Below are 57,671 nucleotides of genomic sequence, written 5' to 3'. Positions count from 1 at the left end.
CCTGCCTAATTAAATTGATTATTTTTCTACGGTTAAGTTTATCTTTAGTTCTGATAAAATAAAACCATAATTTGTTATTTAATGTTTGTTTAAAATTTTAAGCAATAATGAGCACAAATTGAAAGATAAATGAAAAATATACTTGATTGAAAAAGCAGTCTAAAAATTATCGAAATAATAAAGCACCATTTATTGTAGTTATAAGTTCTGCGTTATCAGTAACCCGATATTTAGATTTATTTAAAATACACTTGAAAATTTAATCAAGTTTGGCCATACATGCGCCAGTACTGAAAAAAGTTGCCAGAATTGCCTGTGCTGCAACCTGATCCAGTATTTGTTTACGCTTTTTCCCAAAAACTAAAGCTTCATTCAGCAAACTTTCGGCGACTACAGATGTCCAGCGCTCATCTACCCAGTATACCGGTAAATTAAAACGTCCATGTAAGCGGTTACCAAAACGGCGACAAAGAGCAGTAGCTTCATCGTCCTCACCATCTGCATGAGTAGGAAGACCTACTACAAGCACCTGTGGCCGCCATTCATTTATTAAAGTTTTAATACGACTAAAATACTGTTCATTACTGACAACAGTAATAGTTTCCAACGGATGTACACTCGCCAGCTCAGCTTCACCGACAGCCACTCCTATCCGCGCGCTTCCGAAATCAAATCCGAGTACAGTGCCACGCTTTAGCGGAGAAGGGATTGATTCAGGCATGACCCACCAATACACTCAGATTGGCAATATCAATATTTAATAACTGCAAAGCAGCTTTATAACGTTGCTTATAAGGCATATCAAATAAAATCTGGTTATCTGCAGGCACAGTTATCCAGCTATTATTTGCCAGCTCCTGCTCCAGTTGTCCGGCTGACCAGCTGGAATAACCAATAGTAGCTACAGCTTTATCAACTTCATTTTCCTGTGTTAGCCCCAGAATAATATCGCGAGAAGTAGTCATGGCTATATCATCAGTTACCAATAAACTGCTCTCCCAGGAACCTGTCGGAGTATGTACCAGAAATCCGCGGTCTACTTGAACCGGACCACCCATCAGAACATTTTGTCCGTGAAAACGTTCCGGTGTAGGGGTTTTAGCAGAATCAAACAGTAAATCCATCATAATCGGTGATGGTTTATTTACAATGATACCCATAGCACCGTCTGCACTATGTTCACACAGATAAATCACGCTTTCTTTAAAAAACGGGTCTTCCATTGACGGCATAGCAATCAGAAAATGATTGGCCAGAGAGAATCCGGACGGAGCGTTTTGTTGTGCAGCCATATTGTGCTTATCCATGAAAATGATGTCAGACTATATAAATTAATTTGTCGTTAAATTGGGTCTGTTTTACAGTTTCTCAAGCGTATGCTTTTCGCTATAATTCTATCCTATTCCGAACTGGATTGTTTTATCCGGTTTTTAAAATTTTATCAAAACAGCTAATACTGGCAGACTGAGTCAAAGACAGCCATCACAGAAAGGTCAATTGTGTCATTAATTAAACCTGTTGTGCTTTTAATTCTGGATGGTTTCGGCCATCGTGCCGAAGGAAATGACAATGCTATTTTACTGGCGCATACTCCTCATCTCGATAACTATCGTCAGCAATATGCTTATGGCACGATAGATGCTTCAGAACGAATGGTCGGATTGCCTGTTGGCCAGTTTGGCAATTCAGAAGTGGGTCATCTGAATATTGGTGCAGGCAGAGTTGTACCTCAGGATATTACCCGAATCGATATGGCTATTGAAGACCATACTCTCGAACAAAATCCGGTTTTGCAACAGGCATGGAATAATCCGAATCATACTGTACATCTGCTGGGCTTATTTTCTGATGGTGGTGTACATAGCCATATAGAACATTTTTTTGCAGTTATAGATGCCGCACTAGCTGCCGGCATGCAAAAAATTGTTGTCCATCCGTTCCTTGATGGTCGTGATACACCGCCGCAAAGCGCCCGTCCCTATCTGCAACGCCTGCAACAATATATGCAACAGCATTCTCAGATATTATGCGGTGCCGTTGTCGGACGTTTTTTTGCCATGGACAGAGACAATCGATGGGATCGCGTTGAAGCTGCTTATAATGCCTTATTCGGAGATGCGCTCTATCAGGCTGATTCACCTGTTGCTGCATTAGATGCTGCTTATGCCCGTGGCGAGCAGGATGAATTTGTTAAACCTACCATTGTCAGCCCGCAGGCAAACCTGGTTGATGGTGATGCCATTCTGTTTCTCAACTTCCGCGCTGATCGCGCACGTGAATTAACTCAGGCTCTTACTTTTGCTGATTTCGACGGATTTAAACGCAAGTATCGTGTACAACCGGGATATTTTGCCACTATCACAGCTTACGGCACACAATTCAGCAATCCGGTAATGTTCGAAAAACAATCTGTAAATAATGGTCTGGGAGAATTTTTGGCCGGACAGGGTCTTAGACAGCTCCGCATAGCAGAAACAGAAAAATATCCGCACGTAACTTATTTTTTCAGTGGTGGTCGGGAAGAACCTTATATTGGTGAAGAAAGGATTATGATTCCTTCACCCAAAGTGACTACATATGATTTACAGCCAGAAATGAGTGCTGTCGGCATTACTGAACAAATTATTGATAGTCTGAAACATCATCGCCATGATGTTATTATTTGTAACTTTGCCAATGGTGATATGGTTGGACATACTGGTTCACTTGACGCCGCTATAAAAGCAGTAGAAACACTTGATAGTTGCGTAGCACAGGTTGTCGAAACAACACTTTCTGCAGGCGGAGAAGTGATTATTACTGCCGATCACGGTAACTGTGAACACATGTATGATGAAAAAAATCAGCAACCTCACACACAACATACAGTTGAACCGGTTCCATTTATCTATATAGGGCGTAAAGCTACAATCCGTTCAGGCGGAGCGCTTAAAGATGTAGCGCCCTCTCTTTTAACTGCTCTGGGACTGATTCCGCCTGCAGAAATGACAGGCCAGAACCTGATTGAATTCACAGATAAATAATGAAATCTTTATTCTGTCTCATTCTGATATGTTGCAGTACCCTTTTCTCTTTGGCTATCGCTGCCAATAATCAGAAAATCCAACAGCCAACTGGTGAACTGAAACAGGTTCACCAGGCTATTTCAGCAACACAAAACCAGATCAGTAAAACCACGGTTGAACAGAAAAAAATTGATGCCTCAATGGCTGCAACAGACCAGCAGCTTAATCAGGCAAAAAATGAGCTTAACCGCATTCAGCAACAGCAACAGACCAGTATGCGGCAGTTACAAACCCTGCAAACCAATCTGGATAAAACCCGTACCCAGATTGCAGAAACTCAGACCCAGATAGCCCGTTTACTTAATGCACATTACCGTAACCGTCAGCCGAACAGCGTATATTTGATGCTAAAAAATGATCGCTCCGACCAAAAAGGGCGCTCGTTACAATATATCCGTTATTTAAATGAAGCCAATGAGCAGGTCATCCAGCGTTTACGTGAACAACAATTGCGGATGAATACACAGCAACAGGCTATCAATAATCAGCAACAACAACTTTCTTCGCTACAAAAAAAACAACAGCAGCTTATTAATAAACTGCATAATGAACATACTATTCAGCAAAGTAAATCCAGTGTATTAAACCAACAATTACAAGTACAGAATAAGCAGTTACAATCATTAAAGGCTGATGAAAAACGATTGAACAATCTTTTAAGCCGTCTTTCTGCTCAGGCAACAATGCGTCGTCTGGCTCAGACTCAGCCTAAACCTCCTAAACAAACCATCAAACCGAAAAATACAGGTCAGCCACAAATTACTCCAAGTAACAATGCTGGTAACAATGATACAGACAGCACTAGACCGCCTTCTACCTTAACTGCAGAAGATTTAGCTTTACAGGCTACAGAAAATATTAAAACACCGCTTATTAAAGGTCTTGCACAGAAACAGGGACGCCTTCCCCGGCCGGTTAACGGCAGCATATCAGGAAGATTCGGAGAAAACAGACCAAATGGCGGTATCTGGAAAGGATTGTTTTTTTCCTGTAACAATGCGGCTGTACACAGCATTTCTAATGGCAATGTTGTCTATGCTGCTTTTTTACAAGGTTATGGCAATACCGTTATCATTGATCACGGTGAGGGTTATATCAGTATTTACACAGGCTTGTCCTCCGTCAATGTTTCTGCCGGTAGCATTCTTAGCTCTGGTCAAACCATTGGTATAAGTGGTAAATTACCGGACGGTCAGAACGGGCTTTATTTTGAAATTCGTTATCATAATCAGGCAATGAATCCATTATCATGGTTGCTTTAACACATATTATGCTTTGCTATTACTTTCAATAATTTTATAGTGTACACTCTGACCGATTTTGAATTTTCATCATAACCTGCTATAAACAGGTTATTGATATCCTGAATTAATGTCGTTATAAGAAAGAACAATAGTAATAATGGCTAAATCTAGATTAAAAAAAGCTGCTTTATATACACTGGGTGCTTTCAGCGGTGTCATTCTCACTTTAAGCATACAGAGTTATGCCAATGAGAAATCCGAGGCTTTACCGGTACAATCTCTGCATACCATGGCGGAAGTTTATGGACAAATTAAAGCCAATTATGTTGAGAATAAAACTGACGATACTATTCTTGAAGGTGCCATGAAAGGGATGGTCAATAATCTTGACCCGCATTCTGAATATCTGACTGTTAAAGATTACTCGGATTTACAGGAAAGCACTACAGGTGAATTTGGCGGCCTCGGTATGGAAATCAGCTCTGAAGACGGGCTGATAAAAATTGTGGCACCTATAGAAGACACGCCTGCTGATCGTGCCGGCATCAAAAGCGGTGACTACATCGTTAAAATTGACAGCGAATCAACTCGCAACATGACCACTACCGAAGCTGTAAAAAGAATGCGCGGTAAACCGGGAACCAGTATAACTCTGACTTTAGCTCGTAAAGATGAAGCACAGCCAATTGTATTACATCTGACAAGAGCAATTATTAAAGTTAAAAGTGTACGTTACAAACTTCTGGAACCTGATTACGGTTACGTGCGCATTACTCAGTTTCAGGAACATACTGTAAGTCTGCTGGCTGATGCTATTAAAGATTTAGAAAAACAGAACAAACAGCCTTTGAAAGGTCTGGTACTCGACTTACGCGATGATCCGGGTGGTCTGTTAAACAGTGCTGTTGGTGTATCCGCAGTATTCCTGAAACCGGGCGTAAAAGTTGTCAGCACGAAAAACCGTGATAAAAAAGAAGGTATGGTATTAAAAGCTATTCCTAAAGATTATGTAGTTAAAGGCAATGATCCGCTGGTAAATATGCCTGAAGAAATTAAAACCATACCGATTACAGTTTTAGTAAATTCAGGTACGGCATCTGCTTCTGAAATTGTCTCCGGTGCACTTCAAGACTATAAACGTGCGGTAATTGTAGGTACTCAAAGCTTTGGCAAAGGTTCGGTACAAACAGTAATTCCTCTATCAAATGGTGGAGCAGTTAAACTGACAACTGCGCTTTATTACACTCCTAATGACCGCTCAATACAGGCACAGGGTATCGTTCCTGATGTTGAAGTAAAAGATAAAAACCGAAAATTTGAAAGCCGCGAAGCCGATCTTGGCGGGCATCTGAGTAACCCGCTAGGTGGTAAAGAGGTAAAAGGAGGATTAGAAGGCAGTCAGAAAAAAACCTCTTCTTCGGCTTTTGCCAGTGAACCTGTAAATCAACTTAACGAAGATTCGGATAAAGACAGTACCAAGGAAGTTAAAACTGATAAAGACGAAAATCAAACCAATAAAGCTACAACTACTGCTGATAAAAAAGATAGCAAGAAAAAGGATGAAGAAGACTGGCTGGCAAGACGTGAACCTAACCCAGCAAAAGATGCTCAGTTAAAATCTGCTCTGGATCTGGTAAAAGACCCAGTAAAATGGAATCAATCATTGGGACTGGCCGCTAAAAAACCAGTTAAAACCAACGACAAAAAAGATAAAAAATAAAATTTTATCTTTAAAAAACAGATAGCTTTAAGCTATCTGTTTTTTTTATTAAATATAGTTAATTTATGTGTAAAATCATATAGATTAACTAAAACCAAATTGCAGAGAAAAAGAACTAAATCTACATATGCTTCAATAATATTTAAAAGTACCTGATAATGAATTCAAATCATGTTTTTACACTTTTAAATAAAAAGAACTTATAAAATATTAAAATAATTAAAAATCCAACTTATCCAAAAATAATGTTTGCATAACAGGCTCAATAACAACAAATAAAATTGAATGAATATAAACAATTAATTTGCCACAAACTATTAAATAAAAGCTTTAGTTAATACCTTAATACTTTTAGGTTGGGAAGTTTCCAATAATAATATTTGCCTAAAAATAGCAAATAACCCACCTCTTTTATACTTTTTATTTAGTAAGAATTGAGCTCCAACAAAATTTATTTAGTATTTAACTTAATTGAATCATGTACTATGATTTAAATAAAAACTTTTAATTAGAACAAAATAAAACTTGATTTATTTAGTTTGAAAATATTAAACAAATTTTTATCTTGCTGACCATCCATTCAATAATACCGATGTTTCAAAGTTAGTTGACGGTAATTCATTTACAAAAAAGATTATAGCTATGACGAATAACAAACAATTAGCTTAATTTTGTAGACGCAGAAGATATAACCCGCTATGAAAACGATTTTATGATTTATTGGCACTTTATTATCATTCTCTAATACTTACTTATCGTATTAATTTTACATAATATAAAAGTTTAATTAAGCAAAACTAAAAATCTTTAAATAAATCATTTATATATGAAATTTCTATATTTATTAATCAAAAAATAAAGGCTGCTAATTTTATTAGCAGCCTTTATTTTACAAACCGAAAAATTTATTTTTTCAGTTCTTTAGCCAGATATAACCAAGTTTCAATTACGGTATCGGGATTCAGAGAGATAGTCTCAATTCCCTCCTCAATCAACCATTTAGCGAAATCAGCATGATCAGACGGCCCTTGACCGCAAATACCAATATATTTATTTAATTTACGGCAAGCCTGAATTGCCAGACTGAACATCACTTTAACAGCTGGGTCACGTTCATCAAAAGTACCTGCGATCGGACCACCACTATCGCGATCCACACCCAGTGTTAACTGAGTCATATCATTTGAACCAATAGAGAATCCATCAAAGTATTTCAGGAACTGTTCGGCCAGTACTGCATTGGTTGGCAGTTCACACATCATAATCAGGCGCAGACCATTTTTACCACGTTCCAGTCCGTTGTCTTTCAATGCGCGTACGACATTTTCAGCCTCTTTCAATGTACGTACAAATGGAATCATGATTTCAACATTAGTCAATCCCATTTCATCACGCACATATTTCAGTGCTTTACACTCAAGCGCAAAGCAATCTTTGAAATCATCAGAAACATAACGGGCTGCACCGCGGAAACCCAGCATCGGATTTTCTTCATGAGGCTCGTATTTATTACCACCTAAAAGATTGGCATATTCATTTGACTTAAAGTCAGACATACGCACAATTACTTTTTTCGGATACACAGAAGCTGCCAGTGTTGCCACACCCTCAGCAATTTTATCAATATAAAAATCTACCGGAGATGAATAGCCGGAAATTCTGTCAGTAATGGTGGCTTTCATCTGTTCATCCTGCTGATCAAATTCCAGCAAAGCACGAGGATGAATACCAATCTGGCGGTTAATAATAAATTCCATTCGTGCCAGACCAATACCATAGCCCGGTAAACCAGAGAAGCTGAATGCCAGCTCAGGATTACCTACATTCATCATGATTTTGGCTGGTGATTCAGGCATATTATCTAAAGGTATTTCATTGACATCAACTTTCAGTAAACCCTCATATACATAGCCCGTATCCCCTTCGGCACAGGACACCGTTACTTCCTGACCATCCTGCAAAGCAGAAGTTGCATTACCACAGCCAACCACTGCCGGAATACCCAGTTCACGCGCAATAATGGCTGCGTGACAAGTACGTCCGCCACGATTGGTAATAATTGCAGAGGCACGTTTCATAACCGGTTCCCAGTCCGGATCGGTCATATCAGTAACCAGTACGTCACCTGGCAACACTTTATCCATTTCATCAACAGATTTGACCAGACGCACTTTACCTTGACCGACTTTCTGACCGATGGCGCGACCCTCTACCAGAATGGCAGATTTGTCATTAATCTGATAGCGACGCAGTACACGGCTGTTATTTTCCTGTGATTTCACAGTTTCAGGACGAGCCTGCAAGATATACAGTTTGCCATCAATACCATCACGACCCCATTCAATATCCATCGGACGGCCATAATGTTCTTCAATAGTCAGTGCATACTGAGCCAGCTCAGTAATTTCTTCGGCACTGATTGAGAATTTTTTGCGGTCAGCAACATCAACATCTACTGTCTGTACAGATTTACCTGCCTGAGCCGCATCAGTGAAAACCATTTTAATCAGTTTAGAACCCATGGTTTTACGCAGAATCGCAGGACGACCGGCACGCAGAGTTGGTTTATGTACATAGAATTCATCCGGATTTACTGCACCCTGTACAACAGTCTCACCCAGACCATAGGATGATGTAATGAATACAACCTGATCAAAACCAGATTCTGTATCCATGGTGAACATCACCCCGGAGGCGCCTTTATCAGAACGCACCATCCGCTGAACACCGGCAGACAGAGCCACTACATCATGAGCAAAATTCTTGTGCACACGGTAGGAAATGGCGCGATCGTTATACAAAGAAGCAAATACATGATGCATAGCTTCTTTAACATTATCATAACCGCTTATATTCAGAAATGTTTCCTGCTGACCGGCAAAAGAGGCATCAGGTAAATCTTCGGCAGTCGCAGAAGAGCGTACAGCCACGCAAATCTGGTCAGTACCGGCATCAGCTACCATTTTTTCCCATGCTGCCTGTAAATCTGCTTCCAGTTCAGGCGGAAATGGGGTATCCATGATCCATTGACGGATCTGTTTACCTACCCGGGCCAGTTCGGCAACATTATCTACATCCAGTGCCTTTAGCTCGTTATTGATACGTTCACTCAAACCTTCGTAAGCAAGAAAATTGCGATAGGCTTCGGCAGTGGTAGCAAAACCACCGGGTACACGCACACCTTTTTCGGTGAGCTGTGAAATCATCTCGCCAAGAGATGCATTTTTGCCGCCGACGCTTTCAACATCAGTCATGCGCAGATTTTCAAACCAGATTACGTTATTACCGGCCATGATGGTTATCCAGTGAGGAGTGGGAAAGTTGAAGACGACCTATTCTAACTAGTCAGGTATAAAATGTCATGTATTTTTGGCTATTTATCCGCCCATAATTGAGGATAATTTATCCCTAATCAAACACTATTCAAATACAAATCCTTGATACCTTAAGTATTTTAATTACATTTTCAATTATTTAGATTAAAATATCAATTTATACATTTTTTTAGCAATTTTAATCTAAAATTATCTTTTTTATTCAATAAAACATTAATTTTATTGCTTAAATTTTATATATTCAGTCTATTTTTATTTTTTTAGTATCAATGTTGAAAAAAAACCAATATTTTACGCAGGAAATGGAAGAAACTTCATTTACAATGGATAATTCATAAAGTCACATTCCTTTTTAACTCTGAATTATGTAGATTGATTATGAAACCAGTACGCCAAGTCTTTTTTGTTTCTGACCGAACGGGTATCACCGCCGAAAGTATGGGTCTTGCTTTATTGAACCAGTTTGACAATATAGAATTCAAGCGTGCTACTTATCCATTTGTAGATACGGAAACAAAAGCACGTGAGATTGTAGCTTTAATTAATAATGCAGCAAACCACTGTGAAGCGCGTCCGCTGGTTTTTTCTAGCATCGTTGATGAAAATGTCCGTAAACTGATTAAAACCAGTGCAGGGCTGCATATGAGTTTTTATGATGCATTTATTGGTGAGCTGGAAGATGAACTTGCCACAGAAGCAAATCATTCCATTGGCAGAACCCATGGAATGCACGATACTGAACGCTATGATAAGAGAATGGAAGCAATCAATTTTACTCTTAATCATGATGATGGAATTACTGATCGCGAATTGAAAAAAGCTGATGTGATTCTGATGGGCGTTTCTCGCAGCGGTAAAACGCCTACTTGTCTTTATCTGGCATTACAGTATGGAATTCGTGCTGCAAATTATCCTCTTATTCCAGAAGATCTGGAAAGCAGTGAATTACCTAGAATGCTGCAACCATTCCGGCAAAAATTATATGGGCTAACCATAGATGCAGACCGTCTGCACCATATTCGTTCGGAGCGTCGTCCTGATTCCCGTTATGCCAGTCGTGATAATTGCCGACGTGAGATTTTAACCGCCGAAGATATGTTCCGCCGTTTTAATATTCCATATACCAATACAACTCATAAATCTATTGAAGAACTGGCTGCAAGTATTATTTTAGCGGCAAAATTACAACGGCGGTTTTAGGTTGTTTCGTTATAAAGTTTTGCCCTGAATAAATTCAGGGCCTTTATTTTAACTTGCAATCATGATTTGTATTTATCTTGTATCAGTAATAGACGAATAAATTAAGCAGCTTTAATATTAAATCAATCTTTGAACGCGTGAATATTATTATCTAAACACATAGCATATTTTTTATATACTATCCAAGGTAACTGTACTATATCTAAATTTCCAAATTAAAATATGTCCAACTATTCAGATAACATCCGGAAGTGCTGAGACTATTATCCTGTGGTCAGACACATGGATAATAGTGTTGCAATGATATACTTTAGATTATTATTCTCTTTCTTTAATGACGTAATCAATAAAGCATGCTTATTTGTATTTCTTAATTACATTCTATAATTAATATTCATTTAACATAATCGTTAACATCAGTAATTATTACTTAGTCAGTAAATTTTCACGCCAGCAAAAACAACGAATAATCTTGGCCTCAATATAATAATGATATTTTTAATTTAATTCTAAAAATTTATTTTTATTATGTGTTTAGATTAATATCTTTTGTTACCAATAAATCGAATTATTATCAATTTAAGTTAAGTTTTCTTGCCATTTTGTTTTTCTCATGGGATTATGAATCATAAAAATCAAAATTGTTTTAACTATTAATCCTTTGAGACAATTTTATGCAGCCGCGTCCAATCATAGGTATACCATGTGATGTAAAGCAGATAGGTAAGTGGAATTTTCACGCTGTCGGTGAAAAATACATTCATGCGGTTCAGGACAGTGTCGGTGATGTTATTTTACTTCCGGTACTGTCTGATCAGGAAGTTTTAACTCGCCTGCTCAAATTGGTTGATGGTGTTTTTTTACCCGGTTCTTATTCAAATATAGACCCGAAATGGTATGGTGAAATATCGGCACAAGAGGGAATGTTACAAGATGCTGCCCGTGACCATACTGTTTTACCGCTAATTAAATATATTATTGATAGTGGTATACCACTTCTGGGTGTTTGCCGCGGTCTGCAGGAAATCAATGTCGCACTTGGTGGTGACCTGCACCAGCATATACAGGAAATACCCGGTTATCTGGATCATCGTGAACCCGATAATCAGCCAATTGAAATACAGTATGGTGATGCACATGCGGTAAATCTGGAAACAGGCAGTTTATTGATGCTGTGGCTGGCAACAGACCACAAACAGTATCAGGTCAATTCTTTACATCAGCAAGGAGTAAAAACGTTAGCACCCGGGCTTAGCATAGAAGCAACTGCTCCAGATGGTCTTATTGAAGCATTCAGGATTGATGCAGCATCAATATTTGGCTATGCAGTGCAGTGGCATCCCGAATGGCAATATGGGAATAAGCCACTTTCTATCGCTATTTTTAAAGCTTTTCGTGAAGCATGTATGCAATATAAATTGCACAGGCAAAAGGAATCATTTTAAGGTGACTTATGTATGATGACATATTTAACTGGCTTAAAGAACATGGTATCACTGAAGTAGAATGTATATTACCGGACATAACAGGTGTGGCTCGCGGTAAAATTATTCCGAAAGATAAATTTATATCTGAACCGGATATGCGATTACCCGAGGCAGTATTACTGCAAACAGTAACCGGAGAATATCCGCAATCTAGCCTCCTGGATGAAACAGATGCGGATATGGAATTAAAGCCAGACCAGACTACTCTGCGCTTTGTTCCCTGGGCTCAGGATCCGACAGCATCGCTGATATTCGATTGTTTCTCTCCCGACGGTTTACCGGTTGAAACCGCACCACGCAATGTACTCAAACGCATATTAAAATTGTATGAAAATATGGGGCTGGAACCAATCGTTGCTCCGGAAATGGAATTCTATCTGATTTCACCCAACCCCGATCCGGATGTCCCACTGCAACCACCAATCGGACGTACCGGACGCAGTGAATTCGGACGACGGTCTTATGCTGTGGATGCAGTAAATGAATTTGACCCTCTGTTTGAAGAAATCTACGACTACTGCCATGAACAGAACCTTGAAGTTGATACGCTAATTCATGAAATTGGTGCCGCACAGATGGAAATCAATTTCCTGCATGGTAATGCTCTGGATTTAGCCGATCAGGTATTTTTATTCAAACGCACAGTACGTGAATCTGCCTTTCATCATAAAATGTATGCCACTTTTATGGCTAAGCCTATGGAAGGAGAACCGGGTAGTGCCATGCATATCCATCAGAGTCTGAACAACGTAGAAAATGGTAATAATGCATTCAGCAGTGATGATGGCACTCCTTCAGAACTATTTTTTCATTTTATTGGCGGTTTGCAAAAATACCTGCCGCAAACCATGCCATTTTTTGCTCCATATGTTAATTCTTTCCGCCGGTTAACCCGGTATACAGCCGCACCCACTAATGTTGAATGGGGTTATGACAATCGCACTGTAGGTTTACGTGTTCCGCGAGCCAAAGCCAAAGGAAGACGGATTGAAAACCGGCTGGCCGGAGTAGATGTCAATCCTTATCTGGCGATTGCCTGCTCACTGGCCTGTGGTTATCTGGGAATTAAAGAACAGCTACAACCGCGTGCTCCGCTGAGCAGTAATGCTTATTCATTACCTTATCAGTTCCCTACTACACTGGAAGAATCGATAGAACGTTTACGCCAGTGTGAACCAATTCATGAAATACTGGGTCAGCGTTTTGTTGAAATGTACATTGCCGTAAAAGAGCAGGAAGTTTCAGAATATTTTCGGGTTATCAGCCCATGGGAGCGCAAATATCTGTTGCTGCATGTTTGAAACCATCCTAATAGCATATTTCATCTGTTATTCTTGTACTAGTACATTGAATGATTGCTTATAACATTTTAAAACAAAGGAGTTTTTATGAGTAATAAAACCGATGTGAAACTGGCTGTAAAACATCATTTACATCCTTTTTCCGATAATGCTGAGCTTAAAAAAAACGGTGTACGTATGATGGTTAAAGCAAAAGGCATTTATGTATATGACAGTGACGGCAATGAAATCATTGATGGTATGGCCGGGTTGTGGTGTGTCAATATCGGATACGGAGTAAAAAAACTGGCTAAAATTGCCGAGAAACAAATGCAAGTGCTGCCGTTTTACAATACTTTTTTCAAAACAACCCATCCTGCAATCATTAAGTTATCGGAAAAACTGGTTGAAATCACACCGGAGGGATTTAACCATGTGTTTTATACCAACTCCGGTTCTGAGTCGGTTGATACCATGATACGTATGGTGCGACATTACTGGGCCTCTGTCGGCAAGCCTTCTAAAAAAGTGATCATTGGTCGCTGGAACGGCTATCACGGCTCTACCTTAGGCGGTGCAAGTCTGGGTGGTATGAAAGGCATGCATGAGCAGGGTGATTTACCAATTGCCAATATAGTTCATATAGAACAACCCTGGTATTACGGCTTAGCCAAAACTGGCGAAAGTGAAGAAGAATTCGGTATTCGTGCTGCAAACTGGCTTGAAGAAAAAATTCTGTCACTGGGGGGGGATAAAATTGCAGCTTTTGTTGCAGAACCGATTCAGGGAGCTGGCGGAGTGATTATTCCTCCTGCAAGTTACTGGCCGCGAATTGAAGCTATCTGTAAAAAATATGACGTACTACTGGTAGCTGATGAAGTAATTTGCGGCTATGGGCGCACTGGCAGATGGTTTGGATTCGAAACTTTTGGTTTTACGCCAGATATTTTTACGACAGCTAAAGGGCTGTCTTCCGGCTATTTACCGATCGGGGCAGTTCTGGTCAATGACAGAGTAACAGAAGGTTTGCTGGCCGGGGGTGAGTTTAATCATGGCTTTACTTACAGCGGGCATCCGGTTTCAGCCGCAGTTGCCTGTGCGAACCTGAATATAATCGATAAAAAGAATCTGATTGAAAAGGTACGTACCAAAACAGGTCCTTATATGCGCAAACGCTGGCAGGAAACATTCAGTCAATTTAAATATGTTGCTGATATTCGCAGTGAAGGATTGATGTGTGGTTTTACCCTGGTAAAAAACCGTGATACTCGCGAGTTCTTTGATGATTTCGGCACCACAGGTTTGATCTGCCGGGATATCTTTTTTAAGAACAATCTGATTTTTCGTGCTTGTGGTGACCACATCGTAGCGGCTCCTCCGCTAATTATTTCTAAAAAGGAAATTGATAATATGCTGGCAATTGCCAGTGTGTGTATGCGTGAATTTGAGGAACTTATGGACAAAAAGCTGGACTGTAATACAGATAAGGCTGCCTGAAACTGATTAAACAAAAACCTGAGTGATTGCTCAGGTTTTTGTTTATTTTAGAGAGTGAATTTATCGCTCTTATTCTATGCTTTTCAAAGCAACTGATGGTGCTGGATTCAGTAATATATTTGCATTCTGCGCAGTTAAAGTGAGCGGTACAGTTCGCTTGACCAGTACCAGCCCGTAAACAGCTGCCAGATGCGGCCACCAGCGATTACCCATATACTCTATAGCCTTGTGATTATCACCGTAACAGGCCGGAATACCATAACCCATAAACTGGCCTTCTTCCAGAAACAGACCAAAGCGTTGCATCTTATCAACAGCCGTACGGGCAGATAGTAACTTTAAAGCAGAATGGCCTTTTAGACTGTTCTGATAAAACAGGCGCCAATATCCATGAATATTTAAGCCGGTCATTACAAGATGCCCACCGGGCACCAGAATACGGGCTATTTCAGCTATAGACTCTTCATAATCGGATAAAGTATCCAGACCATGAGGCCAGATAATGGTATCTATACTTTGCTGAGCCCAGGGTAAGGCCTTACATTCAGCAATAACTGCTGTACCACAATCGACTATATTACTTTGTACAATATACTGGGAATCAGCTGCAAAAACATGCCGGAACTGCCATTGTGATATACCGCATTGTAATATGGTACCAAAACGCAACCCTGTTAATTTATGCAAGATAAACTGTTGCTCCAGCCGGCTTAAATAGAGACCAAATTTATGTTCGGCCAGCCAGTTTTCCAATTGCTGAGTATTCATTTAAACACCATTATGTACCATATTAAATCTAAGCTGCAGACTATTGAATTATTTTATTGCATTTACATCATTACTGTAAAAATAGGGATTTATCCTTGACCGTTAAGAACTTCCTCTTTAATATTAATAGGATTTTGCACAAATTTTACGGTTAAACGAATGGCTAAATTGAAGCATATGGTACTGGCACTTACTGGCCTGATACTTGCTCCCTCACTATCATTTGCCCAATCTTACACCAGTAATGGCATTGGTTTATCAATAATGAATCTGAATGCGGCTACCCTGAAGGGAAAAACGTATTCTAATCATGATATCTGGGGACGCATGCGTCAGGATTTCCGTATGACAGAGGTTAATCCTGAAATTATTCGCCGGCAGGAGCAGTATTATTCAAGCCACAGCGATTACTTTAACCGCACGGTTGTGCGCAGCCAGCCTTATTTATATCATATTGTAAATGAAGCAGAAAAACGCCAGATGCCGGCTGAAGTGGCTTTACTGCCGTTTATTGAGAGTGCTTTCGTCAGTAAGGCGCAGTCACGGGTAGGAGCTTCGGGTCTGTGGCAGTTTATGCCAAGTAGCGGTCGACAGTACGGGCTGGAACAGACTAATCTCTATGATGGTCGTCACGACGTATATGCAGCGACCGATGCTGCTTTAACTTATCTGCAATATCTTTATAGCCTGTTTGGTGACTGGTCACTGGCTCTGGCGGCCTATAACTGGGGAGAAGGTAATGTTGGTAAGGCCATTAAACGTGCCCAGCTGGCCGGTATAGATCCAACATATGAAAATCTGCGCATGCCAAATGAAACCCGCAATTATGTGCCGAAATTGCTAGCTGTGCGGAATATTATCGAAAATCCGCAGGCCTTTGGTGTTAATCTGGTTTCTGTACCAAACCGTCCTTACTTTGAAGCAATCAGCATTGATCAGCCAATTGATATTGATGCAGCTGCCCGACTGGCGAATATTTCGACTTCAGAGTTTCTAACCCTTAATCCAAGTTTCAAGAGTCCGGTTTTTATTCCTAAAGAAAATCGTAAAATGTTGCTGCCTATTACCGCAGTAAATACTTTTGAACGCAATTACCGCAACGCAGATAAAAATACTCTGCTTTCATGGAATATCTTTAAAGCATATTCAACCACCAATGTAGCTGATTTAGCTGCACAAACTGGAATGAGCAGTGCAGAAATCAAGCGGCTGAATAATTTGTCCAGCAATACTGTACCAGCCGGTCGCAGCCTGCTTATCAGTAAAAATAGTTTGAACACTCAGCTTATGGATTCTTTCAGCAACAGTGATACAGATCCATTACTGAATATTGCTATGGCAAAACCAGTATTACCTCCGGGCACCTTTGTGACTCATCCGGCAGCAACTACTGTTACTCAGGCTGATAAAGTTACTGATACCGGCAATGCATCTGTACCAGCTCTTACTGAAACAGTTACAACCACAACATCCACTGTACTGAATACTGACCAGCCGTCACCGGTCAATACAACAGTACAAACCCAAACCATAACCGTGGCTGAAAACGCAGCAACCCCGTCTGAATTGCCTGCTCCTGTTGCAACCAATAAGGATGCACTGATGCAGGTTGCACAGGATGCGCAATTACAGGCAGTTGCTGCGGCTTCTGTTCAAAAAGCACTGGCACAGGCTGAACGTGAAGAAGCTCAGACTGCTGCTCGTCTGGCAGAAAACCGTAATGAACGCTCTTTACGCAATATCATCAACGTTGCGGACAAACGCAGTAATATTGCTCATAAAGTGAATAAGGGTGATACATTGTATTCAATTGCCCAGCGCTATAATATTAATGTAGCTGATCTGGTTACTGCCAATAATCTGCGCGGTCATAATCTGCAGGTTGGTCAGGTACTGAAAATTAGCCCGAATCAGGATAATAAACAGATGCTGGCTGCTGTACGTAAAGGTAAAGACTCTAAATCCAGTGTAGTTCCTGTTTCATACACGGTAAAAAAAGGCGATACACTTAGCAGCATAGCTCAGCGCCTGAATATTCCTGTAAGTAAATTGCAAAAAGTACATGGGAAACAAGTATTACGTCCCGGTCAGAAAATTAAGCTGACCAATCTGTAATTTTACAGCATGTCATTGCAATTAATTTAAAAAAGGTTAGTGTGCATTCACTAACCTTTTATTTTTAGCTATATAAATTTAATTCTTTTTTGGAATAAATATACAGGTAGTTGCCGCTCCGATAACCATAACAATACCGGCAAAAGCCTGTATATTTACCGTTTCATTCAATAACAGAATGGCCGTTATTACTCCGAAAACCGGTTCCATAGCCAGAAATATCCCGCTCACACTAGCAGAAACATTTTCCAGCCCTTTATTCCAGCACCATGCAGCCAGCAGACTGCATCCAATACCCAGATAAGCTATAGCACCAATACCCTGAAAAGAATAATGAATATCCCAGTTTTCAACTAGAAACAGCATAAACGGCAAACCAAATACAGTACCCGTTTGCAACGTTAAGGCTGTATATATCTTAACATCTATTTCGCGTAGTAACTTTTGTGACAAACGTATCCAGAAAGCCATGACAATAGTTGAAGTAAATACCAGCGAGGCTCCCAACAATGCAGTATTACCACTGGCCTTTTCTGGTTTACCCACTACCAGCAACACCCCTATAAAAGCCACAATGCCCAGTATAAATACCAGCAATGGTGTTTTTTCGCGAAAAAAAATCAGACCCACCAGTACTATAATAATTGGTTCCATACCGATAATGGTGACCGCATTGACCGCAGGAATAAGTTTCAAACCTGTAACCTGTAACAGATAAGTTACAGGATATGTCAGCAATCCTAGTCCGATAATTTTGATCAGTTGTACTTTGGAAATGACATTATGGTTTTTAAAATAGCTCCACGTGATGGGTAAGGTAACTACTGCTGCCAATATCAGCCTGCCGAGTACAACAAGTGCTGGATCCAGCATGTCATAAGCCATTTTTGTAGCAATAAATGAGCTACCCCACATAAATGAAGCAATTAAGAGATAAAGCATAATTTCAAACTAAAACAAACCAAAAATTCTGCGCACTGACCCGTTTTAAATACATGATTCAATCAATCTGAACAAATATTTGTCAGTGTTTTAACCAAATATCATGTCTATTTGCAATACGTTTCAAAGCCAGTACGCTTTTCTGTACACAAAAGCATGCATATTAGCATACACAAACATTTATAAACTGCTAGAATCCTCCCAGCAGAATAAATAATTTGACTAAGCTCTTCTCAGAATTAAAAGAAATTTTTGACTATGTTTTATTTTAGTATTAACAGCCCGGACAACTGTCATCTTGGTTTTCTGGTACTCATGGATGAAGATAATTCAGCTTATACTGATGGAGCTACTGGCTATTATGCTGTTAAAGCACAGGCTGATGAAACAGACCAGCAAGCCTGTCCGGCACAATGGCAGATATTGCAGCAATTATCAGAGCAAGAAAGCCTTCGTTGGTTTCGCAAAGCCGATTATGTTCAGCTTTGTGATGCTGAAAACAATATTATAGGGCGTTTACAGCAACAATATCTCATTTTATGTGGTCAGCATTTTATACTGAATGACCTCACCGGCACCCTGTAACCACAACATATGTATTGGTAAGGTTATTTATGTCTACACCTGATATGCTTCCATCCGGCAACCAGTTTGCTTTTGCCTGTACCAGACGATTTTTACCGCTGTTTGGTACTCAGTTTTTTGGAGCGTTTAATGATAATCTGTTTAAAACCTCATTATTCGTTTTAATCAGCTTTTATGGGCTTGGCGCTAATTCATGGTTACCAGCAAGCCAGATGCTGAATGCTGGTGCCCTACTGTATATTCTGCCCTTTTTTCTTTTCTCTGCATTATCTGGTGAATTATCTAATAAAATGGATAAAGCCATTCTGGCACGCTGGATAAAAGCTGCGGAAATCTGCATTATGCTGATAGCAGGTATCGGCTTTTGGATGCAGTCTGTCACAATATTGATGTTATGCCTGTTTCTAATGGGCACACATTCTACTTTGTTCGGTCCGTTGAAATATGCGGTATTACCAGAATATCTCCCTAAATATGAACTACTCAACGGTAATAGCCTGATCGAAAGCGGTACTTTTCTATCAATATTATTCGGGCAGATTTTAGGTACTATTCTGGCTGGCACCAATACAGCATGGCTGTTTGGTATCCTGCTATTCGTCGCTATTCTGGGGCAGATTGCCAGTATATTTATGCCAAGGGTACCTGCACAAATTCCACAGCAATATATTGATTCAAACATCATGCGGAGTACAAAACAGCTACTTCGGCAAACTTATCTGCAAAAAAATCTTTGGATTGCCATTATCGGTATTTCCTGGTTCTGGCTGATTGGTTCTGTATATATAACCCAGCTCCCTACTTTTACCCGTTTGAATCTTGGTGGAAACGAGGCTGTATTTAATTTAATGCTAACACTCTTCTCCCTTGGCATAGGTACGGGTTCTATTGTTTGTGCACGGATTAGCCGCCATCAGTTACATCTTAGTCTGGTTGTGATCGGGACAATCGGCCTGAGTATATTCGGTCTGCTGCTGGTATGGTTCACACCGTCACAACCTAATCTGCCAGTTGCAGGTATCGGTACATTTATCGGCCGGCCGGACAGCATGGCAATAATCATTTGCATAATCGGTATTGGTTTTTTCGGCGGCTTTTTTTCATTGCCGTTATACACATGGCTGCAAACAGCCAGCAGCGATCAGTTCCGTTCGCATGCAATTGCTGCCAATAATATTATCAACGGTCTGTTTATGGTTTGTGCAGCCATATTAAGTGCTGTACTGATCTGGCTGTTTAACAGCATTAATGCCCTATACATGATTGTGGCGCTGGGAAATGTGCCCGTTTTAATTTACTTATTACGAAGTCAAGAGTTACGTATTGATTTTAAGGAATTTATTTTACGAAAACATTAAAACGTTTACCTGATAGCTTTAAATTAGCGTTTTGAAATAGGTATAATACCGGATGGTTTTAATAAACAGCAATTTAATTAAAGCCAGTATCCTCTTTTATCCAGCTAGTTTGGGCAAGGCATTATGTCAGATAACGATACGATTCATATTCGCGGTGCACGCACACACAATCTTAAAAATATAGATCTGGATATTCCCCGTCATCAACTGGTTGTCATTACCGGTTTGTCTGGTAGTGGTAAATCCTCACTGGCTTTTGATACTTTGTATGCAGAAGGACAACGACGCTACGTAGAAAGCCTGTCGGCCTATGCTCGCCAGTTTTTGCAAATGATGGAAAAACCGGATGTAGATTTAATTGAAGGTTTGTCACCAGCTATTTCCATTGAGCAGAAAGCAACCAGTCATAATCCGCGCTCTACCGTAGGAACAGTCACTGAAATTCATGACTATTTGCGCTTATTGTATGCACGTGTCGGTACACCTTATTGTCCTGAACATAACCTGCCTTTATCCAGTCAGACTGTTTCCCAGATGGTTGACCATATACTGAACCTGCCTGAAGAAAGCCGGGTAATGATTCTGGCTCCGGCGGTACGCGGTCGCAAAGGTGAATTTCTTGAATACTTTGCTGATTTACAAGTACAGGGTTTTGCACGAGTTCGTGTTGATGGTGAGGTATATGCGATTGAAGAAGTACCAAAACTGCAAAAAAACATCAAGCATGATATAGATGTGGTTATTGACAGGGTAAAAGTACGCGCGGATATCAAACAACGTTTGGCTGAAAGTTTTGAAACTGCACTGCGTCTGGGTAATGAGCGTGCTCTGGCTATCGAAATGGATAGTGGTAAAGAACACTGGTTTTCAGCACGCTTTGCCTGTCCGGTATGTTCATATAGTCTGCAGGAACTCGAACCACGCCTTTTCAGCTTTAATAACCCTGTCGGAGCCTGTCCCAGTTGTGACGGACTCGGCAGCATGGATTATTTTGATCCTGAGCGAGTAGTAATGCATCCGGATTTATCGCTGGCCGCAGGAGCAATCAAGGGCTGGGATAAACGTAATACTTTCTATTTCCAGATGATTCAGTCACTCGGTCAGCATTTTAAATTTGACGTTAATACGCCATTTAATGAATTAAAGGAAGAAATCCGGAATATTATTCTTTATGGTTCTGGTAAAGAGCAGATTGAATTTACCTATCTGTCTGAACGGGGTACCAAATTTACCCGCAGTCATCCGTTTGAAGGTATTCTGCCCAATCTGGAGCGGCGTTACCGCGAGACAGATTCCGCTACTGTACGCGAAGAATTAGCCCAGTATCAAAGTCATCGAGCCTGTCCGGCCTGCGGCGGTGCCCGTTTGCGAACAGAAGCACGATATGTCTATATAGGCGGAAAATCATTACCGGATGTCAACGCATGGCCGTTAACAGCAACACTGGATTTTTTCCAGAATCTGAATCTGGAAGGTAATAAAAAACAGATTGCTGAAAAAATTCTTAAAGAAATTAATGAGCGTCTTGGTTTTCTGATTAATGTCGGCCTGAATTACCTGAGTCTGGCACGCAGTGCTGAAACCTTATCTGGTGGTGAAGCTCAGCGTATCCGGCTGGCCAGCCAGATTGGTTCCGGCCTGACAGGTGTCATGTATGTACTGGATGAACCGTCTATCGGCCTGCACCAGCGCGATAATGACCGCCTCCTCGATACACTGAAACATCTGCGCGATCTGGGTAACAGCGTAATTGTCGTTGAGCATGATGAAGATGCTATCCGTGCCGCCGATTTTGTTGTCGATATGGGACCCGGTGCCGGTGAGCATGGCGGACAAGTTATTATCGCAGCTTCACCTGAAAAGGTGGCAGCATGCAAAGAATCCATAACAGGACAATATCTGAGCGGGAAAAAAGCCATTAGCATGCCGGAACAGCGCAGTCCGGTTGATAAAGAGCGCTTACTGATATTAAGCGGTGCCAGTGGCAATAATCTTAAAAATGTAACCCTTACCTTACCTCTCGGCCTGATTACCTGTATTACCGGCGTTTCCGGCAGCGGCAAATCAACTCTGATTGACGACACACTGGCAAAAATTACTGCACGTGAATTAAATCGCGCCAGTGAAGAGCCTGCTCCTTATGAAGATATCAAAGGACTGGAGCATCTGGATAAAGTCATTAATGTTGATCAGTCTCCCATAGGAAGGACTCCGCGTTCTAATCCTGCCACGTATACCGGCCTGTTTACACCCATCCGCGAACTGTTTGCCGGGGTACCCCTTTCTCGTGAACGCGGATATACAGTTGGCCGATTCTCTTTTAATGTAAAAGGCGGACGCTGTGAAGCCTGTCAGGGTGATGGGGTTATTAAAGTAGAAATGCATTTTCTTCCTGATATTTATGTACCCTGCGAGGTTTGCCATGGAAAACGCTATAATCGTGAAACACTGGAAATACAATACAAAGGCAAAAATATCAGTGAAATTCTGGAAATGACCGTGGAAGAAGCCTGCACATTTTTCGATGCTGTACCGACAGTTAAGCGAAAATTGCAGACATTGCTGGACGTAGGACTGGGTTACGTGCGATTAGGACAGTCTGCCACTACACTTTCCGGTGGTGAAGCTCAACGGGTAAAACTGGCGCTGGAACTTTCCAAACGCGATACCGGGCGGACGCTTTATATTCTTGATGAACCAACCACCGGCTTACATTTTGCCGATATAGCTCTGTTACTGGACGTTATTCATCGCCTGAAAGGGAAAGGTAATAGTATTGTTATTATCGAACATAATCTGGATGTAATTAAAACAGCTGATTATATCGTTGATCTGGGTCCGGAAGGTGGTGATGGCGGCGGTACGATTATCGCAGAAGGTACTCCGGAAGAAGTTGCAGCCAATCCTAAAAGCTATACCGGAAAATACCTTAAGCCAATGCTTGGCAAATGAATAAATTAAACTGTGGAGCTCTTATCGGCCGCACAGTTTAATTACCAGTTAAAAAACTATTAACCAAAGTAAACATGCATGTAAAAAATACAAGTAACATGCATTTTGTGTTAATGTTCAGCTGTATATTTTTATTGCGTATCTTACTCAAGGTTAAATATGAAAAAATTGTTATTTGCATTATTGTCAGTGGCAGCAATCAGTACGGTACTGACAGCATGTACTCAGAAAACTGAATCCGTACCGGCCGCCAGTTCTGGCAGTACTCCTGCAACAACAGATAAAACAATACTGAAAGTTGCTGCTTCACCTGTTCCTCATGCAGAAATTCTTCAGGTAGCTAAACCATTACTGGAAAAAGAAGGAATTGATTTACAAATCATTCAGATGACTGACTATGTACGTCCGAATATCGCCCTGAATGAGAAAGATGTAGATGCTAACTTCTCTCAGCATAAACCTTATCTGGAAGATTTTGTCCAGAAACACAAAATGCAGTTAACACCGATTGCCAATATTCATGTAGAACCGATGGGTATTTACTCTAAAAAAGTAAAAGCACTCAGTGAAATACCTGATGACGGGCTGGTTACTATTCCAAATGATGCTACCAATGGTGGTCGAGCTTTGTTATTGCTGCAAAAAGCCGGTTTAATTAAATTAAAAGCAGATGCGGGTATCAGTGCTACTGTACGTGATATTGTTGATAATCCGAAACATCTCAAAATTACACCAATGGATGCGCCTCAGTTACCGCGTACTTTAAATGATGCTACTCTGTCTGTAATTAATACCAATTTTGCTATGGAAGCTAAACTGGTACCAACCAAAGATGCTTTATTTATTGAATCAAAAGATTCACCTTATGCAAATATTCTGGTTGTCCGCACAGGGGATGAAAACCGTGATGCAATCCAAAAGCTGAAACAGGCCATGACTTCACCTGAAGTGAAAAAATTTATTGAAGAAAAATATCAGGGTGCCATCATTCCTGCATTCTGATTAATTATTTCATTTTAGGAAATAAAATAAACCCTTATGTTTGTAACATAAGGGTTATTTTTAATTTATAGCAATTCAAAAAATATTTATGATAAATCTTTTGGATTGACAGCCTGCCACTTTCCCAAAGGTAACTTAAGGGAGAAAACATCTAGCTGCCCTATTCCTACTCGCACTAAACGTAAACAAGGCCAGCCGACTTTTGCACACATGCGTCGTACCTGCCTGTTTTTACCTTCACTGATTCGAATTTGCAGCCAGAAATCAGTTACTGTTTTACGTTCACGAATTGGCGGTACTCGCGGCCATAAACGGGCTCTATCAGCAGCATTAACCAATTGAACCTGAGCCGGCTGTGTAATAAAGTCGCCCAGATTTACCCCGTCAGCCAATTGCTGCATGCGTTCATTATCCGGTTTACCTTCCACCTGTGCCCAGTATGTTTTTATCAGTTTATACTTTGGATGAGCAATTTTTGCCTGTAAACGTCCGTTGGCAGTTAATAAAAGTAATCCTTCACTATCCGTATCCAGCCGGCCTGCCGGATAGACATCCGGTAATGATACATATTGCTTCAAGGTAGGATGTTTCTCATGAGCGCTAAACTGACAAATCACACCATAGGGTTTATTCAATACAATCAGTTCAGGTACAGACATTATGCTTCCAATCAGAAAATAAGGCTGTCAGGAATGCTGACAGCCTGTTTTATAAACACAGAGGGTTAGCTCAGTAATAAAGCATCATCAGATACTTTTTCGCCCTGAGTATGTTCGAACATCTTTAATAGATCCGCCACACTCATACCGGCACGTTTGTCACCAGCCACATCCAGTACCACACGCCCCTGATGCAGCATGACAGTACGTGATCCGTGATCCAGAGCCTGCTGCATCGAATGTGTTACCATCATTGCAGTTAATTTATTTTCACGCACAATACGGTCTGTCAGCTCGAGTACAAAAGCGGCTGTTTTGGGATCCAGTGCAGCAGTATGCTCATCAAGCAATAAAATTTTAGAACTTTGCAACGATGCCATCAACAAACTGACAGCCTGTCGCTGCCCACCGGAAAGCAAACCAATTCTGTCGCTCAATCGGTTCTCCAGCCCCAGGTTAAGCATTGCCAGTTTTTCACGGAACAGTTCACGATACTGACGTTTAATAGCCGGACGCAAACCACGACTGCTGCCACGCCGCAGTGCCAGAGCCATATTTTCTTCAATGGTTAAGGCCTCACAGGTACCGGCAAGAGGGTCTTGAAAAACACGTGCTACTAATGGCGCACGTTTATAAGCAGGTTCACTGGTAACATCTTTACTATTGATAGTAATCGTACCGGAATCTACCATGGTGTCACCGCTGATAGCATTAAGAAAAGTAGATTTACCGGCACCATTACTACCGATAACGGTAACAAACTCACCATCTGCAATACTTAAACTCATGCCTCGCAAAGCAGGATTTTCAATTGGTGTTCCCGCATTGAATGTGAGGCGTAAATTATCTGCGCGCATCATGCTTTGAATTTCCTTTTAAAGTAACCTTTGATTGCCGGCAAACGAAGCGCAAGTACAACTAAAATTGCTGTAACCAAATTTAAATCCTGCGGTCCAAAGCCTATATGCTGCAATGTATCACTGCCCAGCGCCAGCGCAATAAATGCACGGTAAAGTACTGCCCCCACTATAACAGCCAGTGTAATGATGATAAACCGTTTTCCCGGAATCAGGGTTTCGCCAATAATCACCGCGGCCAGCCCGACGACAATCGTGCCGATACCGATTGATATATCTGCACCGCCCTGAGTCTGCACAAATAGCGCACCGGCTAGTGCAATAAATGCGTTTGATATCGCCATGCCTAACAGCAAAATACGTGAAGTATTTACACCCTGAGCACGAGCCATTCGTGCATTTACGCCGGTAGCTCGCATTGATAAGCCAATTTCTGTAGCAAAAAACCAGTCCAGAAAAAATTTGGCAACCAGCACAAAACCAAAAATCACCAGCGGCTGCACCCAATACTGGTTGCTTCCGTCTGCATTAAAAAACGGCGTAAATACACTGGGCTGATCCAGTAAAGGCAAATTAGGTGCACCCATAATACGCAGGTTAACCGAATACAAAGCAACCATAACCAGAATACTGGCCAACAGCTGCATGATTTTTAAAGAAACATGCAGCCATGCTGTTACCAAACCGGCACATGCACCGGCAACTCCGCCAAGTGCAGTAGCCAGCCACGGATTAATACCATGGGTAACACAAATGGCAAATACAGCACCGCCGAGCGGAAAACTGCCATCGGCAGTTAAATCAGGAAAATCCAGAATACGGAATGAAATCAGTACACCCAGAGCAACGAGAGCATATATCAGCCCGCTTTCTAAAGCGCCAAATAAAGCTATAGAAGACATATTAACCAATTAATAAATTGTGGTTGAAAATAAAAACAACATCGGCAAAGCCTGAATCAGCTTGCCGATGTTACGGTATCCGTCCCAGAGGCTTTCTATAATCCTAATCGACTAATTTAGCCTGTTTGAGTAATTGCTCCGAAAATGTAATACCTTGTTCGGCAGCATGAGATTTACTTACCATCAAATCAAGCTGATCTGCAGTCATACGCTGCGGAGCAATGTTACCAGCCTGCTCTCCTTTGAGAATCCGACCTACAATTTTACCAGTAGCTGTACCAAGCTCATGATAATTAACCCCCAGTGCTACAGCTGCACCGCGTTTTACCGAACCGGTATCTGAAGCCACCAAGGGCATTTTCATATCTTTGGCAACTTTGTACATGGATTCATAAGCAGAAACCACATTATTGTCCAGAGAGGTATAAATCAGATCTGCCTTACCCTGCAAGCTTTTAGTAGCCATGGGGACATCAGTTGTACGCTGTGCCGGAGCTGCTGCCACAGTAATACCGTCCTTAGCCAGTAAAGACTGTAATTGTCCGAGCACAACAGTTGAATTGATTTCACCCGGGCTATATACATAACCCACTGTTTTCAGGTTAGGTACAACTTGTTTCATTAAATCAATCTGTGGCTGTAAAGGCAGTTCATCAGACACACCAGTAACATTGGTTTTGCTGGGTTCCCAGCTTGTTACCAGTTTAGCTGCAACCGGATCGGTTACTGCTGCAAACACTATCGGAATTTTGCGCGTTGCTGCAACCATAGACTGTGCGCTTGGCGTGCCGATAGTAACAATTACATCCGGATTATTACCAGCGAATTTTTTAGCAATCTGACCGGCAGTAGCAGTATTCCCTTGTGCACTTTGAAAATCCAGCTGAAGATTTTTACCCTGTTCATAGCCTTCAGCACGCAGTTCATCTATCACACCCTGACGTACAGCATCCAAAGCAGGATGTTCAACAATTGCCGTAATGGCTACTTTTTTCGTATTGGTATCGCTGGTTTTATTTCCCTGTTCGGATTGCGAACAGGCAGAAAGCAAACAGGCAGCAGTTAAACCCAGAATAAATAAGGTTTTTTTTGCTCTGAGCATATGAGGTTCCTCAGCACAGGATTAATCCGGAAGCAATTTAGCAATAAAATTGCTTACACCTGCACAAGTAAGCAGATGATGGCATAAATTATACAAAAAACCAGCCTTATTGCGTAATTAAAATTGCTCAGACATACGCTTTTACATTGAAATATAATTTCAATATTTTATTTATTTAAGCAATAAAATTTTAAAAATATAATTCAATTACAAAAATAGTTCTTATAACTCATAATACTCGCCATATCACACTTTTCTTAGAAAACACTCTGCTTCACATTTTTTAATCTATACCGGCCGAAAACCACACAACCACGTTTTCCAGAATAACCGTTGCTGACGCGGTCGCGGCACGACCAGCTGATATTGCATAATATTTTGTAGTCCGTCCTGCTCAATTTCATTAAGCTGAGCCCAGGCTACTGAGAGCATGGCCAGACTGGGGCGCTGCCTGCGGTTATCTGCAGAGGGCAGCAAAGCAAGAGCAGAATTAAACTGCTGTTTTAATGTAGCAAGCCATGAGTTCATCAATGCCGTAAATTCAACTCCACCGTGTCGGTTAAGTACCAAATGAGCCGGAACATTAAATTGCTGTAATAACTCTACTGGAATATACAGCTTCCCCAGTCTTGTATCCGCACCAATCCGTGAGTAAATCGTCACTTGCTGACATATTTCACCCACTTTATCGGCAAAATCCAAAGTTTGTTCCGCACTGAACCCCAAAACTCTGCTAGTTAAACGTCCCTGCACCATCCCTGCTTGTTTACTATAATGGCATAGCTGTTCCATATCCTGAAATCTGGCCTGAGTTAATTGCGTACGAAGTGCATCAGGCAAAGCCAGTATTTCATCCAATGGTAAAGAATATCGGGTAATAAATGGTTTTAAAGCCTGTAATAAAGGATGTTCAGGAACAGAATCAGATTTATACAGCTTATCTAGTTGTTGCTCCCACCATCGCAGTGTTGTCAAAGCCACATTAGCATCAGAACAATCTTCTACTACATCATTTAATTCTTGCTGCAAAGCATACAAAGCTATCAGTGCATGACGCTGCACCGAGGAAAGAAAAGGAAAACGAAAAGCCATAGCATTCCTGCTATGGCAAATTTTCTGAAGACAATATTCGAGTGGCTGCACAGCAATAAATTAAATTAACCTAAAACAGTATTGTAACCTTTTCCGGATATTTCTCCAGCCACTAATCTGCAATAAAAATTAACTTTTTAGCGTATCTTTTTTTACTTCGCCATTACGAAGTACAAAATTTAAACTATTATTCCAGAATTCAACCAGAAATAAATCATCTTCTGTCAGGTGCTGCTGCTGAATTTTTTGCTCCAGCCACTTCTCATCCTTATTTATCCGATGCAATTCCGTTGTACGCACCTCTCCTTCCTTAAATAAAATTAATGAAGGATATTTGCCTTTATCAGTTAACACCGTCAGCGAACCACTGGGCTCAATCTGTGCATAACTGACTTCCTGAAACGAAGTAATACCCTGAGCATGCAAAAGTGAAGCCACATTAAGAATATCAATCTTATTCTTTTTACGCAGAATATTATCCATCAAAAAATGTCCGTCTTTCATAATCGGAATCGGTTCACCAATAGCAAACATTCGGATAAAGCTGACATGCTTGCATACCCAGTTTAATAATGAAATAAGGCAAACTCCGATTAACAACACAATAATATACTGATAAATTGGAATATCCTGATTATAAATTACACCACCGATAATACCGCCAAGTACAAAGTTACCAATAAAATCTACTGGGGTCATCTGATTCAACTGCGTTTTACCTGTTACATTCAAATGCAGAATGACAATAATAAAACCAACCAGAAATTTAGCCAGCACCCATAAATAATATTCCATAAGAATTTTTCCTGTATTAAAGTTAAATTCCCAACCAGTTATTACCGATCAGAGTTCATTCCCCTCATACAAGCATCATTTCTAACTTTATTCATAAACTCTGAAAATGAACATTAAGATACTTTAGTTTAATTTGCTTTATTTTAAATAAATGATAAAGATAACATTTTATAAGCAATAATTTTTATCAAGATGTAACTGATACCGTCTTAACCCTGAGCGGAAAATTTAATTACCTGTCAACGGTATTTATTTCTTTTATCAGGAAAATTACATCACAATTACATTTTTAAATGAAGAATGATATTTATTCGGTATAATCAGATTAGTACACTAATTTCCGTTATAATTGGTTTCTTTACACACTAAATGAAATATACATGTCAAATCAGCGCCTCATCATTGGCTTTCACGCAGTTAATGCCCGTTTATGGCAAAACCCGGACAGCATAATTGAACTTTATGTACTGGAGGGTAAACATGATGCCCGTATGCGCGATGTATTAAATAAAGCTGAAGCAGAAAATGTGCGCATTATCAGCGCAGATCAGGCACGGCTCGATACTTTGAGTAAACATGCCCGCCATCAGGGTGTAGTAGGCTTTATCGATGCTTCCAGACAACATGTAGACATAGAAGATGTACTTGAAAATCTGAATGAACCACCGTTATTGCTGATTCTTGACGGCATTACAGATCCGCATAATCTGGGAGCCTGTTTGCGTGTTGCGGATGTTATGGGAGTTCACGCGGTAATTGCACCCAAAGATAAAAGTGTCGGATTAAATGCCACCGTAAGTAAAGTAGCCTGTGGTGCTGCTGAAACAGTACCTTATATTACAGTGACGAATCTGGCACGCACCATCCGTGAATTGAAACAGCGCGGTATCTGGGTTATCGGTACTGATATGAACGGTAGTGATGACTTATATCACTTTACGGCCCCGGAAGCAGTTGCATGGGTAATGGGTGCAGAAGGTAATGGCATGCGCCGTTTAACACGAGATCTGTGTGATACACTGGTATCCATTCCTATGCTCGGAACCGTTGAAAGCCTGAATGTTTCTGTCAGCACTGGTATCGTTCTGAGCGAAACCCGTAGGCAACGGATACTATCTGCCTGAAGTCGGCTTTACAATAAAACATATTTCTGTTAAATATTATAAAGTTAAGGAGATACTGATGATTTGGTGTATTGCAGCTTTGGTTCTGTTTGTATTGGAAATGTTTAGCGGCACTTTTTATATGCTGGTAATCAGTGCCTCATTACTAAGTGCCGGTCTGGCTGAATGGCTGCTGAAAACCAGTGAGAGCATCAATGCTGTTATTGCAATAGTTTTTTCTATTCTGGGTATTACCATCGTACGTGTCTGGCAAAAGAAACATCCGCGTGAAAACATGGCAAAACCAACTGATGATCCGGACTACGGTCAGACAGTGATACTTAGTCAGCTGCTACCCGACGGATTATGGCAGGTACATTATCGAGGTACTATCTGGCAGGCTCGTTTTAAACATCCGACTGACGCAAAATCCGGTGACAGTGCTCAAATCATTAGCCATCAAGGCAATATTTTAAATATTACTTCTCAAGCCCCTTCTACTCCGCAGGAATAATCATGATTCTGACTTTTATTTTTCTAGCCGCCATTATTGCATTTATCTGCATGGCATTTAAAGTTGTACCTCAGCAGGAAGTTTATATTGTTGAACGTTTAGGCCGCTATCATGCTACTCTAGTAGCCGGTCTTAATTTTATTATTCCGATTATTGACCGTGTCGCTTATAAACATACCTTAAAGGAAATACCACTGGATGTACCCAGTCAGGTTTGTATTACCCGTGACAATACTCAGCTTACAGTGGATGGTATTATCTATTTTCAGGTAACTGATCCTAAACTTGCATCCTATGGCTCCAGTAACTTTGTAGTTGCCATTACCCAACTGGCACAAACAACATTACGTTCAGTTATTGGTCGTATGGAACTGGATAAAACTTTTGAAGAACGTGATGATATTAACCATACCGTGGTTGCCTCACTGGATGAAGCAGCAGTTTCATGGGGCGTTAAAGTATTGCGTTATGAAATCAAAGATTTGGTTCCACCTCAGGAAATTCTGCGCTCAATGCAGGCTCAGATTACAGCCGAACGGGAAAAACGCGCACGTATTGCTCAGTCTGAAGGGATCAAGCAGGAACAGATTAATCTGGCGGCCGGTCAGCGTGAAGCTGAAATTCAGAAGTCACAGGGTGAAGCTCAAGCTTCTATCAATGAATCACAGGGTGCCAAAGTAGCGCAAATTAATCGCGCCGAAGGTGAAGCTGAAGCTTTGCGTCTGGTTGCACAGGCGACCGCGGAAGCAATTCGTCAGGTAGCTGCCGCAGTAAAAGAACCGGGCGGTACAGAAGCTGTGAATCTGAAAGTGGCTGAACAGTACGTAGATGCTTTTGCTAAACTGGCAAAAACCAATAACACTCTGATTATGCCTGCTAATGTTGCAGACATTGGTAGTCTGGTAAGTGCTGGCATGAGCATTATCAAAGGTCAGAACAATACAGCAGTTAAATAAATAATTCGAGTAACTATTGCAAAATCAGGTTCCGGTTAGTAACACCGGCAACCTGATTTTTTTATCCATAACCCTGTTACTGATTACCCTGAGCTTCTTTTTTACAAAGTAATATATTAAACACATGCTTACTTTTCTGTTAACGGCCACAACCATGCCCAGACACTGCGGCCTTCACTGCGCAATACCATAAAAGTACGGCAAGCAGCAGCTGTAGACATACTTTCTACACCGATTCCTTTTGCGACTAATTGTGAAGTCAGACGCGGATGAATAAACACATGATGATTTCCAGTACCGATTAAAATCACTTCAGGCTTAAACTGTAAAGCCTGAATAAAATCATCAATGGTTAACTCACTGGCAGCTTGCTTATCCAGTGTGAGCACTTCATCAGCAGTAATACATACAGGTTGAGTATATTGCCGGCCGTTTACAGTAATTTTTCCGGTATCAACTTCCTCAATCCATAATCCTTGTTTATCCCGGATTTCTTCAATTTGCATTAAAATTTCCTTACGCATAACCACACAACATACTATGGCTGTAGTAGTCAAAAAAGCAGTTTTCGGCTAGCATAGTAGATTATTCACGTAAAATTGCAAGTATCAGGCAGTCCATAAATTAAATTTGTCTATTTGAAGGAGTAAACATGCAGCCTCTGCGTATAGGCTTGCTGGGCGTCGGCACAGTAGGTGGTGGTACCGTCAAGCTATTACAGAATAATGCGGATGAAATTACCCGCCGGCTTGGTCGCGAATTAATTATTACCCGTGCAGCAAGTCGTAATATTGAACGTACCCGGGAAATATGCGGCAACAGCACTTTTGTTACTGATGATGTATTTGAAGTAGTAAATGCAACAGATGTTGATGTTGTGGTAGAACTGATTGGTGGTACAACAATAGCTAAAGACGCTGTGATTCAGGCAATCAGAAACGGAAAACACATCGTTACTGCCAATAAAAAACTTCTGGCAGAATACGGTAACGAAATTTTCCGACTGGCTTCTGAACACAATGTCATGGTGATGTATGAAGCTGCAGTTGCCGGCGGTATTCCCATTATTAAAGCTTTACGTGAGGGGCTGGCTGCCAACCATATCGAATCTATTGCCGGCATTATCAATGGCACCAGTAATTTTATTCTGAGTGAAATGCGTACCCGGGGCAGTACCTTTCCGGAAGCATTAAAACAGGCACAAGAACTGGGTTATGCAGAAGCCGATCCTACATTTGATATTGAAGGTCATGATGCCGGTCATAAATTAAGTATTATTTCCGCACTGGCATTCGGAACCCCGATTAATTTCAGCCAGTGTTATCTGGAAGGCATCAGTCATCTGGAGAGTCTGGACATCTGTTATGCGGAGGAACTAGGCTATCGCATTAAATTACTTGGTATTACCCGCAAAACTCCGCAAGGTATCGAGCTGCGTGTACACCCTACTTTAATTCCTGAAAGCCGATTACTGGCAAAAGTAGAAGGAGTAATGAATGCTGTATCTGTTCAGGCAGATATGATTGGGCAGACACTCTATTATGGTGCTGGTGCTGGTGCCGGCCCAACTGCCAGTGCAGTGATGGCTGATATTATTGATGTAACCCGATTACAGAATGCTGAAGCCAGCTACCGTGTTCCCTATCTGGCTTTTCAATCTAATTCATTACAAAATATTTCCATTCTGCCAATGGATGAAATCACCAGTAGTTATTATCTGCGTGTATCTGCTTGCGATGAACCAGGTGTGCTGGGAGAAATTGCGAATATTCTTGCTGCAGAAAATATTTCTATTGAGGCTCTTATCCAAAAAGGTATTATTAATAAAGAATCTGCCGAAATTGTTATTCTGACACATTCAACTAAAGAACGTTTTATCAAACAATCAATGGCCAGAATTCAGGCATTACCACGAGTATTATCTCCGGTTACCATGATTCGGATGGAAAGCTTACATCCTAGATAATTCCATTACAAATCTTGTTACTGAAACGGGCATTATTTGCCCGTTTTTTTATCGTCGTTGCAGAAGTCAGCACAAAGTTTGTTGTACTGTTTGTAAAAATAAAAATTTTTATTTTTACAATATCGACAAAAGTAATTTAATTCTCAATATCAGATTATTATTTCTGAGCATATAATAATTCAATATGCATAAAATAATCAAGCGAATTATATTTATATAAAAACATTGATAAAATTTTAAAAATTTACAATTAATTCATTCATTTAAATGAATAAAATATACAAAATAAATATATTCATATATAATATTATGCTTAAAGATTGATTGTTTTTTCCATAATGGTTCGTATATTCCATCAGTTACCAGTCAGACATCATCCGCGTTCTACCCGCAAAAAAATACAGGGCTACAGCATGCTTCAGCTTATGGTTACTCTGGCTGTTATCATTATATTAACCGTTATAGCTTATCCATATTATCGTCAGCATCAGTTACAGGCACGATTAAATCAGGCGAAGGCGGCACTGCTGATTAATGGTCAATTTCTTGCTGTACATTATCAGAAACATCTTAGTTATAAACAAAACAAGCACAACTGGCCAGAATTACCTGTCAGTAAAAATCAGCATTTCTGTTTTCGTATACAAGGGAACCCGAGTTTTGCTCGTGAAGAGCATTTCACACTTAAAGCTGTAGCCATTAATACTGAAGCTGAACCCCGAATTATCAAACTAAATCAGGATGGCAGAATATTTATCTGTCAAAGCAGTACCAGCCGCTGCGATGAAGAAAATCATTTTTTTGATGGTAAAGGTCAGCCAGACAAAAAATGCCGGATTTTTTAATTATTCTATATACAGGACAATAGCAACATATTAACTGTTAAACTGATACAATACACTCGTTTTCATAATTGATATCAGAACATATCCGTTTTAATCATGAGTATTCTGTCACTCGATAATGCCTGCTTTGCTGTAGGTCACCACCCCTTACTGGATCATGCATCTCTGCAAATGGATGCAGGTGAAAAAATAGGCTTTATTGGTCGCAATGGTGCCGGGAAATCCACATTACTGAAAATTCTGGCCCGGGTACAGAAACTGGATGACGGATTGTTGACCATCCAAAACAACCAAAAAGTTGTGTATGTTCCGCAGGAGTCTTTTTTTGACCCACAGACCACTGTATTTGACACCATAGCCCAAGGATTGGGTGAACTGCAAAATCTGTTACGTGAGTATCATGAGCTCAGCCAGAATATAGGTGATGAAGCCAGTCTGAATCGGTTAACTGAATTACAAAATGAGCTGGAAAACCGTAACGGCTGGCAATTTGATGCCTTAATTGCGCAAACCTTAAGTGAATTACAACTGCCGGAAAACGAATTGATTGGCAATTTAAGCGGTGGTCAGAAAAAGCGCGTTGCTCTGGCTCAGGCATGGGTACAAAAACCTGATATCCTGTTATTGGATGAACCAACCAACCATCTGGATATTGAAGCGATAGAATGGATGGAAAATCTGCTAGGCAATTTTGCCGGCAGCCTGATTGTCGTAACACATGACCGACGCTTTCTGGATCGTGTAGCTACGCGTATCATCGAATTAGACCGCGGACATTTACGTAGTTACCCGGGAAGTTTTAGTGCTTATAGTGAAAAAAAAGCACAGGAACTGGCTGTTGAAGCTGAACATAACCGGCTTTTTGATAAATTTCATGCTCAGGAAGAAGCATGGATTCGCAAAGGAATTGAAGCACGCCGCACACGTAACCAGGGGCGAGTTAAACGACTGGAACAACTGCGCCGCGAACGCGCTGCACGTCGTGAGGTGCAGGGTCAGGTCAGCTTTAATTTAAATCGTGGTGAAGCCAGTGGGAAAATTATAGCAGAGCTTGAACACGCCGGATTTGCTTATGGTGAACACCTTATTATGCGTGATTTCTCTTGTGTTATTCAGCGCGGTGACAAAATCGGTCTGATAGGATCAAATGGTGTTGGCAAAACCACCTTTTTAAAATTGATTTTAGGTGAATTGCAGCCAACCTCAGGCAAAATTCGACTGGGCTCACGTCAGGAAGTTGCCTATTTCGATCAGTTTCGTAGTGCATTAAATGAAAACGATACTGTTTTTGATACTATAGGCCAGGGAAATGATTACATTGATATTGGCGGTCAACGTAAACACGTAATTGGTTATCTTGAAGAATTTCTGTTTTCTCCGGCTAGAGTTCGTAGTGAAGTCAAATCACTTTCTGGTGGCGAGCGCAACCGGTTATTACTGGCCAAACTATTTACTCGTCCGGCCAATATTCTGGTACTTGATGAACCAACAAATGATTTGGATATCGATACGCAGGAATTACTGGAAGAGTTATTGCGGGATTATAACGGCACCGTATTTCTTGTCAGCCACGATCGTACTTTTCTGGATAATGTAGTTACTCAATCCATAGTTTTCAAAGGTAATGGTCAGTTAAAAGAATACATAGGCGGTTATCAGGATTATATTGACGCCCAAAAACGTGAACAAAGCTTACTAACACCAGCGCCCACAACAAGCAAAAATACCATTAATCCTGATAAAAACCGGCAAAAAAGCCGACGCAACGATAAACTTTCCTACAACGAACAACGTGAACTCGCCAGCTTACCCGACGAGCTTGCTGCTCTCGAAGCAGAGCAGCAAGAGCTGAATAATAAACTTTCCGATCCGGAAATATTCAAAAATGACTATAAACTGGCAACTGAATGGCAAACACGTATTGCTGAAATAGAAGAGCTGCTGCTGGAAAAACTTGAACGTTGGGAAATCCTTGAAGCAAAACAAAAAAATCAGGGCTAATCCAATAAAAAAGCCAGTATATTCATATATTGGCTTTTTTGTGTTTGAATTTATCTTTTACGATGGCGTCCGGTCCCGCCACCATGTCGCATACAAGTTTCATAACGACGTGTGACATTGGTAGCATACCAGTTGGTATTATAATCTTTGCTTAACTTTGGTCCGCTAATTACAACCTGCGGCATAATGGCATATGGCGGATTCTTACCGAACTGTTGCTTATATAAAGTAATTACATTCTGATAGGTGGATGTATTTTCAAATTCTGCCTGTTTTTCCTGTAATAAATCTGCACGTATCTGCTCCGGTTTCATTGGCATACCATGATCGGCAAATAACTGATTCAGTGCAGTTTCAGTCTGACTTGGCATTGATTGCGCCTTATCATCTTTATCATACAGTAATAAATCTCCATCCAGAGCCATATCTGTATTAAGCAGTTTATTTATATCTTGCTGAAAAGCCGCATTACGGCTGGAATACATGCCAGAATTATAATCAGCAAAACGATATTGAGCATTATCATAAGCTGCTGGATACTTCATTAGCCGGTGAATACCATAATATAAACCACCTTCACGTGTATACATATAATCACGTAATTCATTTACCGGAGCATTATCACGCTGATGTTCACGTGCGTATTTTACTGATACCTGCATTGAACCAATTGTTGTAATCGGATTATTATCTTCTCCGATATCTTTTCCCATAAATTTAGCTGCGGCATTGGTAATTGAATCTGCATAAAATTGCTTTGAAACATAAGCAAATATCTGCCGGTAAATTAAATCCAGCTGCTGTTCGGTTTTAACCGTCCGCATCTGTATCAGGAAACTGTTTTCTTTGCTGGGTTCATTAACCAGTACTGAAGTAAAATAGCGTGAAACTGCCGGTCCCAGAGCAGGTCCGAACTGTCTGACAAATTTTTGCGGCACTTCTGTCTGAAAAGCTTTAATTGCTTTATTACCAAGATCCGGAACAGTTGGATTAGCAACAAAATTAGACTCCTGATCTACAACGGCAATTACACTACATACATTTTCCTGTGTTTTACTGATTTTCAGCTCATCCATTATCCGGCTGATATCCACAGCCCACGCATCTCGTTCTTTTACACGAGCAGGTATTAGTCTGCTTATCTGAGAAGGCTGATTTAAAATTCTGCTGCTGTCATCCGGTGAATCATCATTACCGCCATACCATCCGCCACTGTCCTTACATGCAGACAGGCCGTATAGCAGAAACCCGGCCAGTGTTATATGACTAATAGTCTTCAGTAAAAATCTAGCATTCATACCATAGCATTCATTCGAACAAATCTGTTTTCAGCAAGAAACACAGCCCGGTTTTAGCCCTTACGGCTTCGCCACAACCATACCCAGACCCAAATCAATACGGCTGTAAAAAATAACGCACTCCATATCGGTAAAGGTATCATTAAAATTTTCTGAACCTCACCACAATTACCTGTACCGCGAATAATCGGTTCATACCAATGAAACAATGGCGCATCACGCAGACGGAAAGTCCACGGTGCACCGCAAGATGGCTGATCCATCAATGGCAGATGCTGAATATATATCTGATATATAGCTACGCCCAGTCCGCCTATGGGTGCTAGACTGACCACAATAGCATTTATCACCCGCTCAATACAGTTGCGATTAGGACAGCAGGCACACAAAAATGCCAGAAGCGCAGTGGCAATAACCGCAACACGCTGAACAATACACAGCACACACGGGTTCATACCCAGAACATACTGACCAACAAAAGAACCAGCTGCACAAAGTACAGCCAGAAAAAATACACACCACAATGCTTTACGGAAGCTCATTTTCAATCCTTTTAAGCAGACAGTTACCAAGCATTTCTACTTTCTGTCCGTCTATTAATCAAACAAATTCCCATAATCATTTACGTTTCAGGCACCAGCAATAGTCATATTATCTATCAGAATAGATCCAACTTTATGCGTACTGCGCTTTAACGCATCATCTGCTGCACCAACCATCGCCATAAACATTTCCTGTAAACGTGAAGCGATTGTAATACCCTCTACCGGATAGGTAATCACTCCGTTTTCTACCCAGAAACCTGCCGCACCTCGCGAATAGTCACCAGTAATAACATTTACACCCTGCCCCATCAACTCAGTAACCAATAAACCGGTTCCCATTGTTTTCAATAAATCGTCCTGACTGGCATGGGTATGATTAAGATATAAATTATGAACACCACCTGCATTTCCAGTAGTGCGCATACCTAACTTACGCGCACTGTAGCTACCAAGAAAATAACCCGCAACAGAGCCTTCATTGATAACAGTACGTTCATGTGTGGCTACACCCTCAGCATCAAAATATGTACTGGCAAGCGCTTTTTTCACATGTGGTTTCTCTTTAAGACATACCCAGGGCGCCATAATCTGTTTACCAAGGCTATCTACCAGAAAACTGGTTTGTCGATATAACGCACTACCACTCAGTGCACCTACCAGATGACCAATTAGACTACCGGCTATAGTAGTATCAAAAATTACCGGATATTTTCCTGTAGCCACAGGCTTGCCATCCAGACGCCGTACTGTACGTGTTGCCGCTGTCTGTCCGATAATTTCAGCATCAGCAAGATCTCGTGCATCACGCGCTAAATCGTACCAATAATCACGCTGCATTCCGGATGCATCCGCAGCCACGACACTACAGGAAATACTGTGCCTGCTGCCGCGCTGATAAGCACAAAAATCATTACTGTTGGCATATACAAACTGATAATGATCAGTCTGTACTTCTGCTCCTTCTGAGTTTTTGATACGCTCATCCGTATCAAGTGCTGCCTGTTCGGTTTTTTTACCAATCTCAATTGCTTCATCAGCAGACAGCCGCCAGGGGAAAAAAGATTCTGTATCACCGAATTCCGTTGCCAGTAATGCAGCATCTGCCAAACCGGCGCAATCATCCTGAGCAGTAAAACGGGCAATATTCAAAGCTGCACCGATGACTTCGTCAATTGCCTTATTACTAAAATCAGCAGTACTTGCTCGCCCTTTAGCCTGTCCCACATAAACAGTTACATCCAGAGATTTATCTTGCTGATATTCAATATGTTCGACATTCTGCTGGCGTACCTGTACATTCTGACCCGCAGATTCACTAATATCAATTTCAACAGAACTGGCTCCCTGCTTTCTGGCTTTATTGATTGCCTGCTGGCACAGCTCCTGTAACTGATCGGCACTATGATGAAACATTAATCTACTCTCATGCGAAGAAGCCTGCATTCTAACATGCTGAATTCAGCACTGGCAGCAGTTAAACATACATGTCAACTGAAATGATATGGATTTTTTGCTAAAATAGATACTTGAAATTTCGATATACACGTAACACATACACATATGAACAGTAATACAGACAGTCAGTCCCGTGCAGACGAAGAATGGGTAAGTAAAACCCAATTGAAAAAGCAAATGAATGATTTGCAGCAATTAGGTATGGAGCTAACTAAACTGTCTGCTGATACACTGAAAAAAATAAATTTGTCAGAGGATTTATTACAGGCAGTATTAAGCTACCAGAAAATTACCTCCAACAGCGCACTGAAACGTCAGGCTCAGTTTATCGGTCGTCTCATGCGCGAAACCGATACCAAACCAATCAGTGATTATCTAGCTCGCCTCAAAGGTGAAAACAGCGCACATAATGCTTACTTACAACGGCTGGAAAATCTGCGTGATCGTTTAATTTCCGATGACAGCAGCCTCACTGAAATTATCAGCCGCTATCCGCATATTGATATCAACAATCTGCGTACATTAATCCGCAATGCCCGTAAGGAACAGGCTGCAGGAAAGCCACCAAAAGCTTTCCGAGCTATTTTTCAGGTATTGAAAACGGAAATTAGTGAAGATACAGCATTCTGAACATTACTTCTCTCTTCATACAATTCACCTTTCACCTTTTTCATTAATTCAGCTTCAGCATGTAACTCCGGACAAAAAAACATGAGTGATATCTTAAATAAAATTATTGCCACAAAAAAAACCGAAATGGTTACAGCCAAAACGGCTGAATCACTGGCTGAAGTACGTGCAAAAGCCTATGACCAGGCCCCTGCTCGCCCTTTTCTTGAAGCAATACATACAAAACATCATCAGGGAAAAGCTGCCATTATTGCCGAAGTTAAAAAAGCCAGCCCGTCTAAAGGACTGATTCGTCCTGATTTTTCTCCAGAAAAAATTGCCAGAGATTATCAGCTTGGTGGCGCAGCCTGCATGTCTGTATTAACAGACAAAAACTATTTTCAGGGTAACCTTGGCTATCTGAATCTCGCACGCAATGCCTGCAATCTGCCGGTACTGCGCAAAGATTTCATCATAGATGTCTATCAGGTATACCAGTCCCGGGCATACAATGCAGATGCAATCTTACTTATTGCAGCAGCATTAAGCCGTACCCAGTTAACCGAATATGAAGCCATTGCTCACGAGCTGGGTATGACTGTATTACTCGAAATTCATAACGAAGACGAGCTTGAAAAATGCATTAATATGCGTACCCCGCTATGGGGAGTAAACAATCGTAATCTGCGTACTTTCGAAGTAGATTTAAAACAAACTATCAAACTTCTGCCTGCATTAACCGGAAAAACTATTGTGACAGAAAGTGGTATTTTCACCACAAACGATATTCATATGATGCAACAACATCAGGTTAACACTTTTCTTATCGGTGAAAGCCTTATGCGTAAACAAAACATTGCTGATGAACTAAGTTTACTGGTCAATGCTTAAATTATTGTACACATTAACTGAATTGTTTTAATTACCCTAAAAGGAAAAATCATGGCCGTGATTATTAAGAACGCAGAAGAAATTGCTGCAATGCGTGTTGCTGGCCGGCTGGCTGCCGAAGCTCTTGACTACATAGGCCAGTTTATCAAACCGGGAATCACCACCAATGAAATTGATCGTCTGATTCACGATTATCATATCAATGTTCAGGGTGGCTATCCTGCCCCGTTAGGCTATGGCAACCCGCCATTTCCCAAGTCATGCTGTACTTCTGTTAACCATGTAATCTGTCACGGCATACCCGATGATAAACCACTAAAAAACGGCGATATATTAAATATTGATGTCACCATTATCAAAGATGGTTTTCATGGCGACTCAAGCCGCATGTATGCAGTCGGAGAAATCAGTCCTCAGGCACGCCGTCTCATTAACATCACTCACCAGAGTATGATGGCTGGTATTTCTGTAGTTAAACCGGGCGCGACACTTGGGGATATAGGTTACGCATGCCAGCAAGTGGCAGAAAATGCAGGTTACTCCATGGTGCAGGAATTTTGCGGACATGGGGTTGGACGCGGATTCCATGAAGAACCACAAGTGTTGCATTATGGTCGTCGTCATACAGGATTAAAATTGCAACCCGGTATGATATTTACAATTGAGCCAATGGTTAATCAAGGTAAACGCCATTTGCGTATATTAGGTGACGGATGGACTGTTGTAACCAAAGACCACAAACTCTCTGCACAATGGGAACACGAGGTATTGGTTACTGATGACGGCTATGAAATACTCACAGTCAGCCCATTAACAGGCAAACCTTAATTCACTTTAAAATATCATAACTTTACATTTAAGCTGCACGAATATCTGATATAAGGCAATAAATCTTAATTTAGATTAATTAAAATAAATTTGTATTATCCTGTTATACCGCATTTTAATAAAACAATAGCAATATTGTATTGAATGTAAAAACAATTGTGATAATATTGATGTCCATAGATAATTATGCATAATGGTAAAACATTTTTCATAACATTTATTGATAAATTTTTATCAAAATAAATAATTATCTGTGAATGACCATATTAATTAATTCAACTAAACATAGACAACTCGCTTTTTAAGGTATAAAAATCATGAAAGCATTCAAGCCTATTAACAATGTGCGCGAAATCCGTAAAAAACTTGGTCTGAATCAGATTGAGTTCTGGAGTCAGGTTGGCGTTACTCAGTCTGGCGGTTCCCGTTATGAAGCAGGTCGTAATATCCCGAAGCCAGTTCGTGAACTGGTTCGTCTGGTACATGTTGAACAATTGGAATTAAGCAAACTTAATCGCGTAAACATGGAAGTGGCTGAACTGCTTAAAACTGAGCATCCTGATATGTATCAGCAGCTTAAAGCCAAAGTAGAAGGAAAATGATCCTCTCTGCTCATTAGCCCCTTATCAAAGCTCCGTACCTTCTCTGGACGGAGCTTTTATTTTGTATATTAAAAATTCCAACCTTATAATAAGCAAAACGATTAATTAGGATTTATACATGACACACACAGCATCTACCCTGATGCCCTTTTTCGGCCTTATTCGGGTTAGCGGCGAAGATCGCACCACATTTTTGCATAATCAACTTTCAAATGACATTAATCATCTTGCAGAAGGACAGGCATGTCTGGCAACTTACAACACAGCTAAAGGCCGTGTCATCACCAATATGCTTCTACTTAACAGAGGAGACGATATTATTCTGATTGCTGCAGCCGATCTGTGTGAAACACTACAGAAAAAATTGCAAATGTACATTTTGCGCAGCAAAGTAAAATTAGAAACCTTACCTGAATGGTGTGTAGCAGTTTGTTTGCCAAATGATATTCCTGTATCAAACACACCAGAACAACCTCAATACGTTTTATCAGCAACGATGACAAATCAGATCTGGCAGATACAACTGCCAGATCATTCTTTGGTCAGTATTGGCAAAATCGATCAACTACCACCACTGAATACAGAAAATGCCCTAGCATGGAAAACTCATGAAATTACATGCGGCAATCCATGGATTAGTGCAGCCACCACAGAAACATGTGTGGCACAAATGCTCAATCAGCAGCTTATCGGTGCCGTGCATTTTAAAAAAGGATGTTATCCAGGACAGGAAATTATCGCTCGGGCCCAGTACCGCGGTCAGGTAAAACGCGGCTTGGTACTTATTGAAAGTACTACCCCGCTTTCCGACGGAGACAGCATATATGATAGCAACAATGAAGAAGCGGGGCTGATTATTAATCAGGTACAAAAAGACTCAGTTTCATTGGCATTGGCAGTTATTAAACACAATGCTGCCCAGGCGCAGCTACAATGTAACAACCAAGTTTTAAATATGAAAAAATGCTTTTTTTCTACAGCTAATGACTAACCAGTTTAAATCACCAATAAACAGCCGATAAATAAAATTTATATTCATAAAAAGTCATGATTAACAGCACTAAAATATCCAATTAACAGATTTCATATCAACCTGTGCTACAATATATCTCTCTTTACAAGACGGCCACAGCCGTCTTGTTTTTATTGTTTTCAGAATATAAAAATCATGAGTCAGATTGCCCAGGAAGCGGCACGACGCCGCACATTTGCGATTATTTCCCATCCGGATGCCGGTAAAACCACCCTAACAGAAAAACTGCTACTGTTTTCAGGAGCTATCCTCTCTGCAGGTACAGTAAAAGGAAAAAAATCCGGTAAATTTGCCACATCAGACTGGATGGAAATCGAAAAACAGCGTGGTATTTCCGTAGCCTCATCTGTGATGCAGTTTGATTATCGTCAACATGTTGTTAACCTGCTTGATACACCCGGCCACGAAGATTTTTCTGAAGATACTTATCGCGTACTCACTGCCGTTGACAGTGCCTTGATGGTTATCGATGCTGCCAAAGGCGTAGAAGCACAAACAATCAAACTTTTAAATGTTTGTCGCCTGCGTGACACACCAATTGTTACCTTCATGAACAAATATGATCGCGAAGTTCGCGATTCACTTGAACTGCTTGATGAAGTTGAAAACATACTGCACATCCGCTGCGCTCCGATTACCTGGCCGATTGGTATGGGAAAAAATTTCAAAGGTGTCTATCACATCCTGAATGATGAGATTTACCTCTTTGAAGCCGGTGGCGAGAAGCTGCCACATGAATTTGATGTAATCAAAGGTATCAATAATTCCCGACTGGATGAGCTCTTTCCGATAGAAATTCAGCAACTGCGCGAAGAAATTGAGCTCGTGCAGGCTGCTTCAAATGAATTTGATTTAGAAGCATTTTTGCGTGGCGAGCTGACACCTGTCTTCTTTGGTTCAGCTATCAACAATTTCGGTATTCAGGAAATCCTCAATGCATTGATTGACTGGGCACCGGCTCCGCAGCCCAGAGAAACACTTGAGCGTGTGGTCGAACCAACTGAAAACAAATTTTCCGGTTTTGTATTCAAAATACAGGCCAATATGGACGCCAAGCATCGCGACCGTATTGCTTTTTTACGCGTGTGTTCCGGTGAATTTACCCGGGGCATGAAAATCAAACACCTACGCCTTAACCGAGACATTGCTGCATCCAGTGTTGTCACCTTCATGTCACATACCCGTGAATTGGTTGAAGAGGCTTTTGCCGGTGATATTATCGGCATCCCTAATCACGGTAACATCCAGATTGGCGATAGCTTCACCGAAGGAGAACGCCTCACCTTTACCGGCATCCCGTTTTTTGCACCGGAACTGTTTCGTGCTGTGAGAATTAAAAATCCGCTGAAAATGAAACAGCTGCAAAAAGGATTACAACAACTTGGTGAAGAAGGTGCAGTACAGGTATTCAGACCCCACAATGGCGGCGATCTAATACTCGGTGCTGTAGGTGTATTGCAGTTTGAAGTAGTTACTGCCCGTCTCGCCAACGAATATGGCGTTGATGCCGTATTTGAATCTGTCAGCATCTGGTCAGCACGCTGGGTATCCTGCTCTGACCGGAAAAAACTGGCTGAATTTGAAAAAGCCAACATACTTAATCTTGCTACAGATGCAGGTGGTAACCTAACCTATCTGGCTCCCAACCGTGTAAACCTGTCTCTGACAGAAGAACGCTGGCCGGATATTCGTTTTCATGAAACCCGCGAACTAACAGCACAGATTAATCAATAGATTTTCTGTTTAAACAAAAGCAGCTTATTCCTTAGAGGAAAAGCTGCTTACTTTTTAGAAACATTTTATATTAATTTAAATCAATTTATTTCTACTCTGAATACATAAAATATCTGCGAATTTTATTAAGAGAAATATTATATCTATCCCCCCAGTATATAACTTTGTAACTCTAAATTACTTAAAAGTAGCAGTAAGTATAGGATTGTTTTATTGTGCGGCGAACGAAGCATATACATTCATTCATGCTGTAAATATTGTAAAATCGCTGCTAACTTAATTAAATTACCTACTTACCCACTATAATCTAATAATAAAATTGGCTTTTTTTATCTGCTAACACCCATTTGATTCAAAAATTTTTATTTGCAGAAGTGTTTTTTATGATTTTTTGATTATAAATTGCTGATTTTGTTTTGCTTAATATTTAGCTACATAATTTTTTCTTGAATTTTACTTTATTCAATTTTATTTAACTATCTTATCAAATCTCAATTAAACATAGACATTATGTTCTCTTTGATTTAAGTTACTGAATATCAAGTCGGTTATAAATTAATAATTAAAATTTTTTGTATCATTAATCTGAAATACAAGCATTAATAGCAGAGCAGTGAAGCCATTTTTTTATTATCTTATTTTCTTTTGATGTATATTCGATTTTATAAAAATTATTTTTATAACTTAATAATTTTATCTGATATCCTCTAACCAAATATATTTTTGTTTTATCAGATAAATTTGGGGAATCATACAAATAACCCTTATCCACTGTAAGTTTAAATCCATATTCTTCGGGAATATATTGAGTCAACAGAAATCGGTTTATACATTCTTTAATATTAGTTGAAGGATAAAGTGAACTACAAAATTTTAAAGCATATTTTTCCGTTAATAAATTAAAATAAATATTGTACTGTTTTTGTTCTGGAGTATTAGTAAAATATTGTTGTATTTCATTATTCACTAAAATTTTTTTATAATTCATTAGTAAAATTAATTCATTAATCATAGCATTTTGTTCATTCAGTAAACATAATGGATAACTAAATTTATCTTCCTGACCAAATAAATAAATATCAATATTAGAATAGACCCAATTACATTTTTTATTAATTTCTTTTTCCCATTCTTGCTGATAAATATCAATATCTCTTTTTAAAATAATTTCAGATAATTGATTTATAATAATATAATTAGCTTGTATTTTATTATCTAGATTATTAAGCATCTCATCTACTAGACTGATTTTACTAAAAGCATTGTTACTTATAAATATTAATATAAATAGTAAAATTTTCTTCAATATTTTGATCCCTTTTCAAAAAATTAACTTTTTCATCTTTTCTTTTAATAGCTCTGTTAAATTTTTATACGATCATAATTACATCATATTTTCATATTTTCCTTTTCCTGATTTGCATATCCATATCATCATTAAACTACCTGAGAATTATTATAAAACACACAATTTTTTATTATCATAGATTCAGTATTTATGTAAATAGCATATTTATATGCTATATTACCTATTATTTCTTTACTCGATGTTGTATATAGCTTTGATTAGCTTGAGCAGCATTCAATGTTCGTTTATAGAATACCCAGAAATTAAACCTGAAGAACTCAACTAATAATATATAAAAATTATCATAGAGTTAATTATTTTAGAACTATTTGACAACAAGATATTTTAATAATTTTTTTAGGAGATTATTAAATTTGAAACGCCGAATATATTTATTTGCTACGGTAGTCGGGAAGTGAATTAAATAATATTTCTTATTAAGCAACATCTACTTACAAGCGTTATAATACTTACCTACTATTTTTATAAAAAAGTATTATGTCTTTGCCTCTTTCTTCTGATGAGCTTCAGTTAAATATCAAATCGGATCTGGTTTTACGCGTTGGTAAAATTTGTCTGGCAGCAGGTACCGGGAGTTATCGCATTAAACAGTCAATGCGTCATGTTGCTTATATGCTCGGCGTGGAAAATCAGGCACATATTACGCTTACTGAAATCAACTCTACCTGCCGTAAAGGTAAACAGTTTAAAACTGAGGTTACCACGATTCAAGGTGTTGGAATTAATACTAATAATATTCAATTGCTTGAAACTCTTCTGATAGAAACACAGGCTCGTTATCAGCAAATGAGTGAAAGCGAACTGATTCGCTTTCTTGATAAATCTTTGTCAGAAATTGAAAATCAACCAGCCCTATACAGTTTACGGCAGTCAGCTTTGTTTGCTGCGGTTGCGTGTTCATCTTTTACTTTTTTAATCGGTGGTGGTTTGATTGAAATGCTGGGTGTATTTTTTGCCTCTGGTTTTGGCCAGGCGCTAAGAAAAACCCTGTTACATAAACATCTGAATCAGTTTGTTGTCACCATGCTGGCAGCAGCTGTAGCTTCTAGTGTGTATTTTCTGATTATTGGCGGTAGCCATCTTTTGCTGAAAGTGAATATTCAGCATACTGCCGGCTATATAGCTTCTATGCTGTTTCTGATACCCGGCTTTCCTTTGATAACCGGAGTGCTGGACTTAGCCAAGCTGGATTTTTCATCTGGTATTCAGCGTGTAGGTTATGCCATAACTGTAATTTTTTGCGCCACTTTTGCCGCATGGGTAGTTGCAGCCGGAATCCATATGGCACCGGAAGCTATGCTCTCACCTAACCTCTATCCGGTATGGACAGCTTTTTTTCGTCTGATTGCCAGCTTTTTTGGTGTACTTGGTTTTTCCCTGCTTTTTAACAGTCCGGTAAAAACTGCTTTAATGACTGCTTTTATCGGCATGTATGCCAATACTTTACGGCTGGAAATGATAGACCTGACTAATATACCTATTCAGGCAGCTTCTTTGATAGCAGCTTTTATTGTCGGTATCAGTGCATTTTATTTTAGCCACCATAGTAAATGTCCGCGTATTGCTTTATCGGTACCGGCAGTATGTATTATGGTACCAGGCATTTATATGTTTCGCGCTATGTATTTTTTACAGCAAAACGATATTATTAATGCTATTAACTGGGGAGCACAGGCGATGCTTATTGTCTTGGCTTTACCATTAGGCTTAGTACTCGCACGGGTATGCACGGATAAAGAATGGGCATTTAATCAGCTCCCTGCTACGGAACATAAATAGCTTTTTTATTTTGAAAATTATTTATATATTTGATACAAAATAAATTGATATTTGACTTAATAAGTCAAATGCAGATTGAGTATGCAAATTTTATGCTATTCTGCAAATCTCTAAAAATGATTATTAGTGATTTTAAGTTTTACAAAATAAAAAAAGATATCTAAATATTAGATATCTTTTTTTGGAATTCTGGTGCCCAGGAGAAGACTCGAACTTCCACACCATTGCTGGCACATGGACCTGAACCATGCGCGTCTACCAATTCCGCCACCTGGGCTTTTGCATATATTGCAACTTTCAGTTAAAGTATGCCTTTAACTGAGGAAGTGCATTATATATTCTCTAAAGAGATTGTCAATACTCTATGAAAAAAAAATCAGATTTACGCCATCAAGATCCATATTTAAAACGTGAATTACAACGTTATTCCAATCCTTTACCCAGCCGGGAATGGATTATTGCTGTTTTAGATAAAGTTGGTATTCCGGTCAAAATGACTGAATTATCACAGAAACTTAATATTACTAATGAAGAAATAGTTTTTTTTGAGCGTCGTTTAAATGCTATGGCACGAGACGGACAGATTCTAATTAATCGCCGCGGTGCCGTTTGTGTAGCCAATAAACTGGCACTGGTTAAATGCAGGATTGAAGTACACAAAGATGACTTTGGTTTTGCTGTACCGTTAAATCCTGCTGACGGCAGTGATTTTGTTCTCTACGCTCGCCAGATGTGCGGGTTAATGAACGGAGATATTGTCACTGTAAGACCGGCTGGTTCTGACCGTCGCGGGCGGCGTGAAGGTCAGGTGCTGGATGTCATCGAACGAGCTAACAAAGATGTGGTAGGACGACTCACAATTGAACATGGAATAGCTATGCTGGTGCCAGAAGATAAACGTCTGGGAGCAAGTATTGTGCTGCAGCCTGACTCTTTGGGTAAAGCTAAAGCCGGTCAGGTACTGGTAGCAAAAATTGAGTCCTATCCGAATGAAACTCAGGCAGCTGTGGCACGTGTTACAGAAATTCTTGGTGATTATGCTGACAGTGGTATGGAAATTGAAATTGCAGTACGCAAACATCATTTACCCTATCAGTTTAGTCAGGCCTGTATGGCTCAGGCCACTAAAATACCTGATCATGTTAAAGCTGATGAGCGAAAAAACCGAAAAGATCTGCGCGAGCTACCGCTTATTACTATTGATGGCGAAACAGCACGCGATTTTGATGATGCAGTATATGCAGAAAAAATTGGTCGTAATTACCGCCTGGTCGTTGCTATTGCTGATGTTAGCCATTATGTCCATCCTGATGATGCTATTGATCAGGATGCACAGGAACGTGCTACAAGTGTTTATTTTCCACGGCGGGTTATTCCGATGCTACCGGAGAATTTATCTAATGGCATCTGTTCCCTTAATCCGAATGTAGATCGCCTGTGCATGGTATGCGATATGGTGATTACTTATGCAGGCAATATTAAAAGTTATGAATTTTATCCGGCGGTAATGCGTTCACATGCACGGCTTACCTATACTCAGGCATGGGACTGGATTAGTAATGACCAGTTTGATGACCCGATAAAAACACATGTACTGAGTTTATACCGGCTATATCAGATTTTACTGAAAAAACGCCTGCAGCGTGGTGCCGTGGAATTTGATAGTATAGAAACACAGATGCTGTTCAATCAGCAGGGTAAAATTGAACGTATTATACCGGTTGAGCGTAATGAAGCTCATCGTCTGATTGAGGAATGTATGCTGGCTGCGAATGTCTGTGCTGCAGAATTTCTCAAGCATCATAAACATCCTGCTTTATACCGTAATCATGCCGGTCCGACCAGTGAGCGTCTGAATATTTTACGTGAGCAATTATCGCTGCTTGGTTTACACCTGAATGGCGGTAATAACCCTACTCCAAAAGATTATGCAGAACTAAGTGAAAAAATCAAAGAACGCTCTGATCGGAATGTAATCAGTATTATGCTGTTACGATCAATGCAGCAGGCAGTTTATGAACCACAAAATATTGGCCATTTTGGTCTGGCCTATCCTGCATATACACATTTCACTTCACCAATCAGGCGTTATCCTGATCTGACTGTTCACAGAGCCATTAAGGCCATTTTACAGCACAAACAATATCAGCCAAAGTCGTGGTCTGAACTGGGTGTGCATTGTTCACTGGCAGAACGCAGAGCTGATAATGCCAGCCGTGATGTGCAAAATTGGCTTAAAACTTACTATATGCAGGACAAAATCGGTGAGGTTTTTTCCGGTACGATTTCCGGTATGGCAAATTTTGGTTTGTTTGTTACTTTAGATAATGTTTATATTGACGGTATGGTTCATATCAGCGATCTGGGTGAAGATTATTTTAATTATCATCCAGAAATGCTGGCCATTGTCGGAGAGCGTAGTGGTATCCGCTTTAAGCTGGGTGATAAAGTTGTTGTCAAAGTTGCTCGCGCAGATTTGGATACGAGCCGGATTGATTTGGTGCTGATTAGCACGAATAGTGGTAAGCGTCGCCGGACAAATAATGCGCAAAATATTCAGAAACAGCTTAAAGCCACTGTTAAACAGCCGCGCAAAGCACCCGGTAAGAAAACTAAGTCAAACAAAACAAAAACTGCTGCCGTTCAGAAGTCATATAATAATGGTTCACGCAAAAAAACCAGGTCGTAAATAGTCCTGATGCTGCGTTATAATTGATTAAAACAATTTCTAAAAAGGCTTTTATCTGTGTTGAATCAGATGAAAGCTTTTTTATATTTTTGATTTTTTATGTTAATAAAAAATTTATAAAATAATTAGTATGCATTACTTATTTTATAAAAATTAATTTGAATGAAATAAAATATTTTTATATATTTTTCTTGTGCAGACCGTTTATTTCTGATTTTTCAAATTTAACTTTTTGTTTTACTATATGTGCTAAATTGTAATTATTTAAATTTAGGAGTTATTACTCCGATTACTATAAAAAACTGAAGTCTGTTACTACAGACTTCAGTTTTCAATGGCATTTTACTTTTAGGTAAAATACTAATCAGATGTAGGTATTGATTTTTACTGCTTATTTGTTTTTACCAGTAGCAGAAGCAATAGCCAGATTTTCATTGCGATTTAATGCAACGCTGGTCACACCTTCTGGAAACACTAAATCGGTCAGGTGACGGATTTCACCGGCACTGATGGTAGAAACATCCAGTTCCAATACAGCTGGAATGTTTTTCGGTAAAGCATTTACTTCTACGCTGGTAGCCAACAGAGACACACGACCACTTTGCAATTTTTCTGCCGGAGAAATAGCAGCATTCAGCAAGTGCAGCGGAACACGAATATTGATGGCTTTATTTGCATCAACGGCCTGGAAATCAATGTGCTGTACCTGTTGTTTAAACGGATGCATCTGGAAATCACGTACAATAACGTCGTAGGTTTTGCCATTAACATCCAGTTTGATGATAGCTGTATGGAAAGATTCTTTTTCCAGTGCGTACCATAAAGTACGATGATCTACTGTAATGGCTACCGGTTCGGTACCTTCACCGTACAATACAGCCGGTACTTTACCTTCGCGACGCAGGCGGCGGCTCGCACCAGTGCCCTGAGCTTCACGGATTTCTGCTTTAATTTCGTAAGACATAACTACTCCAAAGTTAATAATGCCGTCATCGGCCGCGACCAGCTTAAGACGGCTTGGGGGTATTAAGGGAGAAACATTGCTCCCGGTATGGCCACATCTTCATTGAAAAGATATGACACAGATTCTTCATTACTGATACGACGTACAGTTTCTGCAAGCAGGCCTGAAATACTTACCTGACGAATGCGATCACATTTCTGTGCAGCTTCAGATAAAGGAATAGTATCAGTGACTACAACCTGATCGATTTCCGATGAAGCAATACGCTCAATCGCCGCTCCGGAAAATACCGGATGAGTAGCATAAGCCAGCACACGTTCTGCACCGCGTTCTTTTAGTGCTGATGCAGCTTTACATAAGGTATTTGCTGTATCAATCATATCATCAATAATCAGGCAGGTACGATTCTGGATTTCACCGATTACATTCATTACTTCTGCCACGTTGGCTTTTGGCCGGCGTTTATCAATAATGGCCAGATCAGTACCCAGTGTTTTTGCTACAGCACGGGCGCGCACTACACCGCCGATATCAGGGCTGACAACTGTCAGATTATCAATGCGCTGCTTTTCAATATCATGCACCAGAATGGGTGTAGCATAAATATTGTCTACCGGAATATCAAAAAAGCCCTGAATCTGGTCAGCATGCAAGTCAACTGTAAGTACGCGGTCGATACCAGCAGAATACAGCATATTGGCTACCAGTTTGGCAGAAATCGGCACACGTACTGAACGCGGACGGCGATCCTGGCGTGCATAGCCGAAATAAGGAATGGCTGCAGTAATCCGTCCGGCTGAGGCACGCTTGAGTGCATCAGCCATTGTCAGGATTTCCATTAAGTTATCGTTAGTCGGTGCACAGGTAGGCTGTACGATAAATACATCACGACCACGTACATTTTCGAGTAATTCAATTGCAATTTCGCCATCAGAAAATTTTCCAACTGAAGCACGTCCCAGAGAAATATCCAAGTGTCTGGCCACGTTATTTGCCAGCTCCGGATTCGCATTGCCGGTAAAAACCATCAAACTGTCGTATGCTGCCATTTCTGTTGTACCTGAGTCCTGTTTTGGTTTGGTTTGATTTGTGTGAGGTAGATTAAACATTAATCCAAAGCTTTCATATCACCACTTGGGCTGTAGTGTATCTGTCATTTAAACAAGTAATGGCTTTCAACGTTATGAATTTTGTTGCTCATTTCGCTGTTAACCCGTTTACGTTACTTTTAAATTCAAAAGCAATGACCACCTCTTTGAAAAATATTCTGTATATACTGATAGCTGCAAGTATCACGGTTAAAACAGATTTAATCAATCAATTTTGCAGATACCTGATAGCAACACAACAAAATAGTAACACTATTCTATTACTATGATTGAAACTGTATTGCATTTTGCAGGCTTAACCACGCTAATTATCACAAAAAAGTGAAAACAGTTATACAAATTTGCCTGTTTCCCGATTGGAAGTTTTCCGTACGGGGATTAATGGCAAATTATATCACTTATGGCAATCTGCACGTGCTATAAAATAACAATTTGTCATTTACACATTAAATAAGCGTGTAAGTAAACTTACACGCTTATTTGAATTGGCTGGGGAGGTAGGATTCGAACCTACGCATACCGGAATCAGAATCCGGGGTCTTAACCACTTGACGACTCCCCAATAGGGTTTACTGCTTGTTTGCTCGAAATGTGGCTGGGGAGGTAGGATTCGAACCTACGCATACTGGGATCAAAACCCAGTGTCTTAACCACTTGACGACTCCCCAATGCTTTTTATCAAGCAACTGGCTGGGGAGGTAGGATTCGAACCTACGCATACTGGGATCAAAACCCAGTGTCTTAACCACTTGACGACTCCCCAACTACACACATCATTGATAAAACGGATGCCTCGTCAGGGAAGCAACACAATATGCCTGATGCGCGCAAGAAACTTTATTGTAAACAGCTTGTGCCGCACTTTCAGAATTAAATGACAAAAATACACATGCACCAGAACCACTCATCATTGGTGAACCGTATTCAGCCAAAACATCAAATGCCGCTTTTACTGCTGGATACTCAGCTAAAACAACGCTCTGCATATCATTGCGCCAGTGCTGTCCTGCTTGGAAGTCTGGCATTATCCGTGGCTTGGAATCACGTGTCAAGTCTTTATGTGCAAATATTTTCGGTGTACTGACATGCACCGGAGGCTTGATAATCACATACCATTGTTTTGGCAAAGATATCGGGCTTAATTGCTCACCAATACCGCGGGCAAATGCACTTTGTCCAAAAATAAAAAACGGTACATCTGCACCTAAGCGCACGCCAAGCTGTAATAGTTCTGTCTTACTCAGATTAAGCTGCCATAAATGGTTAAGCACCATTAATACGACTGCCGCATCCGCACTGCCACCACCCAGTCCGCCACCAACAGGAATCTGTTTTTCCAGCCAGATATCCACTCCGTATTCAGTGCCGGTATGGTCGGATAATAACCGGGCTGCACGCACACACAAATCCTGTTCTTCAGTAATGCCGTCAGTTGGCGTATGTAACTTTATGCAGCCTGTCCGATTTACGCTGAACCAGATATGATCATACAGCTCAATCAGAGTAAAAATGCTTTCAAGTAAATGGTAGCCATCGGCGCGCTGTCCGACGATTCTCAAATCAAGATTCAGCTTGGCCGGCGCCAGAAAATGCCGTGCATCAGCTGCTGGAGATTTATTCATATTTTTAAATAATTAATCAGGATAGTCTTTGACGCAATTCGCATTGTGCTGATTTTGCACTATCATCAGTATCTGTATATTCATCAAACACCAGTCTGATGTCGAAGCGTGCATTATTTAACAGTACAATACGCGGATTACGGCTTCCGTTTTGTTGCTGACGCTGGATAATCCAGCCAGACTGTTTAAGTTTGCCGTTGGGCAATAACTGATAAGGTTCATCTGCAATCCAGTATCCCTGCACCCATTGATTCAAGTGATCAAACGGAAGCACAAAACCAAGCATACGCTGGCTTAATTCCTCAATACTGGCAGCAGTAATTACCTGCCCTTTACTGTCTTCCGCAATTACGCCTGAGCTGTCAGTACATAAAACCCCTACACTATTACCCAACGGTGTTTTAACTTCAATCGTTTGTACGCTACCGGTATTCTGCCAGCTAAAATTTGCATAGCTTCCTTTACCCTGATCCCTGATAGCTAGACGTCCGGAACTGTCAAAACCGGAAACATCATTTTCGTTACCGGCCTGCCAGTCTGATGCTGATGTTATTCTGTCCGGTATGAGACTGCTACAGGCACTTAATGCCAGGCTGGTAATAGCTGCTGCCAGATAAAGATTTTTTTTACGTAAATATGAATACATCATTATTATTCCGGTATCTATAAATGTCTATTATTGTAATATTATCAGAATTAGTTGTATGAGCTGTGTGAAGTTAATTTTGTGTTTTAGAATTAAACAAATAGCTGCCGTTGACACTTGATGCATACGGCAGCTTTTTCGGTAAATCTCAATAGTTCAGTTAGTAAAGTCGGTAATTGGTATCCGGTTATTTATTGTTTTGTGATTTCGGAGCAGTAGTCAGACTAGACGGATTTACATTAAATTTTTTCAAAATTTGTTGTAACTCTTTCTGGTCAGAGTCTTTATTAGCTAATCCCTGTGCCCAGATTTGTCGCGCCTGTTCGTGCTCTCCTTGCTGCCACAATACTTCACCCAGATGTGCTGCAATGGCACTTTCCTGACGAATCTGATAGGCTGAACGTAAAAGCGGTAACGCTTTTTCAGGCTGGTTATTCAGATAATATGCCCACCCAAGACTATCCTGAATCGCCCAGGACTGATTATCCAGCTGACTTGCATGCTGCAAAATCGATAAAGCCTCTGCCCAGTAGCGTTTTGGCATACTTAGCATAGTATAGCCCAGCCCATTATATCCTTCCGCATCATCAGGTTTTAATTCAATAAAAGCGCGAATATCTTTTATTGCTTTTTTCGGCTGATCCAGTTTTTCACTATAAGCTGTTGCTCGTGAATACAGAAGAAATGCTTTTATGTCTGTTTTATTATCCTCAGGTACTGCGGCTTTTTTGTCTGCATCCTTTAGCATCTGTGTCAGCTTTTGTACATAAACTTTCGGATCGAGAGTTTTATTATCAATAGAAACTGATAATACAATGGTATCGATATCATCGGAAACAGGTGATTCTTTATTCTGATTCATCCGATCTAACCACTGCTTTGCAGTTGGTATATTGTTTTGGGTTACTTCAATCATACCCATCAGATAGGCTTTATCTCTGACCAACTCACTATCAGTTACTTTATCCAGCCACTTACGCGCAGAGTTCATATCCTGATTAGCAAAGTAATAAGTTGCAGCAAGAAGTGCTGCCTGACTTTGCTGAAGTCTGTTACCGGTCTGAATGACTTTATTAATATTTTCAATTAAAGCCGATTCATTGGTTCTGTTGCTAAATAAAATTCCTGCCTGTTGTAAATAGATATCTGCATCAGC

At 40.3% G+C, this 57,671-nt stretch carries 47 protein-coding genes and 4 tRNA genes (1 of these 51 cut by a window edge); 26 read left to right on the top strand and 25 right to left on the bottom strand.

Annotated elements, in window-relative coordinates; all coding sequences use genetic code 11:
- Positions 1 to 259: 259 nt before the first annotated feature.
- Both ruvX and H3V01_RS03615 read right to left on the bottom strand, forming a co-directional pair.
- Positions 260 to 721: a Holliday junction resolvase RuvX gene (gene ruvX, locus H3V01_RS03620; RefSeq protein ID WP_084586485.1), complete on the bottom strand. Its 462-nt coding sequence runs from the start codon at positions 719 to 721 to the stop codon at positions 260 to 262.
- Positions 714 to 1,292: a YqgE/AlgH family protein gene (locus H3V01_RS03615; RefSeq protein WP_025330647.1), complete on the bottom strand. Its 579-nt coding sequence runs from the start codon at positions 1,290 to 1,292 to the stop codon at positions 714 to 716. Before H3V01_RS03615 ends, ruvX begins: the two co-directional genes overlap by 8 nt.
- A 207-nt stretch (positions 1,293 to 1,499) precedes the next feature.
- On the opposite strand from H3V01_RS03615, the gene gpmI reads away from it, so the two are divergent.
- From gpmI to H3V01_RS03600, 3 genes are all read left to right on the top strand, one after another.
- On the top strand, positions 1,500 to 3,023 hold the full coding sequence (gene gpmI / locus H3V01_RS03610) for a 2,3-bisphosphoglycerate-independent phosphoglycerate mutase (protein WP_198186019.1): 1,524 nt from the start codon (positions 1,500 to 1,502) through the stop codon (positions 3,021 to 3,023).
- Positions 3,023 to 4,327, top strand: a complete 1,305-nt coding sequence (locus tag H3V01_RS03605; protein ID WP_198186018.1) for a murein hydrolase activator EnvC family protein — start codon at positions 3,023 to 3,025, stop codon at positions 4,325 to 4,327. The genes gpmI and H3V01_RS03605 overlap by 1 nt, the downstream gene beginning before the upstream one ends.
- A gap of 139 nt (positions 4,328 to 4,466) precedes the next feature.
- Complete coding sequence (locus H3V01_RS03600; protein WP_084565624.1) at positions 4,467 to 6,029, top strand: S41 family peptidase; 1,563 nt, start codon at positions 4,467 to 4,469, stop codon at positions 6,027 to 6,029.
- A gap of 905 nt (positions 6,030 to 6,934) precedes the next feature.
- Here the strand turns inward: H3V01_RS03600 and ppsA are convergent.
- Positions 6,935 to 9,322 (bottom strand): phosphoenolpyruvate synthase, encoded by a 2,388-nt coding sequence (ppsA, locus tag H3V01_RS03595; protein ID WP_078475550.1) that lies wholly within the window; start codon positions 9,320 to 9,322, stop codon positions 6,935 to 6,937.
- A 420-nt stretch (positions 9,323 to 9,742) separates the two neighbouring features.
- On the opposite strand from ppsA, the gene ppsR reads away from it, so the two are divergent.
- The 4 genes from ppsR (at position 9,743) to H3V01_RS03575 (ending at position 14,828) form a co-directional block, all read left to right on the top strand.
- Positions 9,743 to 10,564 carry a posphoenolpyruvate synthetase regulatory kinase/phosphorylase PpsR gene (gene ppsR, locus H3V01_RS03590; RefSeq protein WP_025330642.1) on the top strand — a complete coding sequence of 274 codons (822 nt, stop codon included), beginning with the start codon at positions 9,743 to 9,745 and terminating at the stop codon, positions 10,562 to 10,564.
- Positions 10,565 to 11,238: 674 nt separating this feature from the next.
- Entirely contained in the window at positions 11,239 to 12,009 is a 771-nt protein-coding gene (locus tag H3V01_RS03585; protein WP_198186017.1) for a gamma-glutamyl-gamma-aminobutyrate hydrolase family protein, read from the top strand.
- An 8-nt stretch (positions 12,010 to 12,017) separates the two neighbouring features.
- Positions 12,018 to 13,352, top strand: coding sequence for a glutamine synthetase family protein (locus H3V01_RS03580; RefSeq protein ID WP_084548165.1), 1,335 nt, complete (start codon positions 12,018 to 12,020; stop codon positions 13,350 to 13,352).
- Between the two features lie 87 nt (positions 13,353 to 13,439).
- On the top strand, positions 13,440 to 14,828 hold the full coding sequence (locus H3V01_RS03575; protein WP_198186016.1) for an aspartate aminotransferase family protein: 1,389 nt from the start codon (positions 13,440 to 13,442) through the stop codon (positions 14,826 to 14,828).
- Positions 14,829 to 14,897: 69 nt separating this feature from the next.
- Here the strand turns inward: H3V01_RS03575 and H3V01_RS03570 are convergent, their stop codons facing one another.
- A complete protein-coding gene (locus H3V01_RS03570) occupies positions 14,898 to 15,596 on the bottom strand; it encodes a class I SAM-dependent methyltransferase (protein WP_198186015.1) in 699 nt (232 codons plus the stop codon).
- Positions 15,597 to 15,755: 159 nt separating this feature from the next.
- On the opposite strand from H3V01_RS03570, the gene H3V01_RS03565 reads away from it, so the two are divergent.
- Positions 15,756 to 17,711, top strand: a complete 1,956-nt coding sequence (locus tag H3V01_RS03565; protein WP_198186014.1) for a LysM peptidoglycan-binding domain-containing protein — start codon at positions 15,756 to 15,758, stop codon at positions 17,709 to 17,711.
- A 78-nt stretch (positions 17,712 to 17,789) separates the two neighbouring features.
- On the opposite strand, the gene H3V01_RS03560 is transcribed toward H3V01_RS03565, so the two are convergent.
- A complete protein-coding gene (locus H3V01_RS03560; protein ID WP_198186013.1) occupies positions 17,790 to 18,653 on the bottom strand; it encodes a DMT family transporter in 864 nt (287 codons plus the stop codon).
- Positions 18,654 to 18,911: 258 nt separating this feature from the next.
- Between H3V01_RS03560 and H3V01_RS03555 the strand changes: the two genes are divergently transcribed.
- The 4 genes from H3V01_RS03555 (at position 18,912) to H3V01_RS03540 (ending at position 24,550) form a co-directional block, all read left to right on the top strand.
- Positions 18,912 to 19,238 (top strand): HLGFF motif protein, encoded by a 327-nt coding sequence (locus tag H3V01_RS03555; RefSeq protein ID WP_198186012.1) that lies wholly within the window; start codon positions 18,912 to 18,914, stop codon positions 19,236 to 19,238.
- A 29-nt stretch (positions 19,239 to 19,267) separates the two neighbouring features.
- Complete coding sequence (locus H3V01_RS03550) at positions 19,268 to 20,596, top strand: MFS transporter (protein ID WP_232332585.1); 1,329 nt, start codon at positions 19,268 to 19,270, stop codon at positions 20,594 to 20,596.
- A 123-nt stretch (positions 20,597 to 20,719) separates the two neighbouring features.
- Positions 20,720 to 23,548, top strand: a complete 2,829-nt coding sequence (gene uvrA, locus H3V01_RS03545; RefSeq protein WP_198186011.1) for an excinuclease ABC subunit UvrA — start codon at positions 20,720 to 20,722, stop codon at positions 23,546 to 23,548.
- Between the two features lie 159 nt (positions 23,549 to 23,707).
- A complete protein-coding gene (locus H3V01_RS03540; RefSeq protein WP_100115461.1) occupies positions 23,708 to 24,550 on the top strand; it encodes a MetQ/NlpA family ABC transporter substrate-binding protein in 843 nt (280 codons plus the stop codon).
- An 86-nt stretch (positions 24,551 to 24,636) separates the two neighbouring features.
- Here the strand turns inward: H3V01_RS03540 and H3V01_RS03535 are convergent, their stop codons facing one another.
- From H3V01_RS03535 to H3V01_RS03510, 6 genes are all read right to left on the bottom strand, one after another.
- Positions 24,637 to 25,209: a pseudouridine synthase gene (locus tag H3V01_RS03535; RefSeq protein WP_198186010.1), complete on the bottom strand. Its 573-nt coding sequence runs from the start codon at positions 25,207 to 25,209 to the stop codon at positions 24,637 to 24,639.
- Between the two features lie 65 nt (positions 25,210 to 25,274).
- Positions 25,275 to 26,069, bottom strand: coding sequence for an ABC transporter ATP-binding protein (locus H3V01_RS03530; RefSeq protein WP_037393448.1), 795 nt, complete (start codon positions 26,067 to 26,069; stop codon positions 25,275 to 25,277).
- Positions 26,066 to 26,968 carry an ABC transporter permease gene (locus H3V01_RS03525; RefSeq protein ID WP_037393450.1) on the bottom strand — a complete coding sequence of 301 codons (903 nt, stop codon included), beginning with the start codon at positions 26,966 to 26,968 and terminating at the stop codon, positions 26,066 to 26,068. The genes H3V01_RS03530 and H3V01_RS03525 overlap by 4 nt, the downstream gene beginning before the upstream one ends.
- A 103-nt stretch (positions 26,969 to 27,071) precedes the next feature.
- Entirely contained in the window at positions 27,072 to 28,070 is a 999-nt protein-coding gene (locus H3V01_RS03520) for an ABC transporter substrate-binding protein (protein WP_174830081.1), read from the bottom strand.
- Between the two features lie 288 nt (positions 28,071 to 28,358).
- Positions 28,359 to 29,162, bottom strand: coding sequence for a squalene/phytoene synthase family protein (locus H3V01_RS03515; protein ID WP_198186009.1), 804 nt, complete (start codon positions 29,160 to 29,162; stop codon positions 28,359 to 28,361).
- A gap of 129 nt (positions 29,163 to 29,291) precedes the next feature.
- Positions 29,292 to 29,957 (bottom strand): DUF421 domain-containing protein, encoded by a 666-nt coding sequence (locus tag H3V01_RS03510; RefSeq protein ID WP_025330626.1) that lies wholly within the window; start codon positions 29,955 to 29,957, stop codon positions 29,292 to 29,294.
- Positions 29,958 to 30,337: 380 nt separating this feature from the next.
- Between H3V01_RS03510 and rlmB the strand changes: the two genes are divergently transcribed.
- From rlmB to H3V01_RS03495, 3 genes are read left to right on the top strand one after another with little or no spacing between them, the layout of a single operon-like run.
- A complete protein-coding gene (rlmB, locus tag H3V01_RS03505; protein WP_084554286.1) occupies positions 30,338 to 31,081 on the top strand; it encodes a 23S rRNA (guanosine(2251)-2'-O)-methyltransferase RlmB in 744 nt (247 codons plus the stop codon).
- A gap of 58 nt (positions 31,082 to 31,139) precedes the next feature.
- Positions 31,140 to 31,574, top strand: coding sequence for an NfeD family protein (locus tag H3V01_RS03500; RefSeq protein WP_198186008.1), 435 nt, complete (start codon positions 31,140 to 31,142; stop codon positions 31,572 to 31,574).
- Positions 31,575 to 31,576: 2 nt separating this feature from the next.
- Positions 31,577 to 32,530: an SPFH domain-containing protein gene (locus tag H3V01_RS03495; protein ID WP_198186007.1), complete on the top strand. Its 954-nt coding sequence runs from the start codon at positions 31,577 to 31,579 to the stop codon at positions 32,528 to 32,530.
- Between the two features lie 128 nt (positions 32,531 to 32,658).
- Here the strand turns inward: H3V01_RS03495 and H3V01_RS03490 are convergent, their stop codons facing one another.
- Positions 32,659 to 33,036, bottom strand: coding sequence for an Mth938-like domain-containing protein (locus H3V01_RS03490; RefSeq protein ID WP_198186006.1), 378 nt, complete (start codon positions 33,034 to 33,036; stop codon positions 32,659 to 32,661).
- A 146-nt stretch (positions 33,037 to 33,182) separates the two neighbouring features.
- Here H3V01_RS03490 and H3V01_RS03485 point away from each other — a divergent pair, with 146 nt between their 5' ends.
- The 3 genes from H3V01_RS03485 (at position 33,183) to H3V01_RS03475 (ending at position 37,342) form a co-directional block, all read left to right on the top strand.
- Positions 33,183 to 34,496 (top strand): homoserine dehydrogenase, encoded by a 1,314-nt coding sequence (locus H3V01_RS03485; protein WP_198186005.1) that lies wholly within the window; start codon positions 33,183 to 33,185, stop codon positions 34,494 to 34,496.
- Positions 34,497 to 34,834: 338 nt separating this feature from the next.
- Positions 34,835 to 35,341, top strand: coding sequence for a type IV pilin protein (locus H3V01_RS03480; protein WP_198186004.1), 507 nt, complete (start codon positions 34,835 to 34,837; stop codon positions 35,339 to 35,341).
- A gap of 96 nt (positions 35,342 to 35,437) precedes the next feature.
- Positions 35,438 to 37,342: an ATP-binding cassette domain-containing protein gene (locus H3V01_RS03475; RefSeq protein ID WP_084565603.1), complete on the top strand. Its 1,905-nt coding sequence runs from the start codon at positions 35,438 to 35,440 to the stop codon at positions 37,340 to 37,342.
- A gap of 50 nt (positions 37,343 to 37,392) precedes the next feature.
- Here H3V01_RS03475 and H3V01_RS03470 read toward each other — a convergent pair whose 3' ends face one another.
- The 3 genes from H3V01_RS03470 to pmbA form a co-directional block, all read right to left on the bottom strand.
- Positions 37,393 to 38,640: a DUF1615 domain-containing protein gene (locus H3V01_RS03470; RefSeq protein WP_198186003.1), complete on the bottom strand. Its 1,248-nt coding sequence runs from the start codon at positions 38,638 to 38,640 to the stop codon at positions 37,393 to 37,395.
- Between the two features lie 53 nt (positions 38,641 to 38,693).
- Complete coding sequence (locus H3V01_RS03465; RefSeq protein WP_198186002.1) at positions 38,694 to 39,182, bottom strand: disulfide bond formation protein B; 489 nt, start codon at positions 39,180 to 39,182, stop codon at positions 38,694 to 38,696.
- 87 nt (positions 39,183 to 39,269) lie between these two features.
- Positions 39,270 to 40,598, bottom strand: a complete 1,329-nt coding sequence (gene pmbA / locus H3V01_RS03460; RefSeq protein ID WP_198186001.1) for a metalloprotease PmbA — start codon at positions 40,596 to 40,598, stop codon at positions 39,270 to 39,272.
- A 147-nt stretch (positions 40,599 to 40,745) separates the two neighbouring features.
- On the opposite strand from pmbA, the gene yjgA reads away from it, so the two are divergent.
- The 6 genes from yjgA to H3V01_RS03430 all read left to right on the top strand — a co-directional run bounded on the left by yjgA (position 40,746) and on the right by H3V01_RS03430 (position 46,337).
- A complete protein-coding gene (gene yjgA, locus H3V01_RS03455; protein WP_078475531.1) occupies positions 40,746 to 41,270 on the top strand; it encodes a ribosome biogenesis factor YjgA in 525 nt (174 codons plus the stop codon).
- An 81-nt stretch (positions 41,271 to 41,351) separates the two neighbouring features.
- Positions 41,352 to 42,140, top strand: a complete 789-nt coding sequence (trpC, locus tag H3V01_RS03450; RefSeq protein WP_084586693.1) for an indole-3-glycerol phosphate synthase TrpC — start codon at positions 41,352 to 41,354, stop codon at positions 42,138 to 42,140.
- Positions 42,141 to 42,191: 51 nt separating this feature from the next.
- Positions 42,192 to 42,968: a type I methionyl aminopeptidase gene (map, locus tag H3V01_RS03445; RefSeq protein WP_025330613.1), complete on the top strand. Its 777-nt coding sequence runs from the start codon at positions 42,192 to 42,194 to the stop codon at positions 42,966 to 42,968.
- 317 nt (positions 42,969 to 43,285) lie between these two features.
- A complete protein-coding gene (locus H3V01_RS03440; protein ID WP_025330612.1) occupies positions 43,286 to 43,570 on the top strand; it encodes a helix-turn-helix domain-containing protein in 285 nt (94 codons plus the stop codon).
- A gap of 118 nt (positions 43,571 to 43,688) precedes the next feature.
- Positions 43,689 to 44,561 (top strand): CAF17-like 4Fe-4S cluster assembly/insertion protein YgfZ, encoded by an 873-nt coding sequence (gene ygfZ / locus H3V01_RS03435; RefSeq protein ID WP_198186000.1) that lies wholly within the window; start codon positions 43,689 to 43,691, stop codon positions 44,559 to 44,561.
- Positions 44,562 to 44,738: 177 nt separating this feature from the next.
- A complete protein-coding gene (locus H3V01_RS03430; protein ID WP_037393470.1) occupies positions 44,739 to 46,337 on the top strand; it encodes a peptide chain release factor 3 in 1,599 nt (532 codons plus the stop codon).
- A gap of 580 nt (positions 46,338 to 46,917) precedes the next feature.
- Here the strand turns inward: H3V01_RS03430 and H3V01_RS03425 are convergent.
- Positions 46,918 to 47,643, bottom strand: a complete 726-nt coding sequence (locus H3V01_RS03425; protein ID WP_198185999.1) for a hypothetical protein — start codon at positions 47,641 to 47,643, stop codon at positions 46,918 to 46,920.
- A 540-nt stretch (positions 47,644 to 48,183) separates the two neighbouring features.
- Here H3V01_RS03425 and H3V01_RS03420 point away from each other — a divergent pair.
- Complete coding sequence (locus tag H3V01_RS03420) at positions 48,184 to 49,485, top strand: threonine/serine ThrE exporter family protein (protein ID WP_198185998.1); 1,302 nt, start codon at positions 48,184 to 48,186, stop codon at positions 49,483 to 49,485.
- 190 nt (positions 49,486 to 49,675) lie between these two features.
- Here the strand turns inward: H3V01_RS03420 and H3V01_RS03415 are convergent.
- Positions 49,676 to 49,762: transfer RNA gene (locus tag H3V01_RS03415), tRNA-Leu, on the bottom strand.
- Between the two features lie 87 nt (positions 49,763 to 49,849).
- On the opposite strand from H3V01_RS03415, the gene rnr reads away from it, so the two are divergent.
- Positions 49,850 to 52,174, top strand: a complete 2,325-nt coding sequence (gene rnr, locus H3V01_RS03410) for a ribonuclease R (RefSeq protein ID WP_198185997.1) — start codon at positions 49,850 to 49,852, stop codon at positions 52,172 to 52,174.
- A 391-nt stretch (positions 52,175 to 52,565) separates the two neighbouring features.
- Here rnr and H3V01_RS03405 read toward each other — a convergent pair whose 3' ends face one another.
- The 8 genes from H3V01_RS03405 to H3V01_RS03370 all read right to left on the bottom strand — a co-directional run.
- Positions 52,566 to 53,138, bottom strand: coding sequence for a 50S ribosomal protein L25/general stress protein Ctc (locus H3V01_RS03405; protein WP_025330605.1), 573 nt, complete (start codon positions 53,136 to 53,138; stop codon positions 52,566 to 52,568).
- A 62-nt stretch (positions 53,139 to 53,200) separates the two neighbouring features.
- Positions 53,201 to 54,187 carry a ribose-phosphate pyrophosphokinase gene (locus H3V01_RS03400; protein ID WP_025330604.1) on the bottom strand — a complete coding sequence of 329 codons (987 nt, stop codon included), beginning with the start codon at positions 54,185 to 54,187 and terminating at the stop codon, positions 53,201 to 53,203.
- A gap of 546 nt (positions 54,188 to 54,733) precedes the next feature.
- Positions 54,734 to 54,809: transfer RNA gene (locus tag H3V01_RS03395), tRNA-Gln, on the bottom strand.
- A gap of 30 nt (positions 54,810 to 54,839) precedes the next feature.
- Positions 54,840 to 54,915, bottom strand: a tRNA-Gln gene (locus H3V01_RS03390).
- Positions 54,916 to 54,934: 19 nt separating this feature from the next.
- A tRNA-Gln gene (locus H3V01_RS03385) sits at positions 54,935 to 55,010 on the bottom strand.
- Positions 55,011 to 55,020: 10 nt separating this feature from the next.
- The gene (ispE, locus tag H3V01_RS03380; protein ID WP_100125601.1) at positions 55,021 to 55,869 is read right to left on the bottom strand and encodes a 4-(cytidine 5'-diphospho)-2-C-methyl-D-erythritol kinase; all 849 of its coding nucleotides are present in this window, start codon (positions 55,867 to 55,869) and stop codon (positions 55,021 to 55,023) included.
- A 16-nt stretch (positions 55,870 to 55,885) separates the two neighbouring features.
- Positions 55,886 to 56,518, bottom strand: a complete 633-nt coding sequence (gene lolB, locus H3V01_RS03375; RefSeq protein ID WP_100125602.1) for a lipoprotein insertase outer membrane protein LolB — start codon at positions 56,516 to 56,518, stop codon at positions 55,886 to 55,888.
- A gap of 184 nt (positions 56,519 to 56,702) precedes the next feature.
- Positions 56,703 to 57,671, bottom strand: partial view of a tetratricopeptide repeat protein gene (locus tag H3V01_RS03370; protein WP_198185996.1) — the 3' portion only. It continues 1,875 nt past the right edge of the window; only the last 969 of its 2,844 coding nucleotides appear in the window; the start codon falls outside the window, past its right edge; the stop codon is at positions 56,703 to 56,705.

It is taken from the genome of Snodgrassella sp. M0351 (assembly GCF_016100575.1).
GTDB lineage: Bacteria > Pseudomonadota > Gammaproteobacteria > Burkholderiales > Neisseriaceae > Snodgrassella > Snodgrassella alvi.
This window is presented reverse-complemented; position numbering and strand designations above follow the sequence as displayed.

What these genes read in the sequence shown, in the direction of transcription:
- H3V01_RS03430 (WP_037393470.1), top strand. Translation starts at nt 44,739, where the DNA reads ATGAGTCAGATTGCCCAGGAAGCGGCACGACGCCGCACATTTGCGATT.
- ispE (WP_100125601.1), bottom strand. Translation starts at nt 55,869, where the DNA reads ATGAATAAATCTCCAGCAGCTGATGCACGGCATTTTCTGGCGCCGGCC.
- H3V01_RS03495 (WP_198186007.1), top strand. Translation starts at nt 31,577, where the DNA reads ATGATTCTGACTTTTATTTTTCTAGCCGCCATTATTGCATTTATCTGC.
- H3V01_RS03530 (WP_037393448.1), bottom strand. Translation starts at nt 26,069, where the DNA reads ATGATGCGCGCAGATAATTTACGCCTCACATTCAATGCGGGAACACCA.
- H3V01_RS03565 (WP_198186014.1), top strand. Translation starts at nt 15,756, where the DNA reads ATGGCTAAATTGAAGCATATGGTACTGGCACTTACTGGCCTGATACTT.
- H3V01_RS03470 (WP_198186003.1), bottom strand. Translation starts at nt 38,640, where the DNA reads ATGAATGCTAGATTTTTACTGAAGACTATTAGTCATATAACACTGGCC.
- H3V01_RS03570 (WP_198186015.1), bottom strand. Translation starts at nt 15,596, where the DNA reads ATGAATACTCAGCAATTGGAAAACTGGCTGGCCGAACATAAATTTGGT.
- ygfZ (WP_198186000.1), top strand. Translation starts at nt 43,689, where the DNA reads ATGACACACACAGCATCTACCCTGATGCCCTTTTTCGGCCTTATTCGG.
- H3V01_RS03580 (WP_084548165.1), top strand. Translation starts at nt 12,018, where the DNA reads ATGTATGATGACATATTTAACTGGCTTAAAGAACATGGTATCACTGAA.
- H3V01_RS03440 (WP_025330612.1), top strand. Translation starts at nt 43,286, where the DNA reads ATGAAAGCATTCAAGCCTATTAACAATGTGCGCGAAATCCGTAAAAAA.
- H3V01_RS03540 (WP_100115461.1), top strand. Translation starts at nt 23,708, where the DNA reads ATGAAAAAATTGTTATTTGCATTATTGTCAGTGGCAGCAATCAGTACG.
- H3V01_RS03605 (WP_198186018.1), top strand. Translation starts at nt 3,023, where the DNA reads ATGAAATCTTTATTCTGTCTCATTCTGATATGTTGCAGTACCCTTTTC.
- H3V01_RS03600 (WP_084565624.1), top strand. Translation starts at nt 4,467, where the DNA reads ATGGCTAAATCTAGATTAAAAAAAGCTGCTTTATATACACTGGGTGCT.
- ppsR (WP_025330642.1), top strand. Translation starts at nt 9,743, where the DNA reads ATGAAACCAGTACGCCAAGTCTTTTTTGTTTCTGACCGAACGGGTATC.
- map (WP_025330613.1), top strand. Translation starts at nt 42,192, where the DNA reads ATGGCCGTGATTATTAAGAACGCAGAAGAAATTGCTGCAATGCGTGTT.
- uvrA (WP_198186011.1), top strand. Translation starts at nt 20,720, where the DNA reads ATGTCAGATAACGATACGATTCATATTCGCGGTGCACGCACACACAAT.
- H3V01_RS03550 (WP_232332585.1), top strand. Translation starts at nt 19,268, where the DNA reads ATGTCTACACCTGATATGCTTCCATCCGGCAACCAGTTTGCTTTTGCC.
- rnr (WP_198185997.1), top strand. Translation starts at nt 49,850, where the DNA reads ATGAAAAAAAAATCAGATTTACGCCATCAAGATCCATATTTAAAACGT.
- H3V01_RS03475 (WP_084565603.1), top strand. Translation starts at nt 35,438, where the DNA reads ATGAGTATTCTGTCACTCGATAATGCCTGCTTTGCTGTAGGTCACCAC.
- H3V01_RS03480 (WP_198186004.1), top strand. Translation starts at nt 34,835, where the DNA reads ATGGTTCGTATATTCCATCAGTTACCAGTCAGACATCATCCGCGTTCT.
- lolB (WP_100125602.1), bottom strand. Translation starts at nt 56,518, where the DNA reads ATGATGTATTCATATTTACGTAAAAAAAATCTTTATCTGGCAGCAGCT.
- H3V01_RS03520 (WP_174830081.1), bottom strand. Translation starts at nt 28,070, where the DNA reads ATGCTCAGAGCAAAAAAAACCTTATTTATTCTGGGTTTAACTGCTGCC.
- H3V01_RS03465 (WP_198186002.1), bottom strand. Translation starts at nt 39,182, where the DNA reads ATGAGCTTCCGTAAAGCATTGTGGTGTGTATTTTTTCTGGCTGTACTT.
- H3V01_RS03400 (WP_025330604.1), bottom strand. Translation starts at nt 54,187, where the DNA reads ATGGCAGCATACGACAGTTTGATGGTTTTTACCGGCAATGCGAATCCG.
- H3V01_RS03555 (WP_198186012.1), top strand. Translation starts at nt 18,912, where the DNA reads ATGTTTTATTTTAGTATTAACAGCCCGGACAACTGTCATCTTGGTTTT.
- pmbA (WP_198186001.1), bottom strand. Translation starts at nt 40,598, where the DNA reads ATGTTTCATCATAGTGCCGATCAGTTACAGGAGCTGTGCCAGCAGGCA.
- H3V01_RS03485 (WP_198186005.1), top strand. Translation starts at nt 33,183, where the DNA reads ATGCAGCCTCTGCGTATAGGCTTGCTGGGCGTCGGCACAGTAGGTGGT.
- ruvX (WP_084586485.1), bottom strand. Translation starts at nt 721, where the DNA reads ATGCCTGAATCAATCCCTTCTCCGCTAAAGCGTGGCACTGTACTCGGA.
- H3V01_RS03420 (WP_198185998.1), top strand. Translation starts at nt 48,184, where the DNA reads ATGTCTTTGCCTCTTTCTTCTGATGAGCTTCAGTTAAATATCAAATCG.
- H3V01_RS03575 (WP_198186016.1), top strand. Translation starts at nt 13,440, where the DNA reads ATGAGTAATAAAACCGATGTGAAACTGGCTGTAAAACATCATTTACAT.
- H3V01_RS03490 (WP_198186006.1), bottom strand. Translation starts at nt 33,036, where the DNA reads ATGCAAATTGAAGAAATCCGGGATAAACAAGGATTATGGATTGAGGAA.
- H3V01_RS03515 (WP_198186009.1), bottom strand. Translation starts at nt 29,162, where the DNA reads ATGGCTTTTCGTTTTCCTTTTCTTTCCTCGGTGCAGCGTCATGCACTG.
- H3V01_RS03585 (WP_198186017.1), top strand. Translation starts at nt 11,239, where the DNA reads ATGCAGCCGCGTCCAATCATAGGTATACCATGTGATGTAAAGCAGATA.
- H3V01_RS03535 (WP_198186010.1), bottom strand. Translation starts at nt 25,209, where the DNA reads ATGTCTGTACCTGAACTGATTGTATTGAATAAACCCTATGGTGTGATT.
- H3V01_RS03405 (WP_025330605.1), bottom strand. Translation starts at nt 53,138, where the DNA reads ATGTCTTACGAAATTAAAGCAGAAATCCGTGAAGCTCAGGGCACTGGT.
- H3V01_RS03510 (WP_025330626.1), bottom strand. Translation starts at nt 29,957, where the DNA reads ATGGAATATTATTTATGGGTGCTGGCTAAATTTCTGGTTGGTTTTATT.
- H3V01_RS03615 (WP_025330647.1), bottom strand. Translation starts at nt 1,292, where the DNA reads ATGGCTGCACAACAAAACGCTCCGTCCGGATTCTCTCTGGCCAATCAT.
- H3V01_RS03500 (WP_198186008.1), top strand. Translation starts at nt 31,140, where the DNA reads ATGATTTGGTGTATTGCAGCTTTGGTTCTGTTTGTATTGGAAATGTTT.
- yjgA (WP_078475531.1), top strand. Translation starts at nt 40,746, where the DNA reads ATGAACAGTAATACAGACAGTCAGTCCCGTGCAGACGAAGAATGGGTA.
- rlmB (WP_084554286.1), top strand. Translation starts at nt 30,338, where the DNA reads ATGTCAAATCAGCGCCTCATCATTGGCTTTCACGCAGTTAATGCCCGT.
- H3V01_RS03525 (WP_037393450.1), bottom strand. Translation starts at nt 26,968, where the DNA reads ATGTCTTCTATAGCTTTATTTGGCGCTTTAGAAAGCGGGCTGATATAT.
- H3V01_RS03560 (WP_198186013.1), bottom strand. Translation starts at nt 18,653, where the DNA reads ATGCTTTATCTCTTAATTGCTTCATTTATGTGGGGTAGCTCATTTATT.
- trpC (WP_084586693.1), top strand. Translation starts at nt 41,352, where the DNA reads ATGAGTGATATCTTAAATAAAATTATTGCCACAAAAAAAACCGAAATG.
- ppsA (WP_078475550.1), bottom strand. Translation starts at nt 9,322, where the DNA reads ATGGCCGGTAATAACGTAATCTGGTTTGAAAATCTGCGCATGACTGAT.